Annotated in this window: 47 protein-coding genes and 1 pseudogene (1 of these 48 cut by a window edge); 32 read left to right on the forward strand and 16 right to left on the reverse strand. The window is 42.1% G+C overall.

What is annotated here, in order from left to right; genetic code table 11:
- The 9 genes from DWW91_RS08095 to DWW91_RS08140 all read left to right on the forward strand — a co-directional run.
- Positions 1 to 219 carry the end of an HAD family hydrolase gene (locus tag DWW91_RS08095; protein ID WP_032536112.1) on the forward strand. Its footprint begins 432 nt before the window's first position, so 219 of the gene's 651 nt are visible here — the last part of the coding sequence; its start codon lies beyond the left edge, outside the window; the stop codon is at positions 217 to 219.
- Positions 220 to 339: 120 nt separating this feature from the next.
- The gene (locus DWW91_RS08100) at positions 340 to 567 is read left to right on the forward strand and encodes a hypothetical protein (RefSeq protein ID WP_173664699.1); all 228 of its coding nucleotides are present in this window, start codon (positions 340 to 342) and stop codon (positions 565 to 567) included.
- A 43-nt stretch (positions 568 to 610) separates the two neighbouring features.
- Positions 611 to 955, forward strand: coding sequence for an RteC domain-containing protein (locus tag DWW91_RS08105; RefSeq protein ID WP_010535371.1), 345 nt, complete (start codon positions 611 to 613; stop codon positions 953 to 955).
- Between the two features lie 129 nt (positions 956 to 1084).
- Positions 1085 to 1417 (forward strand): helix-turn-helix domain-containing protein, encoded by a 333-nt coding sequence (locus DWW91_RS08110; protein WP_007478806.1) that lies wholly within the window; start codon positions 1085 to 1087, stop codon positions 1415 to 1417.
- A 284-nt stretch (positions 1418 to 1701) separates the two neighbouring features.
- Positions 1702 to 2286 (forward strand): BfmA/BtgA family mobilization protein, encoded by a 585-nt coding sequence (locus DWW91_RS08120; RefSeq protein WP_122327426.1) that lies wholly within the window; start codon positions 1702 to 1704, stop codon positions 2284 to 2286.
- A 4-nt stretch (positions 2287 to 2290) separates the two neighbouring features.
- Positions 2291 to 3184 carry a DUF5712 family protein gene (locus DWW91_RS08125; RefSeq protein ID WP_122327427.1) on the forward strand — a complete coding sequence of 298 codons (894 nt, stop codon included), beginning with the start codon at positions 2291 to 2293 and terminating at the stop codon, positions 3182 to 3184.
- A 222-nt stretch (positions 3185 to 3406) separates the two neighbouring features.
- A complete protein-coding gene (locus DWW91_RS08130) occupies positions 3407 to 4723 on the forward strand; it encodes a hypothetical protein (RefSeq protein WP_090615493.1) in 1317 nt (438 codons plus the stop codon).
- 4 nt (positions 4724 to 4727) lie between these two features.
- Complete coding sequence (locus DWW91_RS08135) at positions 4728 to 7193, forward strand: sensor histidine kinase (protein WP_122327428.1); 2466 nt, start codon at positions 4728 to 4730, stop codon at positions 7191 to 7193.
- Positions 7180 to 8958 carry a hypothetical protein gene (locus DWW91_RS08140; RefSeq protein ID WP_122327429.1) on the forward strand — a complete coding sequence of 593 codons (1779 nt, stop codon included), beginning with the start codon at positions 7180 to 7182 and terminating at the stop codon, positions 8956 to 8958. Before DWW91_RS08135 ends, DWW91_RS08140 begins: the two co-directional genes overlap by 14 nt.
- A 733-nt stretch (positions 8959 to 9691) precedes the next feature.
- Here the strand turns inward: DWW91_RS08140 and DWW91_RS08150 are convergent.
- Complete coding sequence (locus DWW91_RS08150; protein ID WP_122327525.1) at positions 9692 to 10723, reverse strand: helix-turn-helix transcriptional regulator; 1032 nt, start codon at positions 10721 to 10723, stop codon at positions 9692 to 9694.
- Between the two features lie 104 nt (positions 10724 to 10827).
- Here DWW91_RS08150 and DWW91_RS08155 point away from each other — a divergent pair, with 104 nt between their 5' ends.
- Positions 10828 to 11205: a DUF6463 family protein gene (locus DWW91_RS08155; protein ID WP_122327526.1), complete on the forward strand. Its 378-nt coding sequence runs from the start codon at positions 10828 to 10830 to the stop codon at positions 11203 to 11205.
- Positions 11206 to 11370: 165 nt separating this feature from the next.
- Positions 11371 to 11589 carry a hypothetical protein gene (locus DWW91_RS08160; RefSeq protein ID WP_010803027.1) on the forward strand — a complete coding sequence of 73 codons (219 nt, stop codon included), beginning with the start codon at positions 11371 to 11373 and terminating at the stop codon, positions 11587 to 11589.
- A gap of 15 nt (positions 11590 to 11604) precedes the next feature.
- Here DWW91_RS08160 and DWW91_RS08165 read toward each other — a convergent pair whose 3' ends face one another.
- Together DWW91_RS08165 and DWW91_RS08170 are read right to left on the reverse strand one after the other, a co-directional pair.
- Complete coding sequence (locus tag DWW91_RS08165) at positions 11605 to 12225, reverse strand: CatB-related O-acetyltransferase (RefSeq protein ID WP_046147161.1); 621 nt, start codon at positions 12223 to 12225, stop codon at positions 11605 to 11607.
- The gene (locus DWW91_RS08170) at positions 12222 to 13379 is read right to left on the reverse strand and encodes a 6-bladed beta-propeller (protein WP_122327431.1); all 1158 of its coding nucleotides are present in this window, start codon (positions 13377 to 13379) and stop codon (positions 12222 to 12224) included. The genes DWW91_RS08165 and DWW91_RS08170 overlap by 4 nt, the downstream gene beginning before the upstream one ends.
- A 391-nt stretch (positions 13380 to 13770) precedes the next feature.
- On the opposite strand from DWW91_RS08170, the gene DWW91_RS08175 reads away from it, so the two are divergent.
- Positions 13771 to 14583, forward strand: coding sequence for a helix-turn-helix domain-containing protein (locus DWW91_RS08175; RefSeq protein ID WP_229061194.1), 813 nt, complete (start codon positions 13771 to 13773; stop codon positions 14581 to 14583).
- Between the two features lie 10 nt (positions 14584 to 14593).
- Complete coding sequence (locus tag DWW91_RS08180) at positions 14594 to 15448, forward strand: helix-turn-helix transcriptional regulator (protein WP_122327432.1); 855 nt, start codon at positions 14594 to 14596, stop codon at positions 15446 to 15448.
- Between the two features lie 38 nt (positions 15449 to 15486).
- Here the strand turns inward: DWW91_RS08180 and DWW91_RS08185 are convergent, their stop codons facing one another.
- The 3 genes and pseudogenes from DWW91_RS08185 to msrB form a co-directional block, all read right to left on the reverse strand.
- Positions 15487 to 16542, reverse strand: a complete 1056-nt coding sequence (locus tag DWW91_RS08185; RefSeq protein WP_122327433.1) for a Gfo/Idh/MocA family oxidoreductase — start codon at positions 16540 to 16542, stop codon at positions 15487 to 15489.
- Between the two features lie 34 nt (positions 16543 to 16576).
- Positions 16577 to 17773: a DUF4272 domain-containing protein gene (locus tag DWW91_RS08190; protein ID WP_048315917.1), complete on the reverse strand. Its 1197-nt coding sequence runs from the start codon at positions 17771 to 17773 to the stop codon at positions 16577 to 16579.
- A gap of 65 nt (positions 17774 to 17838) precedes the next feature.
- Positions 17839 to 18279, reverse strand: a pseudogene (gene msrB / locus DWW91_RS08195) (peptide-methionine (R)-S-oxide reductase MsrB); the annotation flags it as partial.
- 338 nt (positions 18280 to 18617) lie between these two features.
- On the opposite strand from msrB, the gene DWW91_RS08200 reads away from it, so the two are divergent.
- The 11 genes from DWW91_RS08200 to dapA all read left to right on the forward strand — a co-directional run bounded on the left by DWW91_RS08200 (position 18618) and on the right by dapA (position 31081).
- Positions 18618 to 19676: a DUF362 domain-containing protein gene (locus DWW91_RS08200; protein WP_122327435.1), complete on the forward strand. Its 1059-nt coding sequence runs from the start codon at positions 18618 to 18620 to the stop codon at positions 19674 to 19676.
- A 138-nt stretch (positions 19677 to 19814) separates the two neighbouring features.
- A complete protein-coding gene (gene cysQ / locus DWW91_RS08205; protein WP_007656950.1) occupies positions 19815 to 20639 on the forward strand; it encodes a 3'(2'),5'-bisphosphate nucleotidase CysQ in 825 nt (274 codons plus the stop codon).
- 106 nt (positions 20640 to 20745) lie between these two features.
- Entirely contained in the window at positions 20746 to 22299 is a 1554-nt protein-coding gene (locus tag DWW91_RS08210) for an SLC13 family permease (protein WP_007656949.1), read from the forward strand.
- Between the two features lie 23 nt (positions 22300 to 22322).
- Positions 22323 to 22931: an adenylyl-sulfate kinase gene (cysC, locus tag DWW91_RS08215; RefSeq protein WP_122327436.1), complete on the forward strand. Its 609-nt coding sequence runs from the start codon at positions 22323 to 22325 to the stop codon at positions 22929 to 22931.
- Between the two features lie 173 nt (positions 22932 to 23104).
- Positions 23105 to 24013, forward strand: a complete 909-nt coding sequence (gene cysD / locus DWW91_RS08220) for a sulfate adenylyltransferase subunit CysD (RefSeq protein WP_007656947.1) — start codon at positions 23105 to 23107, stop codon at positions 24011 to 24013.
- Positions 24014 to 24048: 35 nt separating this feature from the next.
- The gene (cysN, locus tag DWW91_RS08225) at positions 24049 to 25512 is read left to right on the forward strand and encodes a sulfate adenylyltransferase subunit CysN (protein WP_122327437.1); all 1464 of its coding nucleotides are present in this window, start codon (positions 24049 to 24051) and stop codon (positions 25510 to 25512) included.
- A gap of 3 nt (positions 25513 to 25515) precedes the next feature.
- Positions 25516 to 26619, forward strand: a complete 1104-nt coding sequence (locus DWW91_RS08230; RefSeq protein WP_007656945.1) for a sulfotransferase — start codon at positions 25516 to 25518, stop codon at positions 26617 to 26619.
- 27 nt (positions 26620 to 26646) lie between these two features.
- Positions 26647 to 27606, forward strand: a complete 960-nt coding sequence (locus DWW91_RS08235; protein ID WP_010803035.1) for a PCMD domain-containing protein — start codon at positions 26647 to 26649, stop codon at positions 27604 to 27606.
- Positions 27607 to 27618: 12 nt separating this feature from the next.
- Entirely contained in the window at positions 27619 to 29616 is a 1998-nt protein-coding gene (ligA, locus tag DWW91_RS08240) for an NAD-dependent DNA ligase LigA (protein ID WP_122327438.1), read from the forward strand.
- The gene (locus tag DWW91_RS08245; protein ID WP_007656942.1) at positions 29613 to 30134 is read left to right on the forward strand and encodes a hypothetical protein; all 522 of its coding nucleotides are present in this window, start codon (positions 29613 to 29615) and stop codon (positions 30132 to 30134) included. The genes ligA and DWW91_RS08245 overlap by 4 nt, the downstream gene beginning before the upstream one ends.
- Before the next feature lie 53 nt (positions 30135 to 30187).
- Positions 30188 to 31081: a 4-hydroxy-tetrahydrodipicolinate synthase gene (dapA, locus tag DWW91_RS08250; protein WP_007656941.1), complete on the forward strand. Its 894-nt coding sequence runs from the start codon at positions 30188 to 30190 to the stop codon at positions 31079 to 31081.
- Between the two features lie 559 nt (positions 31082 to 31640).
- On the opposite strand, the gene DWW91_RS08255 is transcribed toward dapA, so the two are convergent.
- Positions 31641 to 33305 carry an AMP-binding protein gene (locus DWW91_RS08255; RefSeq protein WP_122327527.1) on the reverse strand — a complete coding sequence of 555 codons (1665 nt, stop codon included), beginning with the start codon at positions 33303 to 33305 and terminating at the stop codon, positions 31641 to 31643.
- A 358-nt stretch (positions 33306 to 33663) separates the two neighbouring features.
- On the opposite strand from DWW91_RS08255, the gene hypD reads away from it, so the two are divergent.
- Together hypD and DWW91_RS08265 are read left to right on the forward strand one after the other, a co-directional pair.
- A complete protein-coding gene (hypD, locus tag DWW91_RS08260; RefSeq protein ID WP_228100030.1) occupies positions 33664 to 36024 on the forward strand; it encodes a trans-4-hydroxy-L-proline dehydratase in 2361 nt (786 codons plus the stop codon).
- Between the two features lie 31 nt (positions 36025 to 36055).
- The gene (locus tag DWW91_RS08265) at positions 36056 to 36964 is read left to right on the forward strand and encodes a glycyl-radical enzyme activating protein (RefSeq protein WP_122327439.1); all 909 of its coding nucleotides are present in this window, start codon (positions 36056 to 36058) and stop codon (positions 36962 to 36964) included.
- Between the two features lie 15 nt (positions 36965 to 36979).
- Here the strand turns inward: DWW91_RS08265 and DWW91_RS08270 are convergent, their stop codons facing one another.
- Positions 36980 to 37858: an AraC family transcriptional regulator gene (locus DWW91_RS08270; RefSeq protein WP_122327440.1), complete on the reverse strand. Its 879-nt coding sequence runs from the start codon at positions 37856 to 37858 to the stop codon at positions 36980 to 36982.
- A gap of 153 nt (positions 37859 to 38011) precedes the next feature.
- Between DWW91_RS08270 and DWW91_RS08275 the strand changes: the two genes are divergently transcribed.
- The 3 genes from DWW91_RS08275 to DWW91_RS08285 are packed head-to-tail and all read left to right on the forward strand — an operon-like array spanning position 38012 to position 43434.
- The gene (locus DWW91_RS08275) at positions 38012 to 39034 is read left to right on the forward strand and encodes an efflux RND transporter periplasmic adaptor subunit (protein ID WP_122327441.1); all 1023 of its coding nucleotides are present in this window, start codon (positions 38012 to 38014) and stop codon (positions 39032 to 39034) included.
- Positions 39031 to 42123, forward strand: a complete 3093-nt coding sequence (locus DWW91_RS08280; protein ID WP_122327442.1) for an efflux RND transporter permease subunit — start codon at positions 39031 to 39033, stop codon at positions 42121 to 42123. Before DWW91_RS08275 ends, DWW91_RS08280 begins: the two co-directional genes overlap by 4 nt.
- A gap of 18 nt (positions 42124 to 42141) precedes the next feature.
- The gene (locus DWW91_RS08285; protein ID WP_122327443.1) at positions 42142 to 43434 is read left to right on the forward strand and encodes a TolC family protein; all 1293 of its coding nucleotides are present in this window, start codon (positions 42142 to 42144) and stop codon (positions 43432 to 43434) included.
- Positions 43435 to 43496: 62 nt separating this feature from the next.
- On the opposite strand, the gene DWW91_RS08290 is transcribed toward DWW91_RS08285, so the two are convergent.
- The 3 genes from DWW91_RS08290 to DWW91_RS08300 form a co-directional block, all read right to left on the reverse strand.
- Positions 43497 to 45881: a response regulator gene (locus DWW91_RS08290; protein ID WP_122327444.1), complete on the reverse strand. Its 2385-nt coding sequence runs from the start codon at positions 45879 to 45881 to the stop codon at positions 43497 to 43499.
- Positions 45882 to 46013: 132 nt separating this feature from the next.
- Complete coding sequence (locus tag DWW91_RS08295) at positions 46014 to 46895, reverse strand: AraC family transcriptional regulator (protein WP_122327445.1); 882 nt, start codon at positions 46893 to 46895, stop codon at positions 46014 to 46016.
- A gap of 292 nt (positions 46896 to 47187) precedes the next feature.
- Positions 47188 to 47640 (reverse strand): YhcH/YjgK/YiaL family protein, encoded by a 453-nt coding sequence (locus DWW91_RS08300; protein ID WP_046147145.1) that lies wholly within the window; start codon positions 47638 to 47640, stop codon positions 47188 to 47190.
- A 205-nt stretch (positions 47641 to 47845) separates the two neighbouring features.
- On the opposite strand from DWW91_RS08300, the gene DWW91_RS08305 reads away from it, so the two are divergent.
- From DWW91_RS08305 to DWW91_RS08315, 3 genes are read left to right on the forward strand one after another with little or no spacing between them, the layout of a single operon-like run.
- On the forward strand, positions 47846 to 50056 hold the full coding sequence (locus DWW91_RS08305; RefSeq protein WP_122327446.1) for a cation-translocating P-type ATPase: 2211 nt from the start codon (positions 47846 to 47848) through the stop codon (positions 50054 to 50056).
- Positions 50057 to 50075: 19 nt separating this feature from the next.
- Entirely contained in the window at positions 50076 to 50282 is a 207-nt protein-coding gene (locus tag DWW91_RS08310) for a heavy-metal-associated domain-containing protein (RefSeq protein ID WP_122327447.1), read from the forward strand.
- 6 nt (positions 50283 to 50288) lie between these two features.
- A complete protein-coding gene (locus DWW91_RS08315) occupies positions 50289 to 50948 on the forward strand; it encodes a hemolysin III family protein (protein ID WP_122327448.1) in 660 nt (219 codons plus the stop codon).
- A 76-nt stretch (positions 50949 to 51024) separates the two neighbouring features.
- On the opposite strand, the gene DWW91_RS08320 is transcribed toward DWW91_RS08315, so the two are convergent.
- The 5 genes from DWW91_RS08320 to DWW91_RS08340 form a co-directional block, all read right to left on the reverse strand.
- Positions 51025 to 52344, reverse strand: a complete 1320-nt coding sequence (locus tag DWW91_RS08320; protein ID WP_122327449.1) for a TldD/PmbA family protein — start codon at positions 52342 to 52344, stop codon at positions 51025 to 51027.
- A 1-nt stretch (position 52345) separates the two neighbouring features.
- Positions 52346 to 53878, reverse strand: coding sequence for a TldD/PmbA family protein (locus tag DWW91_RS08325; RefSeq protein WP_007656925.1), 1533 nt, complete (start codon positions 53876 to 53878; stop codon positions 52346 to 52348).
- Positions 53879 to 53884: 6 nt separating this feature from the next.
- On the reverse strand, positions 53885 to 55126 hold the full coding sequence (locus tag DWW91_RS08330; RefSeq protein WP_122327450.1) for an anaerobic sulfatase-maturation protein: 1242 nt from the start codon (positions 55124 to 55126) through the stop codon (positions 53885 to 53887).
- A 199-nt stretch (positions 55127 to 55325) separates the two neighbouring features.
- Positions 55326 to 56339: an N-acetylmuramoyl-L-alanine amidase gene (locus tag DWW91_RS08335; protein ID WP_122327451.1), complete on the reverse strand. Its 1014-nt coding sequence runs from the start codon at positions 56337 to 56339 to the stop codon at positions 55326 to 55328.
- 463 nt (positions 56340 to 56802) lie between these two features.
- Positions 56803 to 57627, reverse strand: coding sequence for a hypothetical protein (locus DWW91_RS08340; protein ID WP_122327452.1), 825 nt, complete (start codon positions 57625 to 57627; stop codon positions 56803 to 56805).
- Positions 57628 to 57671: the final 44 nt, after the last annotated feature.

Below are 57671 nucleotides of genomic sequence, written 5' to 3' on the forward strand. Positions count from 1 at the left end.
ATGTCAAAATATAATATCCAACCAGCAGAAATGGTATATGTTGGAGATGAATTTTCCGATATTACCGCTTGTAGTAAAGTTGGAATACAATGCTTATCTGCTGCATGGATAGCCTCACTCTCAAAAATGAAGAAATTAGAAAAGGAAAATCAAGGATATGTGTTTAGTTCTATCAAATCACTTCATTCTTTTCTAAAGAAAGAAGCTCATTTAGTTTAGATTCATATTCGTAGATTGATTTTAGTATTTTCTGGCATAATGGATATTTATTGGTAATATAAAAGCATGAAATCAAACGTTAAGTCTTTCTATATAATACTTACCATTAAAATTATGCTTATGAATGTATTGTTAAACATGAGGATGTTCGGACTATTCTCTGAAACCTCACAAGAAGTAACTAATAATGAAATGCAAGAAGCCTATGGCGAATTTGTTGAACAGATTAGAACTATAAGTAATGGAAATGATTATTCAACTACTTATCGAATTCTTGCAGCTACCCGTATCGAGATAGCTTTACTTGAAACAATACCTCTTTACGGGCAGGGGGAAAAATGCGCTTAAAAAGCTGTTCATACAAAAGGTACAGGCTACTATTACCGCAGAAATGGAACTGCTGAATCTAAAAATTCAGTACCCCAGCCAATTTCAAAATAGAATAAACAGCCTTCCACCTTCACCACTCTATTTGACCGACAATACCAACCTAGTTGAAATCATGGAGTTGATTAGTGGACTATTCCTATCACAAAGAGTAGTAACCCATGCCGGAACAAAATCTCCATTAACAGAAATTGGGAGAGCATTTGAACACCTCTTTAATATCAAATTAGGAGATGTTCACAAGAAACACGAAAGCGTCATAAAGCGCAAGCCATCTAAAGTAACTGAATTTTTAGATACACTTCGCAAAGCTATTGCCGAAGAAAGTAAAAAGAAAGGCTATCTATAAATCAAGAACTTACCAACAATTGTTAGGGGAGTAGATATACTACACCCCTAACTTATTTGCATCCATTTACCGTACTTTGCTTCATCAATCGATTGAAAATAATAATGTTGAACTAAAAAATGAAGCAAAATGTATATAGACAATGAAAACTTCGAGAAGTGGATGGAAAAACTATCCAAAAAACTCACCGTAATCGGACAAGATTTGAAATCTCTTATTAATACTGATACAGTACTAGATGATAATGAGAAGATTCTTGATAATCAGGATTTAGCTTTTCTCCTGAAAGTATCTTTCCGAACTCTTCAACGCTACAGAGTAAATAATCAACTTCCTTATTTCACTATCGGAAGGAAAACCTATTATCGGGCTGTAGATATTCGAGCTTTTGTTCGTGAACGTGCCGACTCCCAAACCTACAAACGGTTTGAAAAAGACAATCAGTTGACAAATCAGCCCTGATAGCAAAATGTAGTAGAAGGAAGAAGCCTGTGTGCGATCTATTTCTTTGTGTTGTCACCCCGATTTAACAGAAACGACTTCACCTATCGGTTCAGCTCGTTTCGCTAAATCGAGCAAGAGGGAACTGGACAAGTCCTGTTCTTCCCTCTTGCCCTGCGGGGCAAAGCCTTCGGCTTTAGCGTGTTACAAGAACACGCTGTAATGACACTTATAATAAACATTCTCTTTGCAATGCTTATTATCAGGTATTTATCTATTCATATTTCTATAAAAAAGTAATTAGGATGCCAAATAACAGTCGAAAAACGATATTCACTACCATTTCCATAGACAAGGAAACGGCAGCTTTGGTAGAGAAGATATGCAAACGATATTCACTGAAAAAGAGTGAAGTTGTAAAGTTGGCGTTCGGGTATATAGATAAGGCACATATCAACCCATCCGAAGCATCTGAATCTGTAAAATCGGAACTGGCGAAAATAAATAAGAGACAGGATGATATTATCCGCTTCATTCGTCACTATGAGGAAGAAGAACTGAATCCCATGATACGGGCAACAAATTCTATAGCTTTACGCTTCGATGCTATCAGCAAAACTTTAGAAGCTCTTATTCTCTCTCATCTGGAAGCCAGTGAGGAGAGACAAACAGCCGTACTGAAAAAGTTAAGTGAGCAGTTCGGCAATCATGCCGATGTGATAAACAACCAATCGAAACAGATTAACGCACTCTATCAAATACAACAACGAGATTATAAAAAGTTGCTTCACCTGATACAACTTTACTCAGAACTATCTGCTTGCGGTGTGATGGATAGTAAAAGGAAAGAGAATCTGAAAACCGAAATCAGTAATCTTATAAACACATAGGATTATGCACATAGACTTTGCCCCACCATCAAACGGAACATACAATAATGCAGGAAGTAGCCGACGACTAGCTAATTATATGGAACATGAAGATTTGGAACGAATGGAGAAAGGAATCTATACCGAAGGCTTTTTCAATCTGACAGAAGATAACATCTATAAATCAAAGGTTATAAAGGATATAGATGCAAATATCGGGCAACTCCTAAAAACGGACGCTAAGTTTTATGCTATCCATGTCAGTCCATCGGAAAAGGAGATTCAAGCAATGGGTAATACAGAGCAGGAGCAAGCCGAAGCCATGAAACGTTATATTCGTGAAGTATTTATTCCCGAATATGCTAAGAATTTCAATAAACAACTATCTACTACAGATATAAAGTTTTATGGTAAAATTCATTTTGATCGTAACCGCTCAAATAATGAACTGAATATACACTGCCATTTGATTGTGAGCCGAAAAGACCAAGTAAATAAAAAGAAGCTGTCGCCACTAACAAACCATAAAAACACCAAGAGCGGAATAATCAAAGGAGGTTTTGATCGAGTAAACTTGTTCCTGCAATTAGAACAAGGCTTTGATAAACTATTCAATTACAATCGCCAACCAAAAGAGTCATTTACCTATCGCAACACTATGACGAATGGCTCTATTTCAGAACAATTTAAACTACAAGAACTAGATTCTCAATCATGTGAAAGAAAAATAGCAATAAGCCAAGATAGCAATCAAGAAAACTTGTTTTCAGTCAATCTTGAAAACAAGGGAGCAAGTAATCAAAAAGATAGCCAAGTCTATAACACATTTAATATCTTTGGCTTAGTAGGAACATACAGTTCTTTTTCTGAAGAACAAATTCTAAAACGTCCCAAGAAGAAGAAAAAGCGTAAGTTATAGACCTTTAGTTCCTACGTTCTTAAGAACTCCCTCATGCACTCAACCAAATCAGAAGAATATTTATTGCCAACATGGAAGATACTCAAAAAAAACGCTTAACTTTGTGAAACATATGGGAATATACAAAACCCTATGTCAACAAGGTCTGTTCTTTGTATACAAAGAGTCAGACTTGATATATATAGTTTCATTTTGATAAGATCGCTATAACAGAATTAATAAATGGCAATATCAGAAAAAAAAATAAAGAGAAATATAAGATCTATTAGCAGCGAAGTGCTTAATGGAGAGAATTATAGCAGAAGTGATTTCGCTCGTAGTCTTCTCAATTATCCGGCTATGATGGTTCCATCGGTTCAAGAACCAATAATAGAAGAACTTTCAGATGTTTTAAATAATGAAGTTTCGTTACTAGACCCATTTATGGGAGCCTCAAATACTTTAGTGACAGGTATGAAATATGGCATGAATGTTTTTGGACAAGATATAAATCCATTATCATTGTTATTGAGCCAAGTAAAAACAACCTATTACTTAAAAGAAGAACTTGATGAGGCTGAAGCAAGAATTATCAATTACATTAATATAGATCAATCTCATTTTATTGAAGTTACTTTTCCTAATATTGATAAATGGTTCACTAAAAATGTGCAAATTGATTTGTCGAAAATATTTCGGGCTATCAATAAAGAACCTATAATAAAAATTAGAAAATTCTTTTGGGTTGTTTTAGCTGAAGTAATTCGACTCACAAGCAACGATAGAACTTCTACTTTTAAAATGCATATGAGATCACTTGAAGATATAAGAACAAGAGAAGTTTCCGTTCTAAAAACGTTTGCATCTGTATCTAAAAAAAATATCAAAAATATTAGTGATTATATTGCAGTATTATCACTAAAAGGATATATAAAAGAGGGGAAGTACTTAAAAGAGACAGAAGTTATATGGGGAGACACTAATAAAGAAATTAGAACAACGAAGTCTTTCAATTTACTTGTTACCTCTCCACCTTATGGAGACAATCAAACAACAGTAACTTATGGTCAATTTTCCTATTTGCCATTACAATGGATTCCTGTTCAAGATATAGACAACGACATAGATCTTAATTATTTAGAAAACACTCAAATTATTGATACAAGGAGTTTAGGGGGACAGACAAAAAGTAACATAAATAATATTGAAGATATAATATTTAGTAAGTCGAGGACTCTAAAAAAATTTGTCACTCAATTTAAAGATGCAGAAAGAAAAAAAGCAGAAAAAGTTACGAGATTTATTTATGATTTAAATAAAAGCATTGACAATATGCTTCCCAAAATGGAAAAAGGTTCTTTTATGGTTTGGACTATTGGGAATAGAAACGTAAATAAACAAATGGTGCATAATGATCTGATTCTAAAAGAGCTATTTGCATCAAAAGGTGTAAATATATTTACTGATTTAGAAAGAGAAATATTAAGTAAGCGAATGCCTGGAAGAAATAATTTCTCAGAAACAATGAGTAAAGAAAAGATTCTAATTTTTAAAATTTAAGTTAATGATTAATCAAGAATATCATTTTGATATAACACCTCATATCGTAAAACAACTTGGAGAACAACTAGTTTCCGATGAAATTACAGCTTTACTAGAGTTAATAAAAAATTCTTTTGATGCTGATGCGACCTATGTTTCAATTGAAATAAATACTACAGGGCAATATACCAAAGAAAAACTTTTCTATCCGAATCATAGAGGTTTTATTGTAGTTGAAGATGACGGATTTGGTATGAGTGAGAATACTATTATGAAATCATGGTTACTGATTTCTTATTCACAAAAAAGGGAATTAAAGGAAGCAAAAAAGAAAACCCCAGGTGGTAGAACACCACTTGGAGACAAAGGTCTTGGACGTTTAAGTACACAACGTCTAGCTGATATATGTGAAATATTTACAAATGAAGAAAAGGAATCAGGTACACATATTGCTTTTAACTGGAAAGACTTTGAAAAAGAGGATGCATTAAGTGAAGTTAGAATTCAAGCAGAACATTTCACTCCTCAAAAAATAAAAGGGACGACTTTAATTCTAGCAAATCTTAATCATTCAGAAGTTTGGGATGGTAAAAACTTGGAAAATTTTAAAGGACAAGTGTCACAGATCATTTCTCCCTATAAAGAAAATAGACCTTTTGATGTCTACCTCAAAATCAATGGAATAAATATCAATCTTGATAAATCTAATGATGAATTAAGGGATTTAGCTATATCGCGTTTTAAATTCAATTTTGATGGTTCCAGTATTACAATTCAAGGAAAAACAAAATTATCAAAATTCATAGGTAACAATCAAGAAGATTTCAAGAATTTTCTAGAGATAGATAATGGAAGGAAATTTTACGACTATTTATCTAAGAAACAGCCAGATATAGAAAAGTGTGATAATTCTTTCTTTATAAAATTTGAAAAAAAATTTGATTTTAAAAAAGACATAGGCGGACTTGAAATTTTTGATGGTGAAAGAGCTAATCCTGGTTCCTTTAATGGGATTATTGATGAATTTACTTACGACAATTGGATGTCATATGACGAAAACATCAAAGAAATTTTTGGAAAGCTATCTAACTATAGAGAATTTGCTCAAAGCCAAGCTGGAATCAAATTATTCAGAAATGGATTTGCTGTAAAACCTTTTGGAATTGATGGAGATGATTGGCTTAGATTAGGAGATTCTCAAACAAAAGGTAGTTCATATTATCCACTTAGACCAGCAAATGTTATTGGTTATTTTTCAATTGATGAAGGTATTAATGATAAATTAAAGGATAAAACAGACAGAGAAGGTTTAGTTTCCAATCCATATTCACGTAACTTTTTCGTTCTATGCTTTTTTATCAGAGATGAAATAAATCGTTATCAAGAGCATATAAGAAGAACTTACAATGATTTTCTCAAAACATATAAAACCGAGAATAGCGGTATCAAAACTGTTAATCAAGCATTTAGTCAGCTTAAAGAAACAAAGTTAAAGACTGAAGAAGTTAAAGATGAATTCAAAAATGCAGTAATATCTGTAGACAAGGCAATAGAAGAATCTGACCGATTAGTTAAAACGGTAAAAAACAATCCCATATTTTCTACAGACTTAGAAAAAGAAGCAGCCGAAAATATAAATTTTCTGCTAAGTAAATTAAAGGAAATCCAGAATACTTTAGAAAAATTAGAAAAAGTAATATCTAGAACAGAAAAGTTAAATGAAGTAATCAATATTCTTGAACCTAAAATCCAGATACTAGAAGAACAATTAATGAATTTTTCCGAATTAGCTAGTTTAGGACTAACAGCGGAATCCGTTAGCCACGAATTCTCTTCTATAGCAGATAGATTAGCTGAAAGAGCATCATTCTATGGAGCTAAATTACACGGGAAAAATATCACAGATTCAGACTTATATGTATTTTTTGAATATATTAATTCTACTGTAAATGGTCTCAAGATACAATTAAAGCACCTTGACCCTACTTTAAAGTACAATAGAGAGAAGAAGTCAGAAATAAAACTCTCACTTTTTTTTAAGGAAGAAAGTGAATATTACAAAAATAGATTACAGAAAAACAGCATTGATTTTACCATTTTTCTGGAAGCTGATTTCTCAATATCTATTAATCGGGGGAAAATTGTTCAAATAATTGATAATTTAATTTCAAATTCAGAATATTGGTTAATTAAGTTAAAAGGTAACGATCCCAATTGCAAGCCTTCAATCACAATAAAAATAGAATCACCTTGGATATATTTTTACGACAATGGTTATGGGATATCCCCTGCCATTGAAAATATGTTGTTTGAGCCATTTGTAACAACTAAGCCTAAAGGAGAAGGTAGAGGACTTGGACTATTTATCATCCAACAATTATTAGATTCTTCCAAATGCACAATAGCTTTGGAACCTTCCAGAAATGAACATGGAAGAAAATATATTTTTGCTATAAACTTTTCAAATATTATCAATGAATACAAGTGAACAAAAAGTTAGTTCTGTTGAAATTAACTGTAAATTTGAAGCACAAGCAAAAACTGCTATATTGAACTTTCTAGATAAGCTAGGAATAAAAAAAATAGTGTATGTTGATGATCGATGCTCTATTAATGAATTAAAAGAAGCTTTTGTCGGTAAATTAAAAGCCCATTACAATAATAAACCATGTGAATTAGATTTTCTAAATTGGGAACTCCCAGAGCCTGTTTTTGAGAAAGAAATCACAAAATTATGGGATGATAAGAGTGATGAAGAAAAAAGAGAATTATACCTAAAAATATTACGCTTTGAGAACAATCTTGAAGAATTATCAAATTCAGTAGCTCCATTAAGACTTAAAACGATTTTAAAAGATAAGATAGAATTACTTGCTCCTTCTGAATGGATTGTTCAAAAGAGTTCTATAATTAATGAATTAAGCAATAATACCAAAATATTATTCCTTTTTGACATTGAGTTTAAGCATGCTCCTTTACCTGATAATAGAGATGGAAGAGATTTAGCCTTTGAGTTGCTTCAAGACTCAACTGTTTGTAAATTTCTATATTGTGGCATATTTTCTCATCTATTCAATATAAATGATGAATATGATAGAAGGTGTGAATATTGCAAAACTCATCATTTAGACAAAGAAAAGTTTTATACTATTTCTAAAAAAAGATTTCAAAACGATTCCTATTTGCCTGGATTAGCTGAAGGTATTAGAAATACATTATTAATAAACGAAGTAGAGGTTCTTAAAAAAGAGGCTGCAAATATATTAGGAAATTCTTTTAAAGATGCTATTAATGAAATTATTCAACTTACTCCAGAATCATTTAATCATATTATTCAAAAGAGTTCAAGAAAGGAAGGTGTCTGGGAAATGGATACTTTAATTAGAGTATCAGATATAATCACTTCATACAATGCATTAAGTACTTTAGTATCTAATGCACGTAGGACAAAAATAAATCAATGCCTAGAAAAAATCAGACAAATAGAAAGTATTAAGACTGGCGGTGAAACCCCTTTTGACAAAACTCAAGTATTAGACTTAAGACACAAAGAACTTTACATCAAAGATAATATTCAAAACAGTTTACATTACCCTTTGTCTAATGGTGATATTTTCAACATTCAAGGCAAAGAATATATATTGTTAGTTCAACCTTGTAATATTAGCTTAAGAAAAGATGGTAAAAGAGATAGAAACTATAATATAGGTTTATTAGTTGAATTAGAAACAATAGAAAAAGAAACGTTTCAGAATTATAAAAAAGGACAACTTGCAACCGTTGAAGTGATAGAAGATGTTACCTTACCATCAAATTTACTAAAAGTAGCACGTTTCTCAACATTCCAATCTGTAAGTCTATCACCTTTAGATCTAACTGTATTTAATAAAGAAGGCATCGCAAAAATTAATTTGAGTGAACTAGACAATACATCTTCTACAATCCAAGAATCATGGAAAAAGAGATATAAAGAACTACACAAAATATTCTCTGAATTTGCTAATGGGATAAAAGTCTTTAGGAAAATTAGAGTTGCTAATAAAGATATATTAAAATATTCTGTGTTTAATGGTTCAGTTTTCACTGGTTACAAAATAGATAATGAAAAATCATTATCTCAAAGAGGTAAATTACTAAAATTTAATATAACAAGAGTAGCACATTATAAGTCTCCGTACTCAGATGACTTGTTGCAAAAATTTATGCTATATTTATCAAGAAATGCTTTTGAGCATGACTTTACAAAAAATTAAATATATTTTAAAGAACTCATGATTAGTCTTAATTAACAACTTTTGCTCATAGCTGAATAAAAAGTTTTTGGATTTTGTCTACTTAATTAAGTTTACTATCTTTGTCCTCAGTATTCTCCATGAGCAAACTACCGCAAAAGCACGTAGCAAACTAGTGGGATAATTCATGGGATATGCTTGAAGCTAAAAATATAAAGTTTTAAATATCAGCGTGGTAACTCCTAATGGAGAATCCCAGGCGGATCACTGAAACAAGATGAAAAATAAAGTAAATCCCTGATAGTCAATCACTATTGGGGATTTCTTTTTTCCCTTCAGTCCACCTTTTAGTTGGATTACAGCAAAAAACAAGTAAAAATAGATTTGATTTACAGTGTTTTACCTAACAGTGTTTCAGTATGTTCCATTTTGCAGCTATGGAATAACAAGAAAATGATGGGTAGGTATAAAAAAACGAAATGGTCTGCTTTCACAAGCGGGCCACCTCTTATTAACCAAAACCTTAACTATGAAAAAATTTACGTTTTTCAACAGCAAATATACAATTTATTTTTTTATAACCTCATGGAAATATTATTATTTTTCCTCAAAGTCGCATTTTTAACATTTACCCTCGTTGTATGTCGATAGACTTGGTTTGAGTATCATAAATCAACAAGCCTTTTGTTTTGCCAAAAGGAATCACACATGGGGGAGTATCGCTTCAATTTGTGCAATACAGATTCTCATATAATTATTCCATTTTAGTTTTAACAGATTGGTTATTACTATTAAACATGGAAGGACGGTTTCTGAAATGCTTCTTGAAAAACTTATTGAATGCACTCTGGCTTTCAAAACCGAGTAGGAAACCTATCTCTGGCAAAGGGATTCTTTCTTTCAAATATTTTTTTGATAATTCCATGCGTAAATCGTTGAGGAGTTTTTGATAGGAGGTCCCTTCTGCCTTTAGTTTTCTTTGGATATTGCGTTCACTCATATTGAATTTCTCCGCGACATCTTTTAAAGACAGGCTACTGTTGGAGAAGCTGTGCATGAGATAGCGACGGACAGTTCTGGAGAGACTGTTGTTTTGACCGCTTTCATGCATTTGTATTTCATTCATATAATCTTCAAAAATGGCAAGCATTTCTTTATTTCCTGTGACGATTGGTAAATCCAGGACTGATTTATTGAAAATAAGAATAAGTTTGTCATGATTGAATATGACGGGGCAACCCAGGTATTCCTCCAGTTTGTCTTTTGTCCCTTCTTTCTCGTACATGGAATATACGCGTATTGGATGCAGGAACCTTCCTGTAAAACTGTAGGCATATTGAAGGAAAAAGCCGCATTGCATTTCAATCCATTGTTGTGATGCGACCGGGTAGGACTGTTTAAACTGCGAGTCCAGGGATATTTCGAGGGAGAAATTGTTTTCATCTTTTTTCGTTTCAAATGCGTATATGTTATTGATTGCCGGGTCGAACGGGTTTTCATTCTCAAAAATCTCCCGTACGGTCTTGCTTTGGTTATAGATATTGAAGAAGCTCCCGGTCAGGACGAATGGCAGTAGAAATCCGGTTTCCAGGCCTATTCTGGTATTACCTGTCTTTTTAACGATATGTTCCAGATATACACCCAGTATGTTTGCGTCGATTAGAGATGTCGGATTTTGCAGAATGGCATAATCATACTTTAAGCCTGTTAATATTTCTGAGATTTCTGCTTGTGTCGTTCCGAAGTGCTTTAGAAGCATATTCAATAGACCTGCTGTGATAAACATATATTTGTCGCTTTTGGACAAAAGTATGGCTTAATTTTCAATTGCCAAAAAATTGCAGTATCTATCTTTGCAGCGTGTAAGAGTTAAATATAAATATGGTGAACATGAAGCTTTGGAAGTATAGCGGAACATTCCTGACATGGACAGGGATTATCCATACAATTTATGCATTCTTTATCGGAAAAGATGCTTTGGGAAAAATGTTGGGAGATGGATTGGCCGATTCGGTAGGGGAAGATTATGAGCGTGGTTTTGCCTTTTGGTTCCTGATATGTGGGATTGTACTGATACTTTGGGGGCAGACACTTCAATACTATATAAAGAAAGAGCAAAAACCGGCTCCTGCGTTTTTGGGTTATTGCATGTTGCTTTTTACTGTGGCTGGTTGTATATTTGTTCCGGTATCCGGTTTTTGGCTTTTCCTCCCGCAGGCTGTTATTATAATTTATTCGAATAGAACATCCAGTACATGGAATGTCTGAAATACGTGTCTATGGAATAGGACTTTAACGCCATAAGTTTTTCTCCGGCTTTGTTTGTAGTTTATTTTCCTTGTTTCGTCATCTGAAATGACGTGATTCGTCGAATAAGTCTTTTCCGGGTTGCAATAGAACCTACTTTTGCATTCCAATTTATTATTAATGTGTATGAAAAAATATATTTTGATTTTCCGGACATCCGTAAGAAATAAACAAGATATAAAGCGTATCGAAACGCTTTTCGTCCAATTCCCCCAAATCGACAAATGGCATGTGGACTTGGAGAATTGGGAGAAGGTATTGAGGATAGAATGCCGGGAAATGATTCCGGCTACCATCCTAAACGCATTACAGACTATCCATATTTATGCGAAGGAGCTGGAATAGCATCTGTCGCAAAACCTATAGGTCTAGCAACGAGCCGCAGTTTTTCCCCATGATATAAGGTAAAGAACGGCGTATCTTTTCGGTGGGCCAGTCCCACCATTGTAATTCCAGCAACCGGGCGATTGTTTCTTCGTCGAAACGTTTGCGTATTTCTCTGGCCGGTGTTCCGCCTACGATGGTATAAGGAGGGACGTCTTTGGTGACGACTGCCCGTGCTGCTATGACAGCTCCGTCTCCGATATGTACGCCTGCCATGATTACAGCCTCATAACCTATCCATACGTCGTTGCCGACGACGATGTCGCCTTTGTTGTCCCAGGCAGAGGCGACGTCTTTTTTATCCAGGCCCCACTCTTCGAAGAATAGGGGGAATGTATAATTAGACAGGGAATCTAATGTATGGTTGGCACTGTTGAAAAGGAATTTCGCTCCACAGGCGATGGAACAGAACTTCCCGATTATCAGCCGGTCTCTATTGATCGGATAATGATATAAAACGTTGTTTTTCTCGAACTGGGTCGGGTCGTTGACAAAATCGTTGTATATCGTATAGTCGCCGACAAGGATATTGGGGTTTGTAATGACTGTGTTCAGATAGATAGTCTGAAAGTCGTTTGTACGTGGATATGTTTTCATTTCTTTTGTTTTACCAGCATAATTACCGGATTGTCTTCTTCATCCAACCTCGAGGCTATTTCTTTCAATTTGCCATCTTTCAGTTGGCCTTTCTTGTAAATCTCAACGAGAGGGGAGGCATTTAGACTGGTGACGTTTTCGATTTCGCGATTAATTGATTTCGCAGTCATTGCCACGGTTCTTTTTTCTGCATAGTCATTATTGTATACGGCAACTTGATACAGGTTTTTTTCTTCTTTGTCGTACACCAGTTGATCTGTATAGAATCCGTTACCCTTTTCAAAATTAAATACATTTTTAACGGTTTCCATAAAATAATAACGGTCGGTATGAATACCCATATAAAGAAAAACTTCGGGCTGCATGGTATGCGCAGAGGGAGTTCTTATGATAAAGGGGTTTAATGTTCCATCCGGTGCATAGTTATACAATGTGTCGGCTGATGCGTCCATAAGTGTCCATTGGCCGTGGCTCAGGCGTATTTGGTAAGAATAACTTGCCACAAAGTTACTTCCATTGGTCGCTATCGGTGCGTTAATCGTTTTAAAAGGGATAAAAATCTCCCGGGTGATGCTTCCGTCCTGTTTGGATAGAATAACATGGTATGCTTTACTTCTGTCCTTTCCTTTATTATGATAATCTGACATATCATAGCAAATCAAATTATTTTTGTCGTAATCGAAAACAGATGAAACTTCCCAGTCCAGGTTCAGACACCGTTTGAATTTTCCGTAAAGGTCGTACACCAGGATTTTATTGCCCGGCGACTTTACGAATATTTCTCCATTGCTTTCATCGAGAATAATCTCGTTAATCCTTGTATATTCTTCTGCTCCTGGGCCTTGCCGGTTTATCTTTCTTACTCCTTTGCCGGTTTTTCTGTCAAAAATAAAAATATCCCCGTCGTTATTCCTGTTTGTTACCAGTAAGCATTTTTTTCCTACATCTTTGACCAAGCCTTGTGTAAGAAACTCGTCGGTGGTTTCCAGCGCAATGTATTCCACATCCATAAAATCCTGAAGAATCAGTTCCTTTTTAGGATAGCTTTTCGATACGTCGACAGTGATTAAATCATCGGTTGACTGTTTGTTTTCTCCACACCCTGCCAATACCACCAACAGAATGATTGCTAGAATTGTATTCGTTTGTTTCATTGTAACGATTTTTTACATACAAACATACATAAAATAATCGTCGCATTGTATGTGAACCGAATAAAAATCAAGATAACTCTCTATAGTGATTCTTTTTTGTTTAGGATAAAAAGAATGAAAAGAGCTAATGTTTTTTTATTTAGAGGTAGGTGTAAATCGATTTAGACCTACCTCTAAATGAAAATAGACCTACCTCTAAATTTATTTACACCTACCTCTAACAAAAGAATCATTGGATATATGATCAAATGACTTTTAGACGATACTGATAAAAGATTTTGTTTTTCGGAATATGTCTTATTTTTTTAACTAAAGATAAAATCACCCAACATAATAAACTAAAAGACACCTTTTTATGTTTACCCGGAAATTAAATTACAGACAAAAAGACATGATGATGAAAGCAGAAAGAATATTACCTGTTGATTTGTATAATTCCGTATCAACGCCGGAACTGAAGCTCGAAAGTTCGCTGAGAATCCTATATGTAAAAGAGGGTGAAGACTATAAATTGCTACCTCTGGACTCGGGTACCCTGGCCGTAATCTGTACCGGAGGAACTTTTACCTGTAAAGCCTTGCACCATACATACGATGTATCGGCCGGACAACTTTTGCTCGCTGCCAGTGACGACGTGACGGCGGTCGAAGCCTTTCCCAGCACCCGGTTTTCCGGAATAATTGTTTATGTGTCCGAAGAGCTGTTGATTAACCGTCAGCGTCTCGTGTACCGCGATATTCCTTCCGACGAAATCGAGGAGACAAAAATCTATCTGCACCTTGTCGAATCGCAAATAGAACAGATGAAAGAGATGCGTGCGAAGGTGGTCGAATCTCTCCTGAGAGCTCTGATTATAAATTTACAACAGGGAAAAGCGGTGTCTGATACGCCGAAAACAGAAAATTCACTCTTTTTCCAACAATTTGCGACATTAATTAGTAGATATCACCATTCTCCTGCGTACTTTTACGCAGAGAAATTAGGAATCACTTCGCAAGAGTTGAATATCCGGTGTAAGCAAGGAGCCGGTATCTCTGCGGCCGAGTGGATTAGTGAGTTCGTATTGCTGGAAGCAAAAGACCTGTTATCGAAAACCCGTCTGCGTCCTTCGCAGATTGCAACGATGCTGGGATTTGCCAACCACGACACTTTCTCGCGTTGGTTCCGCAGGCATACCGGGGAGATTCCGACGGAATGGAGATAACACTAAGTATATGAATACGATAGATTTATTATTTGAGAACACAAAGATTAAAGGAAAAGTCATTTTATCAGACTCCTTACATGAAAACAAGGCTTTGCTGAAGGATAAAACCTTGTATAAGTTTATATGGGTTTTGTCCGGTCAACTGGAGCTGGATGTCGACCACCAACCGGTCGTATTGAAAGAAGGCCAGTTACTCACCTTGTCCCATCTGCACCATGTGGACTTTGTACGGGTGGACGGCGAGTATCTGTCTTTGTTGTTCAACAGTAATTTTTATTGTATTTATGGCAACGACCATGAGGTTTCGTGCAACGGGTTGCTGTTTCACGGTTCCTCGCATGTCGTTATCTTTGATTTGTCCGGTGAGGAGCGGCGGAAAATCGCGACGCTGACCGGGATTATGCGCGAAGAATTTGAAAGTCGCGACCATTTGCAGGACGAAATGCTCCGCGTGCTGTTGAAACGCTTTATTATATTATGTACGCGTATCGCAGAAAACAGGCAGGGCGTAAGGAAGGAAAACGGAATGCAGTTCGAGACGATTCGCAAGTTTTATGTTCTGGTCGATACCCATTTCAAAGAAAAGAAACAAGTGCAGGAATATGCCGATATGCTGAATAAGTCGCCCAAGACGCTGGCTAACCTGCTGTCTAGCTACCAACAACCTTCGGCCATCCGCGTAATCCATAACCGGGTGCAGGCAGAGGCGGAGCGCTTGCTGCTCTATTCATCCAAAAGCTCCAAAGAGATTGCCCTGATGCTGGGTTTTGAAGACCAGGCCACCTTCAGCCGCTTTTTCAAAAATGCCACCGGATTGAGTACGACTGAGTATCGGAAGAAGAATAAAATCATCAAAGAATAGCGCAACATTTGTTTCTCCCGTTTGCTTATCGGATTGGGTTATAAGTTCTGAACCGATTTTGTCCGGCTGCTTTCCCATGCCGCTTCAATCAGGCGGATAACGTCTACCACTTCGCGGGCATCGCTTTCTAAAATGATGCCGTTACGGATATGCTGGTAAATGTTTTCGTAGAAAGCACCGTAATTGCCTGGGAGGCTCGGATATCGTTCGCGTACATTTATAGTATTCTTTTCGGTATGCAGGAGACCCCAGATGGAGGAATCCTCTTCGCCCCAATGAGGGGAATCGGGCATCAGGCCGCTTGTCAGGTCCTCTTCCTGGCGGTCGAGGCCGTATTTGACGAAAGAACCTTCCGTGCCGTGCAGGATGAAACGCGGCTCACGTTCGCACATCAGGTAGCTGGCTTTCAGGGTGATTCTTACGTCAGGGGCTTTGGAGGGTTTCAGGAGATGGATGATGAAATAATCGTCTACCACACCGTTATCGCGCAAGGTGGCGATGTCGGCAAAGATGGCCTGCGGCATACCGAACAATTGCACGGCCTGGTCTATCACATGTGCTCCCAGATTGTAAGTCATGCCTCCGCCGGCTTCGCCTGTTTCTTTCCAGGTGCCTTGTTTGATGAAATTGCGGAAACGGGGGAAGGTCGATTCGAACTCGACCAGGCGTCCGAGCAGGTTTTTAGCGAGTATTTCCTTAACGGTCAGGAAATCGCTGTCCCAACGGCGGTTCTGATAAACACTCAATGTTAGTCCTTTTCCGGCGGCGAGGGCGACCAGTTCATTGGCTTCTTCTACCGTTTGGGTAAAAGGTTTTTCTACAATGACATGTTTTCCGGCTTCAAGTGCGCGACGGGCATATTCATAATGGGAACTGTCGGGAGTGTTGACTACGACCAGTTCCAGACCGTCCACTTCCAACAATTCGTCGAAGCTGCGGACGATGCGGGCTTGCGGATACCGTTCGCGGGCCAGGTTTTTGCTTCGTTCGGTGATAGCCGTCAGTTCGAAATGCGGATTCGTGCTGATAAACGGGGCATGAAATACCTGTCCTGACATTCCGTAAGCGGCTAATCCTGTTTTAATTTTATTCATAACATATAAGAGTTTGATTGATAAAGCAGCCGAATTATGTATTCGGCTGTATGTGATCCCAATCGGCACCGTTATTCGCTCCTATAATCCAGTTAAAGGCATAGTGGCGTTCTATCACGATTCCAGCGTCGATTCCGGTCGGAGCTTTTTGCCCATGAATGCGTGCATCCACACAGGCCCAGTCGTAACGCAATGTAAGGTCTGCTTCATCCAGTATTTCCTTTTCCGGACGCGAATAGCCTTTGGACAATAAGTCCTGCAATCCTTTATGTTGCCAGAAAATAGCAGCCAGGACGGGCACATCGACAATTTCGGACGGATAGGAGAGGTCGTCGACAACACCTGCCGCCCAAAGCAGCACGGCGCAGCATTCATAACGCCATACGAACTGGATACAGGTTTGCCGTTCGGGTTTGGGGTCATTGATATAGGCTGTCTCTTTTTCCGTAAGGTAAGATTTGACGCCATACAAATCGTTCATCTTGTTGAAATAAAAGAGAGCTTTTTCGCGGTCCGAATCTTCCGAGAGGATGACTTCCGAATAGACGGCAACGGCAAACAATGCGGCTGCCCGTTCCACCATTTCTTCACGGCTTCTCATCTGCACTTCGCTTTCCAGGACTTCACAGGGCAGTTGTTCCATATAAGGAATGTTTCTTGCTTTGAGCAGGGCGTTTGAGCGCAGACGTCTTTTCATATCGGCAGGCGATTCTTGGGGGCGGTTTCCGTCCAGCAGGTCAGCATTGGCAATCGGGATAAATTCCGTCAACTGGCTTTCGCCTTTGATAGAGAATAGCAATTTGCCTTCCTGGGTATATATCTGCATGCTGGGGTAGAGCAGGAAGCCGTTTACATCGTTCGCAATGGCGAAGAGGCCGTTGATGATATAGCTGGTGCGATCTCCATTGTCGTCGATATCGAAAGTGATACCGGTTACGCAGTTGAATACGCGGATTTGCTGTAAAACGTTCTCCTTCAGTTCAACCAGCGGAGTTTCTGCTGAAGAAAAATAGTTTGCCATCCCGGCTGTATGGGAGGCGATGAAATCAGGCTTGTCCTGCCGGTGATTGATATTGAAGGAGATCGTTGAATCGTCTGCAAGGGTCAGGAGGATATTTCCGTTTTCCGGTGTGAACTCTTTTGTCATTTCCTTAAAATGCTCCCGGATGGCTGTTTCGATGCGGCCGGGGTCGCCAATGACTGTGTATAGCGTGATATTCGCTTTTTCCATATTTGTCTGATTTTATTCTTTTGCGAATATACTGTATTATTTAATTATTAATGATATAATTCGTTTTATTTCTTTTCGAGCAGTGGAATATATTCGGCATATCCTTCCTCTTTCATCTTTTCCTTTGGGATAAATTTCAGGGAGGCACTGTTGATACAATAACGTAATCCTCCTTTGGCGATAGGGCCGTCATTGAACACATGTCCCAGGTGTGCGTCTCCTGTTTTGCTGCGTACCTCCGTCCGGTTCATGCCATAAGATTTGTCTGTTTTTTCCATAATCAAACTTTTATCTATCGGCTTTGAAAAGCTGGGCCAGCCACAGCCGGAGTCGAATTTATCCGTCGAAATGAATAATGGCTCGCCGGTTGTGATATCTACGTAGATGCCTTCCCGTTTTTCGTTCCAGTATTCATTCTTGAATGCCCGTTCCGTTGCATTCTGTTGTGTTACTGCATACTGTTCTGCTGTGAGTTTCGAACGTAGTGTTACGTCGTCCGGCTTTTCGAATTTCTTTTCCGAGGCAGTCTTATCGTTTGTATTCATGTCTGTTTTTTTTGAAAGTTGATTACTCCTTGTAACTTGTGCCATTACTATCACGTTTGTCAATAGCAAAGCGGCAGTTAATATAAAACTCTTCATATCTGATATTTGTTTATATGGATTTATTTCTTTTCGAGTTTAGTTCGTCATAACATGAAATACTGGCACAAATTAAGAAACTTTTTCTTGATAATTAGAGCGTCATCGAAAAACTGTAATTCAGGTATATTTATCCGTAATGTGTATACAATATAATAGGTTGCATCCGAATACATTTGTAACAGAATAAAAATGTATAGATTATGGGTGAAAAAAAGAAGGTATCACAGATTACGAGGCGTGGTTTTATTAAAACATCGGTAGCAGCCGGAGGTGCTTTATTGGCATCCAATTTGGTTCCGTTAGCTGCATGTTCCACCAATAACGGACAGGGAGAAGAACCCGGAGAAAATGGAGGAACAACAAATAATCCGTCAGGTGAAGCAGCGGCAGTTTATATGTTAACAGAGATTTCTCCGGCTAGTTTGCTGCGGATCTATGAAGCACTAGGGCGTTCAGCTTCAGGTAAAGTTGCCGTGAAACTGAGTACGGGAGAACCCGGCGGGCATAATTTCCTGCAACCGGCACTTATCAGCGATCTGGTGCGGAAAGTAAACGGAACTATCATTGAATGTAATACAGCTTATGCCGGCGGGCGTTCCAATACGGAAGCCCACCTGAAAGCAGCGGCAGATCATGGTTTTACAGCTATTGCAGATGTCGATATCATGGACTCGGAAGGGGAGATCAGTCTGCCGGTGAAAGGGGGAAAACATCTTACGGAGGATATTGTAGGTTCCCATTACACCAATTATGACTTTACGGTTGTTCTATCCCATTTCAAAGGACATGCCATGGGCGGCTTCGGCGGAGCGATAAAAAATATATCTATCGGTATTGCTTCGGCTTCCGGAAAGGCGTGGATACACTCAGCCGGTAAAACCAGAAATGTGGAAGAGATGTGGGGACAATTGCCTGAACAGGATATTTTTCTGGAATCGATGGCTGAAGCTGCCAAAGCGGTAGTTGATCATTGTGGTGATAAGATACTTTATATCAGTGTGATGAATAATTTATCGGTGGATTGCGATTGCGATTCGCATCCGGAAGATCCGCAAATGGCAGATATCGGTATCCTGGCCTCACTGGATCCGGTAGCATTGGATAAAGCCTGTGTGGACATGGTGTATAGTTCACCTGATGAAGGACGGAGTCGCTTGATCGAACGGATGGAGTCGCGCCACGGCATTCATACACTTGAACATGCAGAAGCAATCGGTATCGGTAGTCAGAAGTATAATTTAATCAGACTGGATGTATAAAAAGGAGTTTTGCATCAGGTCAAAAAGACGCCATTTATATCTTTATAGGTATGATCGCTTGAAATAAATCAGTTTGAGAACGTTTTTGTTTGAAAAAAATAGTATATTTGTATATTCACAACCTAATAGATATGAGTGATGATGAACTATTCGAACTATCTTTACATTGCTATCCGGGCAGCGATAGATGCCGGTAAAGCTATCATGGATATTTATACAGATCCTGCATCTGATTTTGAAATTGAACGCAAAGCTGATAATTCTCCGCTGACAAAAGCAGACAAAGCTGCTCATAAGCTGATAATGAATGTCCTTTCCGTGACCCCGTATCCGATATTGAGCGAGGAAGGGAAGGATATTCCGCATGCTGAACGGGCTGCCTGGGAAACTTTCTGGCTGGTTGATCCGCTGGACGGAACCAAGGAGTTTATTAAAAAGAACGGTGAGTTTACTGTAAATATCGCTTTGATTCAAAAGGGAGTCCCTGTATTGGGAGTTATTTATGTGCCTGTGCGGAAAGAACTCTATTTTTCGGCTGACTCTGTAGGAGCTTATAAGTTGATTGCAGATTGTGACCTGCAACCTTCTATGGATGAGATTATGCAAAAGGCTACGCGACTGCCTGTATCTATGGGACATCAGGGTATTGTCGTTGTCGCTTCCCGTTCGCATCAGAGTCCGGAGACGACCGATTTTATAGAGAATCTGCGGAAACAAGGACAGCCTGTTACCTTGATCAGTAGCGGTAGTAGCCTGAAAATCTGTCTGGTGGCAGAAGGAAGTGCGGATATTTATCCCCGTTTTGCACCGACAATGGAATGGGACACAGCTGCCGGTCATGCGATCGCAAGAGGGGCCGGATGTGACGTATTCCACATAGATGGCCGAACTCCGTTGAAATACAATAAGAAGGATTTGCACAACCCCTGGTTTATCGTGAAACCTCTTTCTTCCATTTGCTGATTATTTTGGTCAAAAGGATTAAAATAGGGTTTTTGCGTACGAATAACGTTAATTTTCTTATTACATTTGCACCTTATCTGAGAAATTTAGACAGATTAGGAACGCGATGAACTTCGAAATATTATTTGTATTGCTAGCCCTGGCCGGAATGGTTGCGGCATTGATATGGGATAGGATGCGACCGGGAATGGTATTACTGACTGTTGTAGTATTATTCCTGGTCGTAGGAATATTGTCTCCAAAAGAAATGTTGGAGGGATTCAGTAACAAAGGGATGATAACCGTCGGCATGCTCTTTTTGGTGAGTGAAGGAATCCGGCAGAGCGGGGCGCTCGGGCAAGTTATCAAGAAACTGCTTCCGGAAGGAAAAACTACCGTTTTAAAGGCCCAGGTCCGGATGTTGCCTCCTATTGCATTTATTTCTGCCTTTCTTAATAATACTCCGGTAGTTGTTATTTTTGCCCCGATCATCAAACGATGGGCTGAGTCGGTAAAACTTCCGGCTACCAAATTTCTTATACCTCTTTCTTATGTAACCATATTAGGCGGTATTTGTACGCTGATCGGAACCTCCACCAACCTGGTTGTTCATGGTATGGTTATTGAAGCCGGCTACGAGGGGTTCACTATGTTTGAACTCGGAAAAGTCGGCATTTTTATTGCCATAGCCGGTATCCTGTATCTGTTTGTATTCTCCAATAAGTTATTGCCCGATTCCCGTCAGGATAATTATGTGGACGATGGGGAAGAAGAGAGTCCGGGAAACCTGCATCGGGTGGAAGCTGTATTGGGTTCCCGTTTTCCCGGTATCAATAAGACATTGGGAGAGTTTAATTTTGCCCGCCATTACGGTGCTATCGTAAAGGAAGTGAAAAGTGGGGGAGAACGTTTCACTCATGATCTGGATAAGGTTACTTTGCATGAAGGCGATACACTGGTACTTTGGGCCGATGATTCGTTTATTCCGACGTGGGGAGAATCGAGTGTCTTCCTGATGCTTGCCAATGGTAATGAAAATACTGAACCGGTATCGAAAAAGAAACGTTGGCTGGCACTGGGGTTACTTATCTTTATGATTGTAGGGGCTACAGTTGGCGAATTGCCGGCCGTGAAAGAAGCCATTCCGGGGATGCGTCTGGATATGTTCTTTTTCGTTTGCATCACTACTATTATTATGGCTTGGACGAAGATATTTCCTCCGAAGAAATATACCAAATATATATCCTGGGATATTCTGATTACAATCGCTTGTGCGTTTGCTATCAGTAAGGCGATGGAAAATTCCGGTTTTGCAGCCTTGGTAGCCAGCTATATCATTAGTATGGCTGACAATCTTGGGCCGTATGCTCTGCTTGCCATTATTTTTATCATAACAAATATTTTTACCGAACTGATAACGAACAATGCGGCAGCGGCCTTGAGTTTTCCGATAGCATTGTCGGTCGCTACACAGTTGGGAGTAAACCCGACACCATTCTTTGTGGTGATTTGTATGGCGGCGTCAGCCAGTTTCAGTTCTCCGATCGGTTATCAGACGAATCTGATCGTACAAGGTATCGGTAGTTATAAGTTTACGGATTTCGTCCGTGTGGGATTGCCGTTGAACCTGATTACGTTTTTGATTTCCGTGTTCGTGATACCGATGATCTGGGAGTTTTAATATAAAAGGTAATAAGAAATAAAATGAATAATACACAGCCGAATAATATATATCCGATTTTCGACCGTATGTTGGGAAGAGAGGATAAAGAGGTGCTTTTGAAACAACGTAGTGTGATGGTTTGGTTTACCGGGCTGAGTGGTTCCGGTAAAAGTACGATTGCCATTGCTTTGGAGCGTGAGTTGCATAAGCGCGGTCTGTTATGCCGTATTCTGGATGGCGATAATATCCGTAGCGGTATCAATAACAATTTGGGATTTTCTGCGGAAGACCGGGTGGAGAATATCCGTCGTATTGCGGAAGTAAGCAAACTATTTATTGACACCGGTGTTATAACTATAGCGGCTTTTATCAGTCCGAACAATGAGTTAAGGGAGATGGCTTCTACGATTATCGGAAAAGATAATTTCCTGGAAATTTATGTGAATACGCCGATCGAAGAATGTGAGCGGCGTGACGTAAAAGGATTGTATGCAAAAGCCCGCAAGGGAGAGATCAAAGATTTTACAGGCGTTTCGGCCCCATTCGAAGCACCGGAGCATCCGGCTTTGTCATTGGATACCTCGGTGTTGAGCCTCGAAGAGTCGGTAAATAAATTATTGGAATTGATATTGCCTAAAGTGAAAGTATAGAAAGAAATGAGCTATCCCGTTCCCGTGCTTGATACGGGATCGCAAAGGCACAGACCGTATCCTATATGTATCTTTTGATATTGCTGGTTCTTCTGCGGCCCCGTGTCAAGCACGGGGACAAGATAGCTCACATCTGATAAACATTGAAACAATAAATATAACAAATATAAACTATGTCAGATTACAAATTAAGCCATCTACAGGAGCTGGAAGCAGAATCTATCCATATCATACGGGAGGTTGCTGCTGAATTTGAAAATCCTGTGATGCTTTATTCTATCGGTAAAGACTCATCGGTGATGGTCCGGTTGGCAGAAAAAGCCTTTGCTCCGGGAAAAGTGCCGTTTCCTTTGATGCACATTGATTCTAAATGGAAGTTTAAGGAAATGGTTCAGTTCCGTGATGAATATGCAAAAAAGTTCGGATGGAACCTGATCGTTGAATCAAATATGGAAGCATTTCATGCCGGTGTAGGACCTTTTACGCATGGTAGCAAGGTACATACCGACCTGATGAAAACACAGGCGTTGTTGCATGCCCTCGACAAATATAAGTTTGATGCCGCTTTTGGTGGCGCCCGCCGTGACGAGGAAAAGAGTCGTGCCAAAGAACGTATTTATTCGTTCCGCGACAAGTTCCATCAATGGGACCCGAAGAACCAGCGTCCAGAATTATGGGACATTTACAATGCTCGTGTCCATAAAGGTGAAAGTATCCGTGTCTTTCCGTTATCCAACTGGACTGAACTGGATATCTGGCAGTATATCCGCCTGGAGAATATTCCGATCGTTCCTTTATACTATGCCAAGGAACGCCCTATCGTTGAACTCGACGGTAATCTGATTATGGCTGACGACGACCGTTTGCCGGAACAGTATCGCGACCAGATCAAAATGCGTATGGTCCGTTTCCGTACACTCGGATGTTGGCCTTTGACCGGAGCGGTAGACAGCGATGCCGATACAATCGAAAAGATCGTGGAAGAGATGATGACAACCACCAAAAGCGAACGCACCACTCGTGTAATCGACTTTGACCAGGATGCCAGCATGGAACAGAAGAAACGGGAAGGATATTTTTAATTTTCAATTCTCCATTTTCAATTTTGAATTAAATTATGGCAACATTAAATATAAAAGAATTCCTGGACAGGGACGAACAGAAAGATTTGCTTCGTTTCCTGACGGCAGGTTCGGTAGATGACGGTAAATCGACCTTAATCGGACGTCTGCTGTTCGACAGTAAAAAGATATATGAAGACCAGCTGGATGCCCTTGAACGTGACAGTAAACGTATGGGAAATGCCGGCGACCATATCGATTATGCCTTATTGCTTGACGGCTTGAAGGCCGAACGTGAACAAGGTATTACGATCGACGTGGCTTACCGTTACTTCAGTACGAACAACCGTAAGTTTATCATCGCCGATACTCCGGGACACGAACAATATACCCGTAACATGATAACCGGCGGTTCGACTGCCAACCTGGCTATTATCCTGGTGGATGCCCGTACCGGTGTAATTACGCAGACCCGCCGCCACACTTATCTGGTTTCTTTGCTGGGTATCAAACATGTGGTACTGGCTGTGAATAAAATGGACCTGGTTGACTTCGACAAACAAATATTCGATAAGATTGTCGCTGATTATAAGGCGTTCGTGAAATCCTTGAATATTCCGGATATCACTTATATCCCGCTTTCTGCTTTGGATGGTGATAATGTGGTGGATAAGAGCGACCGCACTCCCTGGTATGAAGGACCGTCTCTACTGGATTTCCTGGAAACAGTGCCAATCGACCAGGATCGTAATTTCGAAGATTTCCGTTATCCGGTACAATATGTATTGCGTCCGAACCTGGACTTCCGTGGCTTCTGCGGTAAGGTCTCCAGCGGTATCATCCGTAAAGGAGATACGGTGATGGCTTTGCCTTCACGCAAAACATCGAAAGTGAAAAGTATCGTTACTTACGATGGCGAATTGGATTATGCTTTCCCTCCCCAGTGCGTTACCATTACTCTGGAAGACGAAATCGACGTTTCCCGTGGCGAAATGCTGGTACATCCGGATAATCTGCCGATGGAAGACCGTAACTTCGAATCGATGCTGGTCTGGATGGATGAAGAACCGATGGATATGTCCAAACAGTTCTATATCAAGCATACGACCAACCTGACCCGTGCACGTGTGGACAGTATCCGTTATAAGATGAATGTCAATACAATGGAGCAGTTGTCGGTTGAGAACGGACAGTTGACTGCCGATAGTTTGCCGATGAAACTGAATGAGATCGCCCGTGTTGTGTTTACGACCGGAAAAGAACTGTTCTTTGACCCTTATCAGAAGAATAAACAGACGGGAGCCTTTATCCTGATCGACCCGATTACCAACAACACGTCGGCTGTCGGAATGATTATCGACCGGGTGGATGCCAAAGATATGGTGACAGAGGATGCTCTGGCTGTATTGAACCTGCCGGAACTCGGAATAGGCGAAGAACATTATGAGGCGATTCGTACGGTATGTGAAGAATTAGGACGCCAGGGCGTTCCTGTGAAATGTATAACTGAAAAGAAATAACTTATGGGGTTGCTGGAATTTGATAAATTGCCAATCAATACGCTGGTTGGTGCGGACTGGAAGACGTTTAAGGCTGTGACAGCCGATAAAACGATCGACAAAGGTTTTCGAAACAAGTATTATCTGACAAAATCGGTATGCCGCCTGCTTAGTTTACTGCAACCTTTAGAAGACGCCCGTTATCGTAAAATAGCGGATAAACCGTTGGAGATGGACCCGGTGTTCATACTGGGTCATTGGCGTAGCGGTACGACATTCGTACACAATGTATTTTCGTGCGACAAGCATTTCGGATACAACACCACGTATCAGACGGTATTCCCGAACCTGATGCTTTGGGGACAACCTTTCTTTAAGAAGAATATGTCATTCCTGATGCCCGACAAACGTCCGACCGACAATATGGAGCTGAAGGTCGACCTTCCGCAGGAAGAAGAGTTTGCTTTGGCGAACATGATGCCGTATACTTATTATAATTTTTGGTTTTTCCCGAAACACATGCTGGAATATTGCGACCGGTATCTGTTGTTCGACAATACGACCGAGCACGAATTGAAAGTGTTTAAGGAAACTTTCCTGAAACTTGTCAAGATATCGCTCTGGAATACACACGGCTCACAGTTCCTGAGTAAGAACCCGCCGCATACCGGACGTGTGAAAACATTGTTGGAAATGTTTCCGAATGCCAAATTCATTTATCTGAAGCGTAATCCTTATACCGTATTTGAGAGTACACGCAGTTTCTTTACAAATACGATACAACCGCTTCGTTTGCAAGATATCACTAATGAACAGATTGAAAGCAATCTTATTGAAGTATATCGCCGCTTGTTCTACAAGTTTGAAGAGCAGAAAGGGCTTATTCCTGAAGGGAACCTGGTAGAAGTGAAATTCGAAGATTTCGAACAGGATGCTTTTGCGATGACCGAAGATATTTATCGCAAATTAAACCTGCCGGGATTTGAATCGTCTAAAGCCGAGATAGAGAAATATCTGGGAAAGAAGAAGGGATATAAAAAGAACCAGTACAAATACGACGACCGTACAGTACAGATCGTTGAAGAGAACTGGGGAATGGCTCTCAAGGAGTGGGGATATTCTTTATGATATTCTTTCAACTTTTAAGCAAAGCTTATGAATTATATAAAGAATATATTGTTATTTTTGTTTGCGGGCAGTCAGTTGTCGACTATCGCCGGACAGGAGAAGGTTGTGCCTTTTGCGTTTGGCGATATGGATCAATGGGTTGTCCGTGAAATCCAGGAGTCTGGAATTATAGGTGGAAATAAGAAGCATCTGTATGAGGTGGGACCGACGGATACGATTGTCGGCAATACCGCTTATCACAACCGGGGAGGTTCGCCGTGGGCGAATTCCAATGTGATGGCGAAAGTGGCCGGAGTAGTGAAGACGAATACATCTGTTTTTCCGGAAAGGAGAGGAGATGGCTGGTGTGCCCGCCTGGAAACACGTATGGAAAGTGTAAAGGTTTTTGGCCTGGTCGATATTGAAGTGGTTGCGGCCGGTTCTGTCTTCCTGGGTTCGGTTCATGAACCGATCAAGGGGACAAAGAATCCCCAGGCTATGCTGAACAGCGGTGTTCCTTTTACAAAGAAACCGACGGCAATCCGTTTCGATTATAAGGTAAAGGCAGCACCCGAAAAAGACCGTATCCGCAGTACAGGATTCAGCCGTAAGTCGAAAGTGGCCGGGCAGGATTCTATCGCAGCGATTTTGTTTTTGCAGAAACGCTGGGAAGATAAGGAAGGTAATATATATGCTAAAAGGGTAGGAACGATGGTTCAACGTTATGTCTCATCGACAGATGGTTGGGTGAACGACGCTACTTATCCGATTATGTATGGCAATATATCCGGCCATGCGGATTACAAACCATACATGTGCATACAGGTAGAGGAACGTTATGCAACGAACAGCCAGGGCGAGAGCGTCCCGGTAAAGGAGATCGGCTGGGCAGAGGAAGGAGACGAACCTACACATATGGTTTTACAGTTTACTTCCAGCCATGGAGGCGCCTATATCGGTTCTCCCGGCAATACGTTCTGGATTGATAATGTAAAACTGGTATATTAATTTTCAATTATAATGGTGGAGGCAAAGATAAAAGCACTGCGTGATGAGTTGGAACAGCATAATTATAATTATTATGTACTTTCCACACCGACGATATCAGACCGTGAGTTTGATGAGAAGATGAAAGAATTACAGGCATTGGAGGAAGCTCATCCTGAATTTGCCGATCCGCATTCACCGACGCAGCGGGTGGGAAGCGACTTGTCGAAGGAATTTGAACAGGTAGTCCACCAGTATCCGATGCTTTCTTTGGGAAATACCTATTCCGAAGAAGAAATACGTGATTTCTATGAGCGGACGGAACGTGCTTTGAACGAGCCTTTCGAGATTGTTGCCGAGTTGAAATATGACGGAACTTCCATTTCGTTGATTTATGAGAACGGACGCCTGGTCCGTGCCGTGACCCGTGGCGACGGAACCCGTGGCGATGATGTGACGGCTAATGTAAAGACAATCCGTTCTGTCCCGTTAAAGTTACGGGGGGATAACTATCCGGAAAACTTTGAGATACGGGGTGAAATTCTATTGCCCTGGGCAGAATTCGACCGTCTGAACAAGGAACGTGAAGAGCAGGAAGAACCGCTTTTCGCCAATCCTCGTAATGCTGCTTCAGGCACATTGAAACAACAGAATCCGGCTATCGTGGCTTCACGTAAACTGGATGCTTATTTTTATTATTTACTGGGTGAAGGTCTTCCTGCCGACGCTCATTACGAAAATCTACAGATTGCTCGTACCTGGGGATTTAAAATACCTGATGTCATCCGTAAATGCGACAGCTTGCAGGATATTTTCGACTATATCGCTTATTGGGATGTGGAACGGAAGAACTTGCCGGTGGCTACTGATGGCATCGTATTGAAAGTAAATTCACTGCGCCAGCAGAAGAATCTGGGATTCACCGCCAAGAGTCCCCGTTGGGCAATTGCTTATAAATTTCAGGCAGAGCGGGCGGTAACACGTCTCAACTCAGTCTCTTTTCAGGTAGGACGCACAGGGGCAGTTACTCCGGTTGCCAATCTGGAACCGGTATTGCTGGCTGGGACGACCGTCAAACGTGCCTCTCTGCATAACGCAGATATTATTGAAGGACTGGATTTGCATCTGGGAGATAATGTATATGTAGAAAAAGGCGGAGAGATCATTCCTAAGATCGTTGGTGTCGATGTCGATTCCCGTTCGATGTTGTTGGGTGCGAAAGTTACTTTTATCAAGACTTGCCCTGAATGCGGTACGCCTTTGTATCGTCCGGAAGGGGAGGCGGCCCATTATTGTCCGAATGAAGCCGGTTGTCCGCCGCAGATTAAAGGTCGTATCGAACATTTCGTTACCCGCCGCGCCATGAATATAAATATCGGTCCGGAAACGGTAGAAGATTTGTATGAAGCCGGACTGGTAAAAAACGTTGCCGATCTGTATATATTGGAGATGCCGGACTTGTTGCGTCTGGAACGTTGGGCGGAGAAAAGTGCCCGTAACCTGATGGCGAGCCTTGAAGAATCCAAACAGGTACCGTTTGAACGGGTGTTGTTTGGGTTGGGTATCCGTTATGTCGGCGAGACTGTGGCAAAGCGCCTGGCATCTGCATTCCATTCGATGCAACAATTACAGGAGGCTTCCTTGGAGACATTGACGGAAGTGGATGAGATTGGCGAACGTATTGCCCGTAGTGTCGTAGACTATTTTGCCGACGAAAACAACCGTATCCTGGTAGCCCGCCTGCAAGAATACGGATTGCAAATGACGGTAGCCGAAGAAGTGCTGGCAAACCGTTCCGATAAACTGAAAGGATTGACAATCGTGATTAGCGGTACATTTACCCAACATTCACGTGACGAATATAAAGCCATGATCGAACAGCATGGCGGAAAGAACAGTGGTTCCGTCTCCGGCAAAACAGATTATATCCTTGCCGGGGAAAACATGGGTCCGGCCAAACTTGAAAAAGCAGCAAAGCTGGGAGTGAAGATTATAAATGAAACTGAATTCTTAAACATGTTGGCAGAATGAGACTGACGAACCATTTTATCCGTAAGAAAGTAAAGGCATTGGCTGGGCAGTCCGGAAAGCGTCAGAGTAACTTCTGTACCCTGAAAGATGCCCGCCATATCCTGGTGTTGTTTAATGCCGAAGACCGTGATGTCGTTGAGCCTTGCCTCAAAACATTACGTACGTTGAATAAGAATGTCAATGTTTGCGTCTATGTGTCCGGCGAAACGGTGCCAGAGATGAATCCGTCGTATATGGTTGTCCATGCCAAGACCGATCTGGATATGTGGTATATGCCAACGGATGAAATCCAAAAGAAGTTTTATTCATGCAATGCAGATATACTAATCGACCTTACCCAAGGTAATAATTATGTCATGCAATATTTGTTGTTGAAGCATCCCGGAACCTTAAAAGTCGGAGCAAAAAACGGTGAACTGGATTTATATGACCTCACGATTTCAATGACAGAAAACGCTGATATAAAGCATTTATTCGAACATATCTTATTTTATTTGCAGACAATCAGTTCCAAATGATATAATTTCGTTATTTTTGCAGTGCTAAATAACAAAAAAGGAATATTTTCCCCATGGCAGACATAAATTTAAAAGGAATGGGTGTGGCATTGATCACTCCCTTTAAGGACGACGAAAGTGTGGACTATGATGCGTTGAGCAAACTGGTAGACTACCAGGTGCAGAACGGAACCGATTATTTGGTAGTGTTAGGAACTACTGCGGAAACACCAACCCTCACTGAAGAAGAAAAAAAGAAAATTATCAGCCTCGTTGTAACTAAGGTTAACGGCCGTATTCCTATCGTTTTAGGTGTTGGCGGTAACTGTACCCGCACGATTGTTGAGAAATTAAAGAACGATAATTTTGATGGTATCGACGCTATCCTGTCTGTCGTACCTTATTATAATAAACCTTCCCAGGAAGGAATTTATCAGCATTACAAAGCTATTGCCGGAGCCACCAAACTTCCCATCGTATTATATAATGTACCGGGAAGAACAGGTGTAAATATGACTGCTGCTACAACACTCCGTATTGCACGTGAGTTTAAGAATGTAGTTGCTGTGAAAGAGGCTTCCGGTAATATCACCCAGATGGATGACATCATTAAGAATAAACCGGCGAATTTTAATGTTATTTCCGGTGATGACGGTATCACCTTTCCGTTGATTACATTAGGTGCGATCGGTGTTATTTCTGTTATCGGTAATGCTTTCCCCCGTGAATTCAGCCGGATGGTTCGTTTGGCGTTGGCCGGCGATTACGATCATGCCCGTACTATCCATCATCGTTTCACCGAATTATTCGAATTACTGTTTGTAGACGGTAATCCTGCCGGAGCGAAGAGTATGCTGAATGCAATGGGCTTCATTGAAAACAAACTGCGTCTGCCATTGGTGCCGACACGTATCACGACCTTCGAGAAGATACGTGACGTACTCCGTGAGTTGAGCATTAAATGTTGATGCACCCCGTGCTTGTCACGTCTGAATTTTGAACGATTATTTCCTGAAATAAAAACAATTGTTTTTGAAACTAAATACTTAAGTTATTGTAGTTAAATACTTAAGTATCTGAAATCAAAAACAATTGTTTTTTTCTTTTATATGATTGATTCGAATTTGTAATCATTTACTCCGTCCCCATATTATTTCATACAATTGCTTTCAGCTTTCAGTTATCTATCGATGGTTTATTTTTCAATCTGTCCGGCTGAAGGGATGAATTTGTAAAAAAATGTATACAAAAAATCAGTGTAAAACAACTTCCGGCAAAACATATGACTTTTGTCTTCAAAGCATATATGTTTTGTCATCAAAAGATAGGTCTTAACATTTCGAAATACCTATGCTTTGTCAGCGGATAACTACCCGTCAGTAAACGGATAACTATCGGTGGGCAAACGAATGCCTACTTATCTGAATTTGAATTCAATATAATCACCTTTCAGCCAAGTCCATTCTTTTTCAAGGCGGACATGTGGCTGAAACCTGAAAGGTGAAGTTTGGGAACACCTCCGGAGAATTAATTTTCTTCTGCCGGCTGGTATAAATACCGTTTGATGCTGCGCTTCGGTGTTTTTTCGAACTCTTCTTGATACAATTTGAAGCAGGTTACTTTGCTGTAGCCCGGTATCTCTGTATTGAGCTGGTCGATGTTTTGTTGCATCAGCTTTTCTATTTCGGAATGTTGGATGCCTGCTTTGTCAACCTGTTCCCAATCCGGATAGATCAGGGCAACCAGTTTGCCGCCTTGCGAGATTACCAACGATTCGGAAACATAAAGCATGTTGTTCAGGCGGTCTTCTATTTCTTCCGGATAGATGTTCTGTCCGCTTGGTCCCAGAATCATGGATTTGCTACGTCCGCGGATATAGAGGAAACCGTCGGAATCTATTGTTCCCAGGTCGCCGGTACGCATCCAGCCGTCGGGCATCATGACCGCTTTGGTCGCTTCCGGATTCTTGTAATATCCCAACATGACGTTCATGCCGCGTACCAGGATTTCGCCTACTTCGTTAACCGGGTCGGCAGAGTCGATACGCGCTTCCATCCGGTCGACAATGCGGCCGACAGAACCTTGTCTGAACGTATCCCATTGTTCGTATGCCACCAACGGACCGCATTCCGTCATTCCGTAGCCAACAGTATACCGGAACTTGATGGAGCGGAGAAATTCTTCCACCTCTTTGTTCAGGGCGGCGCCACCGATTACCACTTCGCCGAATTTACCTCCGAAAGAATCATTCAATTTCTTTGCAATGGTGTCGAGCACTTTCTGGTCGAGGTAGGGGACTTTCAGCAGTAATTTGATGAGCGGCTTTTCCAGTTCCGGGAATATCTTGTTCTTGACGATTTTCTCGATGATAAGAGGTACGGCGAGTATCAATGCCGGTTTCACACGGGCAAATGCTTCGGCGATAATCTTCGGGCTCGGTGTGCGGGTAAGGAAATGCACATGGCATCCTTTGTTCACACAATTCAGAATCTCGAAAGCCAGGCCATACATATGTGCCATCGGCAACATGCAGACCACACTGTCTCCCGGATGGATAAACGGCAGGTTGTCGTAAGCAAACTGCGTATTGCTCCATAAGCTGCGGAAAGGAATCATAACCCCTTTAGAGAAGCTGGTCGTCCCCGAAGTATAGTTCAATACAGCCAGTTCTTCCGGTTGTTCGACATGATATTTAACATCGGCAGCCGTGAAGGAGCGGGGATATTTCTTTCCGAAATACTCGTTAATCCTGTCGCGCACTACCCGTACTTCCTTATTCTTGCTCTTGATGATGGAGAAATTGTCCAGCATCATGAACAGTTTGACATCGGGCATCATCTGCTCGTTCATATTCTCCCAGTTGTTGGCTCCGGCCAGTACGGCCTTTGCCCCTGAATGGTTTACAATATGATGGATATTGTCCGGCTTGAACTCGTGGAGGATGGGGACGGCAACCGCACCATACGCCAGTATGCCGAAAAAGCAGATGGCCCAGTTAGACGAATTTCGTCCGACCAGCGCGACTTTGTCTCCTTTCTTTATTCCTGCATGTTCGAGTATTATATGAAATTTTTCGATACGCCGGGCCACATCTTTATAATGGTACGTGTGTCCATTATAATCTGAGAAAGCAGGCAGGTCCCAATGTTCCTTGATGCTGTTCTCTATAAGTCCTAAAAAACGATTTTCCATGAAGATATATTTATATGAATAACCATGAAAACAAAACGAATGTTGCAAATATAGTAAAAAATACAGACGCTATTATTTTGTTTATTCATGAAAAGTATTTATGTTTGCGGTATTCGTATAAATCTTTGTATATTATATGATTATAAAAGGTTACAGAAAACTCTTCAATTGTTTGATGTTCTATCTTTAAACAATACATTCTTTCCCGGACAGAACCGTCTGTGGCACGGTTTACTATTTTCTTATTCTTAGTTATTTCTTAAAAAATACTGTGTTCAATATGAGTACGACAACAGCTCAGCGTGCACCCCGCAGTGCATCCAATTTTGCTCCGGCGGCGGAAGCAAATGGGTATGGTATGAACGACCGTATCAAACGGTTACGCCAGCTTTCTTTTGAGGCTGAACCTTCCCTGTCTATCGAACGGGCGCTTATCGAAACCCGTTTCTACAAGGAGAATTACGGGAAATATCCTGTTCCGATCCTGAGAGCATTGAACTTTCTTGAGATATGCCGGCAAAAGACCATCTATATAGGTAAAGACGAACTGATTGTGGGTGAACGTGGTCCGGCACCGAAAGCTGTTCCTACTTTTCCCGAGCTGACCTGCCATAGTGTGGAAGACCTGCATGTGCTGAATACCCGTGAATTGCAACGTTATACCATCAGCCAGGAAGATATAAATACTTATGAACGCGAAGTAATCCCATACTGGAAAGGCCGTACTCAGCGTGAACGTATTTTCAGCCATGTCCCGAAAGAATGGAAAGAGGCTTATGAAGTCGGTATGTTTACCGAATTTATGGAACAGCGTGCTCCGGGACATACGGCTCTTGACGGAAAAGTCTACCGCTACGGTTTGCTGGACCTGAAAGAACGGATTGCCGGCGAACTGGCAAATCTCGATTTTATGAATGACCCTGAAGCGACGGATAAACAGGAGGAACTTACCGCCATGTCTATCTCCTGCGATGCCGCCATTCTCTTTGCCGAACGTCATGCCGACTTGGCGGACGAAATGTCGATGGCGGAGAAAGACCCGGTGCGGGCTGCCGAACTTCGTAAGATAGCTGAAGTTTGCCGTTGGGTTCCGGCCCATGCTCCCCGTACGTATTGGGAAGCTATCCAGATGTATTGGTTTGTCCATCTGGGAACTATTACCGAACTGAACGGCTGGGATGCCATGAACCCGGGACATTTCGACCAGCATCTGGCTCCTTTCTATGAAAAGGAAATAGCTGCGGGAACCCTTACCCGTGATGAAGCCAAAGAATTGATGTCCTGCTTCTTTATCAAGGTAAATAACCATACGGCACCGCCGAAGGTCGGTATTACCGCCAAGGAAAGCGGAACCTATAACGACTTTACCAACCTGAATATCGGAGGAGTGAAAGCCGACGGCAGTGACGGGGTAAGCGAAGTTTCTTATATCATGCTTGAAACGATTGAGGAACTGCATATCCTGCAACCGGGAAGTGCTATTCATATCGGTGCCCGTACGCCGGAACGGTTCCTGCGGGCCGGATGCAAGGTGATTCGCCAGGGACACGGTTATCCGTCGGTATTCAATCCGGACGTGTATATCCAGGAACTGATGCGACAGGGGAAATCCCTGCATGATGCCCGGGAAGGAGGTTGCAGCGGTTGTATCGAGGTGGGTGCTTTCGGGAAGGAGGCTTATGTGCTGACCGGCTATCTGAATGTCCCGAAGATACTGGAAGTAACCCTTCACAATGGTGTCGACCCGGTGTCCGGCCGTAAAGTAGGACTGGAGACCGGTAATCCGTGTGACTTTGCCGGTTACGATGATTTATACGCCGCCTTTATGAAACAAGTGCATTATTTTGTGGATATGAAGGTGCGTGTAAGCAATTATATCGACCGGATGTTTGCCAAATATGCACCGGCCACATTCCTTTCCCTGTTTATCGACGATTGTATTGCCAAAGGACGCGATTATTACAACTGCGGACCGCGTTATAACACCACTTATATACAATGTACGGGGCTGGGTACAATAACCGACAGCCTCTCCTCCTTGAAGAAACATGTCTTTGAAGACAAACGCTTTTCGATGGATGAAATGCTGAAAGCAATGGCTGACAATTTTGCCGGAGCGGAAGTTATGCGTCAGACAATCCTGAACCGTACGCCTTTCTTTGGTAATGATGACGAATATGCCGATGCTATTGCCGTCAAAGTATTCGATGATTTGTATGATGCTATTGAAGGCAAACCGAATACGAAAGGGGAGTGTTTTCACCTGAATATGCTGTCGACTACCTGTCATGTTTATTTCGGTAAGGTGATGGGAGCTACCCCGAACGGCCGTCTGGCAGAAAAGGCTATCTCCGACGGGACTTCTCCTTCACATGGTGCCGATACGCACGGACCGTCTGCCGTTATCAAGTCATTGGGCAAACTGGACCAGGTGAAGAGTGGCGGAACATTGCTGAACCAGCGTTTCCTTCCGAGCCTGTTGAAGCGGGAGGAAGATATATCGAAACTGGCTTCCCTGATTCGTAGTTATTTCGCTTTGGGCGGACATCATATCCAGTTTAATATTGTGGATACGGAAACGTTGTATGCCGCCCAGAAATGTCCGGAAGATTACCGCGACTTGTTAGTTCGTGTAGCCGGTTACAGTGATTATTTCAATGATATGAATGCTGACTTGCAGGCAGATGTGATTGCCCGTACGGAGCAGGAAAGCTTTTAGTAATTGAAAATTAAGAATTGAGAATTAGTTGATGGGGTTAATATTCGATATTAAGCGGTATGCTATCAATGACGGGCCGGGCATCCGGACGACTGTCTTTATGAAAGGGTGCCCGTTGTCGTGTGTTTGGTGTCATAATCCGGAGGGGGTATCCAGCCGGAAACAGAAACTCTATACAAAGAAGAAATGTATAGGATGCCGGACGTGTGTGGAGAATTGTCCGCAAAAGGCACTGGCTTTGACACCCGAAGGGATTGTTACCGACAATGCTCTCTGTCATTTGTGCGGCAAATGTGCGGAGGTCTGTCCGGCTCTGGCAATGGAGATATCCGGAACCGAATATTCCGTAGATTACCTGATGAAGGAGATTGAAAAGGAAACGGTATTCATGGACCGGTCGGAGGGAGGCGTAACCTTTTGCGGAGGGGAGCCGTTGTTGCATCCGGATATGTTGCTGGAATTACTTCATCGTTGTGGTGACCTGGGTATCCATCGTGCCGTCGATACGACATTGTTTGCCGGAGAGGAGATTGTCAGGGAGGTGATGCAACATTCCGAGCTTTTTCTGGTAGACCTGAAGCATATGGATACAGTTAAACATAAACTTTACTGCGGAGTGTCTAATGAATTAATATTGTCTAACTTACGTATGGTGGCGGAAGCCGGTCATGCGTTTCATATCCGTATCCCTTTGATAGAAGGTGTGAATGCGGATGAAGAAAATATAACCCGTTCGGCCGCATTCCTTTCTTCCTTACCCTGGCAGCATCGGACGGTGAATCTGCTCCTTTATCATGATATTGGTAAGAACAAACATGAAAAGCTGGGGACGGTATATAACCCGGCCCATTATCCGATGGCGACGCCGTCGGAAGAAACGGCGGAGCGTTGTAAGGCTATTTTCAGTATGTATAATATAAATGTAATAATCGGGGGATAAAGGCAATATTATCCCCTATCGTTTTCTGTATTCTTTGGGAGATATTCCTGTGTGATGCTTAAAATACTTTCCGAAGAAAGATTGGTTGGCAAAGTTTAAACTATCGGCTATTTCCTGTATGCTCATCTGGCTTGACTTCAATAACGTTTTTGCTTCCAGAATCACATATTCGTCAATCCAGTTTCCGGCAGGCTGTCCGCTGACTTCTTTGGATATGAGTGAAAGATATTTGGCTGTGACACAAAGTTTGTCGGCATAAAAGGCAACACTCCTTTCCTGCTTGTAGTTTTCCAGTACCGTTTGCATAAACAATCCGAACAGCTCTTCTTTGCGAGACCTTTTACCTTCATTAGCCGGTTGGTGTTTGCGGAAGATATTACAGACGTCGTAGAATAATGACAGTAACAGGCTTTGAATAACTTCTTTCCGGTATACATGCTCTTTCATCTTAACCCTTTTCCATAACATGGGATGATATTCGGAAAGATAATCCAACTCTTCCTCAGTCAGGGTAGTGCATGGATGGTCCCTGACGTAGAAGAAAGCTGATAAAAGATTCTTCATTCCCGGGATCGTATCGTCGATGAACTGTTTGGATACTCCCAGGAAAATACCGGCAAAGTCATCACTGCGTTCATAATGCTGCACTATCTGGTCCGGCAGAAGAACTACCAGATTATTAGGAACGATTGTATATTCTTTCAGATTGATGCTGATTCGTACGGAACCTTTCTGGCAAATGGCAAAAACGGCGGTATCTGCAATACGGCTGGGATAATCGAATAGCGGAATTTCATTCAAATCGTCGAAAATAACGAAATCGTCATCAAAGAAGTCTATTTTGGATGAATGTTCGACCTTCGAGATGTCTATTATAGGAACTGTTTGGTTCATCTTTTCTTTATTTATATGCAAATATAGGAAAAGAATGCATACGAATGCGAAAAACAGAACAATTCTACGGCTCAACTGACCTTTTATAAAATAAGGATTCTCATCACTTTTGCATCGTTTATTTCTCTTTAAAATACTAATAAATAGATAGGTATGAAGATTGTAGAATGTGCGGGCATCTCTTTGCTTATAATTCTGTTGATGAGCTGTTCCGGCCAAAAGGACAAGCCGACGGAAGAGAGGGTAATACCGGTGAAAGTGGTTGAAATAACGGGCAGCAGCCTTGTTGATGGTCAAAATTATGTTGGAACGGTAGAGGAAATGTCAGCCTCTTCCCTGAGTTTTCAGGTTATGGGGAATGTGCAGGAAATTCTTGTCCGTGAAGGGCAGAAAGTTCATAAAGGGCAGCTTCTGGCTTTGCTGAATCGTGCGACTCTTCAGGATACGTATGACGCATCCCGCGCTTCCCTGGTGCAGGCGCAGGATGCTTATGACCGTATGAAAACATTGTATGAAAACAAAAGTCTCCCGGAAATCAAATGGGTGGAAGTACAGAGTAAGTTGCAACAGGCACAGTCGATGGAAAGCATCGCCCGGAAGAATCTGGAAGATGCCAGCCTGTATGCTCCTTTTGACGGTGTAATCGGGAAAAGAAATGTGGAGGCAGGCGAGAATGTGCAGCCCGGTAAACCGGTTTTCACCTTATTGGATGTAGGGACGGTGAATATTAAGATTGCCGTACCGGAAAAAGAAATACCGTTCATCGACCACCGGAAAGCGGCTATAACCGTTGCTGCTTTGGGAGGCCGGCTGTTTGAAGGCATGGTTACAGAGAAAGGCATTACCGCTAATCCGGTATCCCATACCTATGAAGCCAGGATAAAGCTGGATAATAGGGATGGAGCGTTATTGCCGGGGATGGTTTGCCGGGTGAGAGTGGAAGATAAGGATAAGGTTACTACTATCTCGTTGCCTAATAATGTGATACAATTATCGCACACCGGTGAACGGTATGTCTGGTGCCTGCGTGACGGAAAGGCCAAAGCGGTAACGGTTCGTATCGGAGAGTTGACCGACAATGGCGTACAGATAACGGACGGACTGAGCGAAGGTGACCTTGTCATAACAGACGGTTATCAGAAGGTGAGTGAGGATATGAAAGTGAAAGCCTTATGAAAAGACAGCAGGGAATTATAGAATGGGCCATGCATTATTACCAGATCACCTTATTGGTGCTGACCGTCTTGGTCGGTCTGGGAATTTATGGCTTGGTAAATATGCCGAAACAGGAGTTTCCGGAATTTACCATCCGCCAGGGTGTTGTCGTGGGTGTTTATCCCGGAGCGACTTCTGCCGAGGTGGAGGAACAACTGGCAAAGCCTTTGGAACGCTATCTTTATACTTTTAAGGAGATAAAGAAGAAGAAAACATATTCCATGTCGCGTGACGGAATGGTGTATATCATGGTGGAACTGAACGATGAAGTGAACAATAAGGACGAAGTCTGGTCGAAGATTAAGCTGGGTTTGCAGAACTTCAAATCGCAATTGCCTTCGGGTGTCCTGGCTGTCATTGCGAACGACGACTTCGGTGATACCTCCGCTTTGTTGATTACGCTTGAATCGGAAGATAAAACATATCGTGAACTGGAGGATTATCTGGAATCACTGGAAGACCGCCTCCGTCGTATTGAGTCTGTTTCAAATCTGCGCCGTTACGGCATACAAAAGGAACAAATCAGTGTCTATCTCGACAGGGATAAGCTGACGGCTTACAAGCTGGATACCCGAATGTTGATGACAACGCTTTTCACACAAGGATTTACCACATCGGGAGGCTCGTTGAAAAGTGAAGATCTCGATATTCCAATCCATTTCTCTAACACCTATGCTTCTGAAAAAGAGATAGCCGACCAGATTATCCTGGCGGATGGTGACGGGAATATAATCCGTCTGAAAGACATAGCACGTATTGTCCGTGAATATCCCGAGCCTGACAGTTATATAATGAATAACGGAAAGAAGGCTATCATCCTTTCCATGGAGATGCGGGAAGGCAATAATATTGTACAGTACGGAAAGGAAGTGGATAAGGTGCTGGCAGCTTTCCAGGAAGAGCTTCCGGAAAGCGTGTCCATTCAGCGGATTGCGGACCAGCCCAAGGTGGTGGATGATTCGGTGAGTTCGTTTGTGCGTGACCTGTTTGTCTCCATCGTGGTCGTTATCCTGGTGATGATGCTGCTTTTTCCTTTCAAATCGGCTATTGTTGCGGCTACTTCCATTCCGATTAGTATTTTTATATCTATCGGGATTATGTATGCTGTCGGCATCCCGTTGAATACGGTTACATTGGCTGCTTTAATTGTTGTGCTGGGGATGATTGTGGATAACTCCATCATTGTTATAGATGCTTATCTGGAACGGCTGGATAACGGAATGTCCCGCTGGCATGCCGCAGTATCGAGTGCCAAGAACTATTTCTCTTCCATCTTTCTGGCAACGCTCAGCCTTTGCATTATCTTCTATCCGTTGCTATTTACGATGACGGGGCAGATGCTGGACTTTCTGAACTGGTTCCCCTGGACGATAACGATTTCATTGATGACCTCGCTGGCTATCGCCATGATATTTATTCCCATGCTGGAACACACCCTTATCAAAAAGGGATTGAAAAACGGGCAGAAGACGGACGGAAAGAAACGTTTCAACTTGTTGGATACGGTACAGGCTGTCTATGAAAAGGTACTTGAATGGACTTTTCGCTATCCCAAGACAACGTTGTTTATCGGGGTATTATCCGTGTTGCTGGCTGTGGTGATTATGATGCGTATCCCGCAACGAATGATGCCGGAAGCAGACCGTGACCAGTTTGCTATAGAGATTTATTTGCCGCAAGGTTCGTCATTGGATAAAACGGCAGCCGTTTGCGACAGCGTATATGCTTTATTGAAAGATGACGAACGGGTTTTGTCGGCTACCGCATTTGTGGGAATGGCTTCCCCGCGTTTCCAGGCAACTTATGCTCCGAATATGGGTGGGAAGAATTATGCGCAGTTTATTGTAAATACAACATCCGTAGAGGCAACGGCCAACCTGCTGGATGAATATGCCAATGCTTATGCCGATTATTATCCGGATGCTTTCATCAAGTTCAAGCAGTTGGATTATCAGACTGTGAGTTTCCCGATAGAAGTTCGCTTTATGGGAGATGATATAACAGCCTTGAAGCAGGTGGCCGATACATTGATGACATCGTTGCAGGATATGGATGGCCTGGTTTGGGTTCATACGAATTTTGAGGAGATGCTGCCCGAAGTTCGTGTAACGCTTGACCCTGTGGAGTCGTCCCGTCTGGGAATTTCGAAAGCGATGGCGGCGGCCGATATGGCTATCCGTTATAACGGTATGTCGGTCGGCTCTGTCTGGGAAGGCGATTATCCGTTGGCTATCTGCCTGAAATCGGATAAGGGAGAGGATGCATACGATTCGTTTGATGGGATAGGGGATGCTTATTTGCCGACGGCTGTTCCGGGTGTCAGTGTTCCGCTTCGCCAGGTGTCTGAGATACAGGGAGGATGGAATGAAGGGCAGATTGTTCGCCGTAACGGAGTGCGTACGTTGAGTGTGATTACTCAGGTTAAGCGTGGTTTTAATGAGACGAATATGCAGAAGAAGGTAGAAAAGGTAATGAACAACCGGGTGATACCCAATCTTCCGGAGGGCGTATCTTTTGAATACGGAGGTGTAAAAGAGTCTGACGAGGAAATTATCACTCCGATAATAGAGGGGCTTTCGATTGCCGTCATTATTGTCTTCCTGTTCTTGCTGATAAACTATAAGAAAATCGGATTGGCTGTTGCTGCCCTTACTTCTATTTTACTGTGCCTGTTCGGTGCTGCTCTCGGTCTTTGGGTGTCCGGGATGGAGTTCAGTATCACTTGTGTGTTGGGTATAATCAGTTTGATAGGTATTGTGGTACGTAATGCGATTATGATATTCGACCATGCACAGGATTTACGTATCAATCATCACATCTCTGTCAAAGAGGCTGCCATGGATGCCGGTAAACGTCGTATGTTACCGATTTTCCTGACGTCGGCAACAACTGCGGTGGGGGTTGTCCCGATGATTATCAGTAACAGTGCCTTATGGACGCCGATGGGAGTCGTGATTTGTTCGGGAACAGTATTTGCCATGATATTGGCCGTTATTGTTATTCCGGTATTTTACTGGATAATATTCGGAGGGAATAAAAAAGTCGTATAACTATTAAGAGTAAAGAATATGTCTGGAAAAAAGATAATATATGTTTTAGGCAATCTCCTTTGTCTTTTGCTGGTACCGGCTTTATCTGTCGAAGCCCAGCGTAGTTTGACACTGGAAGAATGCAGCCAACTGGCATTGGAGAATAATGCCCGGATGAAGAACGCCCGTTTAGATGTTAAAGGAGCGGAAGAAGTGCGTAAAGAGGCTTTCACGAAATATTTTCCATCTATAAGTGCGACGGGAGGCGCTTTTACCTCTGACAATGGAATGGCAGAGTTGGCACTGGTTCCCGGTCTGTTAGAAATGACAATGGCAAAGAACGGTGTTATGGGAGGAGTAACGGCTGTCCAGCCGGTTTTTGCAGGAGGACAGATACTTAATAATAACAAACTGGCTGCCCTGGCGGTGGAAGTGAGCCGTTATCAGATGAAACAATCGGAGAATGAAGTATTGCTGACTGTCGAACAGTATTACTGGCTGCACGTTTCTTTGCAGGAAAAGAGAAAAACGGTTTCCTTACTGGAAACATTAATCGACAACTTGTATAAGGATGTGGAAGCTTCCGTTCGTGCCGGTGTGGCGAACAGGAATGAACTGTTACAGGTTCAACTGAAAAAGAACAGCATAGCCAGTGACCGGCTGAAAGTAGATAATAATTTACGTTTGTCGAAAATGTTGTTGTCTCAGTATATCGGACTGCCGGAAGATGATTTCACCGTTCAGGCAACTTTGCAGGAGCCTCTGCCTTCGCCGGAGACTTACCGGATAGACTTGATGAGTGCCTTGCCGACGACTGTTGCCTATAAACTGCTTGATAAGAATGTGGAAGCCAGCCGTCTGCAATATAAATTGAAAGTCGGTCAGAACCTGCCGTCGGTAGGAATAGGAGCCGGCTATATGTATCATAATATTCTGGATACCGATCATTCTTTCGGGATGATTTTTGCTACGGTTTCTGTCCCCTTAACCGATTGGTGGGGCGGTTCGCATGCTATCAGGAAGCAGAAGTTGCAATTGAAAGCGGCTGAATATACACGGCAGGATACCAATGAGAAACTTCTTTTGCAGATGCAAAAACTCTGGAATGAATTGGAAGAGGCCTATAAACAGGCAAAGATATCGGAAGAATCGGTAAAAACGGCAGAAGAAAATGTGCGTCTGAGTACAGATTATTATCAGGTAGGGACAGAGACATTGAGCGATTTGCTGAATGCCCAGTCTTTACTACAACAGAGTAGAGACCAATATACGGACGATTATACCAATTACCTGATTAAACGGACGGAATATTTACAGGCAACCGGACGGTAAATAAGAGAGTTGTATTATTAACGTTAGGGAAGCTAAAACCCGGTTAGCTTCCCTAACGTTTTCTATTGTAAATACTTATTGAGGACTCCCATTAGTGCCGCCAGGTCGATGGGCTTTGCCAGATGATAGTTCATTCCAGCTTTGATTGCATTTGTCACATCTTCTGAAAAGGCGTTGGCGGTCATGGCTACAATTGGTATGTTAGGTATATCGGCACGTTTCAGTGAACGTATTTGACGGGTCGCTTCATAGCCATCCATTACCGGCATCTGGATATCCATCAGTATCATCTGATAGAAGCCTTCAGCCGACTGCGAAACGATATTTACTGCATCGAGACCATTTACCGCCGTGTCAATGGATACACCGGTACTTCCGATGATTTCAACGGCAATCTCCCGGTTTAACTCATTGTCTTCCACTAACAAGATGCGTTTGCCGGAATAGTCGGCATCCGACAGTTTGAACTGGCTGACCGGCTCCGGTTGTTCCCCCTCAAAAAGGAAACGTTTCAGAATCTGGAATAATTTTGATTTGTAGAGGGGCTTGGTTATGAAACCATTGGCTTTTGCAGCTTTGGCCTCTGCTTCATATTCTTCAATATCGTATGCGGAAAGAATGATTATCGGAACATCTGTCCCAACAATATTCCTGATTTGCCGTGTTGTTTCTATGCCGTTCATTTCCGGCATTTTCAGGTCAATAATGACAGCAAAGTAGTTGTTTGCTTCTGCATACCGTTTCCGGACGTAGGTTATGGCTTCATTTCCGGAACATACCCAGTCACTTTTTATTCCGATTTCCTGCAAGCAACTGCAAGTACTTTGGCATGCAATCTTATCATCGTCGACAACAAGCACTTCCAATCCGTCTATTCTTATTTTCTCATCCGGAACCTGTTCGCAATGACGTAATGGCATGTTGATTGTAAAGCGGGAACCTTTGCCGTATTCGCTTTCCACTTTAATGTCGCCCCCCATCATCTTTACGATTTTATGACTGATTGCCATCCCGAGTCCGGTCCCCTGTATATTCTTGATACCATTGTCGCTGGCACGTTCGAACGGCAAAAAGATTTTGTCAAGAAATTCGGGTTTCATTCCTCTTCCGTTATCTTCAAAGACAAATTCGTAGTCACCGAACCCATCCCAGGTTACTTTTTCGTTGATGTCTATGGTGATTTGCCCATTTTCCTGTGTATATTTGACTGCATTGGAGAGGATATTCATCAGTACCTGCTTGATGCGTTGTATATCGCCCGTCACATTTTCATGCTTTAACCCTTTTACATGGATATCGAGTGTCTGCTGCTTATTTTTAATTTCAGACTGCATCATGACGACGAGGTCTTGTAGAAGTTCTCCTATGTTGAATTCATCTTCAGACAAAATCAGCCGGCCACTTTCTATCTTCGACATATCCAATACTTCATTAATCAGGCTAAGTAACAATTTGGATGCTCCGTTGATTTTTTCCATACAGTCAAGTAGCCGTTCCCGTTCATCTACATGTGCTTTGGCAATGGCTGTCATTCCAATGATAGCGTTCATGGGAGTTCGGATATCATGACTCATGCGGGCAAGGAAATCTGATTTAGCCTGATTGGCTTTTTCGGCAGAATCGAGTGCCTCTTTTAATTGCTCGGATTGTTCCTGAAGTTTTTTTTGTAATTCGCGTTGTTCGGTAATATCGGTGATATCGATAAATACAATCAGATAGATTGGTTCATCTCCTTCCCAGCCAATACATTCCCCATTCAGTTGTAACCAGGAATCGTTATCGTTCTTGTCTTTCGACTGGATAACAAAATGCACTGGTTTTCCTTTTTGCATAAGTGCTACATGTTCTTTCAGTACTTCCCGGCTTTTTTCGTTCAGACGGGAGAAGGGGGAGAAAAAAGGATATTCTCCTTTACTAACCCCCGCGAACTCCATATATTTATCATTTGCATCCAGCAGTGTAAAACTTCCGTCACGGCCAATCTTGTTCTTTGAGATAAAACCCGGGAGATTTTCGTAAGCGATTGTTTGTTCCTGTTTGGCCTGCATTATATCTTCAATATCGGTCATTACCGTGTAGGATATTGGAATCCCGTCCTGAATCTGGTCGGTGAATGTAGCCGTCAGTTTTGTCCATCTTTCACCTCCTTTTACAGGCATTTTCATAATGGCCTCGTAGCCGTTGGAGTTATTGGCTATTGCTTCATACACTTTCTGTCCCAATATATTCCATGCTTCTTCATGACCTTTAAAATATAAGTCAGGTTGGTTATGGAAAAGATTCTCATACTCTTCCTTCGGATAACCTATCAAATCATAATAGAAATCGTTTGCCCATAAGAGGGTGAAGTGCTCATCCAGTAAATGTTTGCTTACGCTGACTCCCATGAGACTCATCAGCAAACTGTATTCGATATTTGTTCCTGATTGTATGATATTTCTCTCCATAATGTCTTTATTTTAGCACCAATAAATTATGATTTGTATAGCTTTACAAAGTAAAGGCTATCGGAGTGAATATGCGTGATATATTTTTGGGATAATATGTTCTGTTTTTTATTCTTATAAAAAGAAATCATATTAATCAATATCTTTTTGATAATTGGAATATGTATATAGTTTTCCTCTATATTCCTGAGGTGTTATTCCTACATGATGGCGAAAAAATTTATTGAAGAATGATAAATTGGTGAAACCTAACTCCATTGCTATGTTTTTAATTTCCTGGTTTGTTCCTTTCAGTTGTACTTTGGCGTCTATGATTATTATTTGTGTCAGTACTTCAAGGGGAGTTTGCCCGATAGCTTTTTTTATGCAGGTGGAGAAATAGGAGAGTGTCAACCCTAAACGGTCTGCATAGAATGTAACATTACGTTCTGTTGTATAATATTGCAGGGCGAGATTTATAAAATCCTGATAAATCTCTGTATAGCGGTTGAGTTCCTGTTTCTCTAAAAAGTGGTTACTATCGTATAATTCTATAATTCCCTGACTGCACATTGTGAAAATCGCTTTTATCATTTCCTTGTTGTTCGATATATTGGGATAAACGGCGTACTGATATAAAAGCTCATAAAAGCTGGCAATCAGATTCGATATTCTTTGAGAGATAGGAATAACCGGATGTCTGTAAATAATAGATAAACAACTCATTGTACTTCTTAAGAAATTTGCATAACTCATAAAATCAGAAGAAAAAGCTGCAAAATAGATTAGAATGTCATCAGACATTTCATGTACCTGAATATAACTGTTGGGAGTTAGTGTAATTATGTTGGACTTGGTTGTTTTGTATTCTGCCAGATTGATGGTCGAGCAGACATACCCTTCCATGCAAAGAATGAAGACGCCTGCTTTAATCTTACAGGGAACATTCATAAGGTGTTTAAGTTCGTCGGCAGAAACATATTTGCCAACCATAAAATCAGTGGGAGAATCAAGACAGATTATTTGCTCATCCATGCTGTGAGATTTATTTTGAAATCAAATATAGATAATATTTGAAACACAAATGTTATGAGAGAAAAAATAGAACATATAAAACAAAAGATTTGTTTGTTTGCTGCAATTAATCGTTACGGATTAAATTATTGATGGCAGGCTCAATTTCTTGTAAAGGGATTGGATAATCTTAATTTGCTTTGGCGATAAATACTTTTCTGAAATGTAGAGAGAATAAAGAAGCCGGTATTTCCTTATAAGAATGTTACTTTCTCGTTTTAAAGAAGATACCGGCCTTTGTTGTATCAGGCAATTATTCTTCGACTTGTACTTTAACAATCACTTTGCGGATATTTCCTTCTCCGATACCGGGTGCATGGCCGTCTTCCGGAAAATAGATGGCGAACTGCCCGGGATAGATTTTTGTATAGGCAGTCGGGCGGTCAACGAAGAAAGCGATATCTTTCTCTTCGTTATAAGGCACGGAAACTTCCTGCAATTCGCATCCCGGTTTCCAACCGATTTTTTCAACACCTAGAAGGGGAAGCTGGATGTCGATATATTTCTTGTGTGTCTCGATTGCGGCATCGTTTTTATCTTTGCCGGATAAACTGGCTACGCTGACAAACAGGCGGGCGCCGTCCAATTCGTATTTGCCGTCTTCCATTTTGGAGAAGTCAGTAGCTTTTACATAATCAAAAGCTTTTTTAAACAAAGGGTGCAAGCATTCAACCTTTTCTGTGTTATTCAAGGAGTCAAGTATCATAACTGTATTCGTTTTATAAATTCATTCGTTAATTCGTCTGACAAAGGTCGGGTATTCGATTGTTAAATAATAGGACAAATATACCAAATAAAACTATTAAATTCGTACATATCTTAATGAGCGTAATGAAATTCCGCAACTTTGTTGCAACTGATTTATTCGTATCTTTGTTCTACAATAGAATCGGTATAAAATAAACATAATAATGAAAGATGTAGAAAGTAAGGTACTGCCCGTCCTTGAGATGAGTTGTGCGGTTTGTGCCAATAACGTGGAGGGTACCGTCAAAGCACTTCCCGGAGTAGAAGAGGCATCTGTTAATTTTGCAGCGAATACATTATCGGTTACATACCATCCTTCGGTAATCAGTTTACAGAAAATGCAGGAAGCCGTACAGGCTGCCGGATATGATTTGGTGGTTGAGGCCGAAGATCCGCTGGCCGTACAGGAAGAGATGGCGCGTAAACATTATAAGAAACTGAAGCGGAATACAATCGGAGCGTGGATATTATCAGTGCCTTTGGCTTTATTGGGGATGGTGTTTATGCACATGCCCTACGCTAACTGGATAATGATGGTGCTGGCATTGGCTATTATGGTTCTGTTCGGGCGGTCGTTTTATGTGAACGGTGTGCGCCATGCGCTGCAAAAGAGTGCCAATATGGATACTTTGGTGGCCCTCAGTACTTCCATTGCTTTTATATTCAGTTTCTTCAATACGGTTTATCCGCAGTTCTGGATTGAAAAGGGATTGGAGCCGCATGTGTATTATGAAGCCTCGGGGGTGATTATCGCCTTTGTGCTGTTGGGCAAGTTGATGGAGGAGAGGGCGAAGAACAGTACCTCTTCTGCTATTAAAAGCCTGATGGGATTACAGCCTAAAACGGCCCGTCTTGTAACTGACGGAAAAGAGGAGGAAGTTCCTATCTCTTCTTTGAAAAGGGGAAATATTGTAAGTGTTCGTCCCGGTGAGAAAATACCGGTGGACGGAACTTTGCTGCAAGGCTCTTCTTCCGTAGATGAAAGCATGCTGAGCGGGGAACCGATTCCTGTGGAGAAAGTTGCCGGCGACCGGGTTTTGGCCGGAACAATCAACCAAAAAGGTGCTTTTACGATGGAGGCGACCGGAGTCGGGAATGAAACGGTTCTGGCGCAAATCGTCAAGATGGTGCAGGCTGCCCAGGGAAGTAAAGCGCCCGTGCAACGTATAGTTGACAAAATAAGCGGTATATTTGTCCCGGTAGTCGTTCTCCTGTCTATCGTAACGTTTATCTGCTGGATAGTGATTGGCGGTGGGGATTATTTTTCTTATGCCCTTCTTTCAGCTGTTTCAGTATTGGTGATTGCCTGTCCGTGCGCCTTAGGGCTGGCAACTCCGACGGCACTGATGGTCGGGATGGGAAAAGGAGCCGAACGGCATATCCTGATAAAAGATGCTTATGCATTGGAGACTCTTTGTAAAGTCGATACGATTGTACTGGATAAGACGGGGACATTGACGGAAGGGATTCCGGTTGTCGTGGATTCCTGCTGGCTGACAGAATCGAATGTCTGTTATCTGGATATTCTCTATACTGCGGAATTGAAATCGGAGCATCCGCTGGCGTCTGCCATTATCCGTTGGCTGGAAGATTCGGGAGTCTCTACGTGTGAAGCCGGTAATTTTGAAAGCCTTACCGGCCGGGGAATCCGGATGGAAGTCAATGGTGTTACTTACTGGGTTGGAAGCCACGGATTGTTGGAGGTATTCGGTTCGGAGATACCGGATGACACTATGAAGCAGATACGTAAATGGCAGGACAACGGAATAAGCGTCGTTTATTATGGCGAAGGTAACCGTTTGCTAGCTGTACTGGCTATTTCAGACCGCATCAAACCGACATCGGCTGCGGCTGTAAAGACCCTGACGGATATGGGAATAGAAGTGCATTTGTTGACAGGCGATGGCGTGAAGACGGCGGAAAGAGTGGCTGATACTTTAGGTATAAAATATTTTAAGGCCGAAGTGATGCCTGATGATAAGGAAGAATATATCATGGCTCTTCAGAAGTTAGGAAAGAAAGTAGCTATGGTAGGTGACGGCATAAACGACTCGCAGGCACTGGCTCGTGCCGATGTGAGCATTGCGATGGGAAAAGGGACGGATATTGCAATGGATGTAGCGATGGTGACGTTGATAACATCTGATTTGTTATTGTTACCGGAAGCGATCAAGTTGTCGAAACGAACGGTGCGGCTGATTCATCAGAATCTGTTTTGGGCCTTTATTTACAACCTGATAGGAATACCTTTGGCGGCCGGCGTTTTGTTCCCGGTAAACGGGTTGTTATTGAATCCGATGCTGGCAAGTGCGGCGATGGCCTTCAGTTCTGTTTCTGTGGTGCTTAACAGCTTGAGACTGAAATTTATGAAGTAATAGTATAAACAAAAAGATTATGGCAACAATGAAATTTAAAACAAACGCAAAATGCGGCGGCTGTGTGGCTGCTATCGGTGCTAAACTGAATAAGTTGGTGAAGGATGATGAATGGTCTGTCGATCTGAAATCGCCGGATAAGGTTTTGGAAGTAACAGCGGATGTTCCTGCTGATATAATAATTGCAGCAGTAACAGATGCCGGTTTTAAGGCTGAACAATTGTAACCTGCAATGGTCAAGACCAAACAAAGACAAACTTATGGTGAAGAAGTAGCCAATGTGCTGACACACGGTGCAGGAATGATTTTTGGGATAGTTGCTATCGTATTATTACTGATAGCTTCTATCCGTAATGGAAATCCTTGGGCAGTGGGCAGTTCGGTGGTTTATGCGCTTAGCATGACGCTCTCGTATGTCACCTCTACATTTTATCATGCTTCGTCCCATGCGCGGCAAAAGAGATTACTGCGTCGTTTTGACCATAGTGCTATTTATCTACATATTGCAGGTACTTATACGCCTTTTACTTTGGTAGCGCTCCGGCAGGAAGGCTACTGGGGATGGATATTATTTGCAATTGTATGGACTGCTGCCGTTATCGGTGTTTTTCTCAGTTTCAAGAAGATGAAAAAGACCGATCATCTGAAAACTACTTGTTATCTGGCAATGGGCTGGGTGGTTATTATTGCTTTCAAGCCTTTGGTTGATGTCTTTCAACGAACGGATTCAATGGATGTGTTGTACTGGCTGATTGGCGGAGGATTGTTCTATACGGTAGGATGCGTTTTTTATTTTTTCGATACATATAAATATATGCATCCGATGTGGCATTTCTTCGTTCTAGGCGGTAGCGTCTGCCATTTTATTTCGATTTATTTATTGATAAGATAAAAGAAAAGGATATTGCATAAGTGTTTGACAGTTACGGTGTCAGCTGCTTTTGCAATATCCTTTTTCTGAATAAGTATTATAACCCGCTGAAATCAACGCCATCGAAAAGTAATGACGGAATACGCCAGCTGGAGAACAGGCGAGGGTCGTTTCCTACTTCTGTCAGATTATTCCATAAAGCAATCATGTTTCCGGTTGCATTCATTTCTGAAATCGGCTGGGTCAATTTACCTTTTTCGATGAGGAAGCCTTCCACGCCATATGAGAAATCGCCGGTTGTGCTGTTGCAGTTACCTCCGTTGAAACCTGTAACGAGAATACCTTTATCTACTGAAGCGATAAGGCTGTCCGTATCTTTATCGCCCATCTGCATGGTCAGGATGGAGGGGGAGGCAATAGTCGGCTTCACTTTCATCTTGTTGGCTGAATAGGTATCGATATAATAGGTCTTCAATACTCCGTTTTCGAATACGGGCATCCGTTTGGTGGCAACACCTTCACCGTCGAAATAACGGGCGCCGGATGCTTTGATAAGATGCGGCTCGTCTATGAGGGTCAGTTTGTCTCCCAATACTTTCTGGTCGAGCTTATCCAATAAGAAAGAGTTTTTCTGCTGGATGGAAGAACCGTATAAAGCATCGATAACAGGAGATAACAAACGACCGGAATTCATATTGTCGACAATCATGCGATATTTGCCGGAAGCCACTTTCTTTTGTCCCAGCTTGCGGAAAACACGTTCCAATGCCTTCGTACCCAATCCTTCCTTAATCATCGTATCGAAATACAGGGAAGAATCGTACCAGTAAGATTCGGGACGGGCATCGCCTTCGCCACGGATACTGACGCTGGCAACCAAGCTGAAAGAAGAACCACAGGCTTCACCTTCGAAACCATTGCTGGCAACCATATATTTAAAGTCTTTCTCATCGCTGTAAGAAGAGTTGGCAGAAATGATACGGTCGTCTTTTCCCATCATTTCTTCACAGGTCTTCATGGCCAACGATACTTTTTCGTCCGGCTGTATGGAGTCGAATTTCGGGTCAATCAGTTGCAGGTCGGTACCGCCACCTTTGTAGTACAGGGAAGCGTCAGGCAATATACGGGCCTTGTCTTCTGCCAGGTAACGGGTTGAATCGATTCCGTTACGGATAAATTTTTCTAGTTCCTTTTTATCCAAGCGGTTGGTGGAGAAAGAACCGTAACGGCCATCGACAAACAGATGGATAACCAGACTGTTTTCAGAAGCCTGCTGTAAGCGGTCAATCTTCATGTCCCGGATTTCGAATGAACTGCTGGAACCATTATACAGCGTTACCCGTGAGGACTGGCAACCGTTCTTTAATGCGAACTCCATGGCCCATTGGGCCAGTTTCTTATTATCGTTAGTTATCATATCAATTTTCTCCTCCTACAGTAAGTTTACTAACCAGGGCGGATGGCATACCGCAAGTTACCGGACAGGATTGTCCGTCTTTGCCGCATGTCCATGTGCCGTTATCCATCTTATAATTGTTGCCCACCATGGTGATGTCGGCTAAGGCTTTCGGGCCGTTACCGATGATGTTGATATCTTTGATCGGCTGTGTCAGTTTTCCGTCTTCAATCAGATAGCCGTCTTTTACAAAGAATGTAAAGTCGCCTGCACCGATCTGTACCTGCCCGTTGGTAAAGCTGGAGGCATAGATACCTTTCTTTACAGTTGAAATCATCTCTTCTTCCGTCACGTTTCCGGCCTCCATATAAGTGGCACGCATACGGGGGATAGGCATCTGGCGGAATGACTCGCGACGTCCGTTGCCTGTAGAAGGGATACCATAATGTTTCGCACTGATGCGGTCGTGCAGATAACTCGTCAGGATACCTTCTTTCACGATATATGTCTTTTGTCCTTCCACACCTTCGTCGTCGATATTCACGGAACCACGGTTGAACGGGATTGTACCGTCGTCAACCACATTGATGTGTTCGTTGCAGACTTTCTTATTCAGCTGGTCGGAGAAAATGGACGTGTTCTTGCGGTTGAAGTCGGCTTCAAACGCATGTCCGATGGCTTCGTGCAACAGGATACCTGAACCACCGGCACCCATCACGACAGGCATTTCGCCGCCTTTAGGTTTCACGGCCTGGAAGAGGATAGAAGTTTTTTCTACCGCCTCTTTTGCTACTTCGGCTATGATTTCGTCGGTCAGGAACTCGGCACCCATACGGAATGCGCGGGAAGCGTAAGAGTTTTCAATCTTACCGTTGTCTTCCATGATGCAGACGGCACCCAGGGTTACCATCGGACGATAGTCGTAATATGTCTGTCCTTCTGAATTACAGAAAAAGATGTGCGACGTTGTATCTCCGAGAGAAGCCATTACCTTATGGACACGTTTGTCGAGTGCAAAAATCTGGTCGTTCAGTTTTTGCAGGTAAGGCGTTTTCTGGTTGACGGCAATCTCGTCCCAAGGAGTTTGCACACCGTAGTAATTATTGATAATCGGTTCTTCAGTCAGTTTGGCCGGTCCTTTTCCTGCAGCGCCGTTAGCGATACGGGCAGCCGTACGGGCGGCTGTCAGCATCTCGTCGAGCGAGATATTTTCAACGTAGGCATAACCTGTCTGGTCTCCGGACAAGACGCGTACGCCCATTCCGAAATCTATGTTTGAAGAGGCGCGGTTTACCGCACCGTCTTGTAAACCGATGTTGTTTCGATAAGAATGTTCGAAGAAGAGGTCTGCATAATCTCCTCCTTTTTCCAGTGCTGCGTTCAGCACTTTTTTCATATCGCTTTCGCTTAAACCGAAATGGTTTAACGCAAACGAGATACCGGCAGCTTTATCAGCAGTACTACCGGCACAACCTTCTAAAAAAGAAGGAACTGCCAGTGAACCAAGCATAACCATACCTCCTGTTTTAATAAAATCACGTCTGTTGTATTTCATATTGTTTTATAAAATCTCTCTGTTTTCTTTTGCCCATTGCATCACGTTTGCGGGCGGACGCTGAGCCAATAATTCTTTTTTCATAAAATCCATATAGGGCGCTACGTGCCTGAAATATTTTTTGTAGCCTTTGCACAGATAGTTTAATCCCGGTTCGCCGCTGGCTGTATGCAGGAAGCGGTTTTTGGGACATTCTCCGTTGCAGGCAAAGAGGTATTCACATTCTTTGCATTGCACCGGCAACTTGTCGTATTTATCAGCTCCGAACTTTAACTGGTTCTGGCTGTACATCATTTCCGTTAGTGTCTGCGTGTAGATGTTGCCCAGTTTGTATTCGGGGAATACAAAGTGGTCGCACGCATAAAGGTCGCCATTGAATTCCATCACGCCGGCATGTCCGCATGTCCGGGCCAGGGTGCATACGCCCGGCTGTTCTCCGACCCAGTTTGCCAGTGTGGCATCGAATAACTGGATATAGTAATTTCCCACATCTTCTTTCAGCCATTCATCAAAGATGGCACAAAGGAAATCACCCCATTTTTCGGAATCGACGGAGAAGGGGGCCAATTTTATATGGGCGTCCTGTTGTTCCGGCGAAGTCAGCGTTGTCCCGTCCGTGTGTTGTCCCAACCGTTCCACGATAGGGGCGAACTGGATATAATGACAATCTATTTCTTTGAAAAAGTTATAAAAATCAAGCGGATAATCGACATTGTAATCGTTTACGACTGCCATCGCATTGTATTCTACCTGATGTTTTTTCAGCAACTCGATTCCCTTCATCACTTTGTAGAAGGAGGGAAGGCCCTGGCGGTTCCGGCGGTATTCGTCGTGAAATTCCTGCGGACCGTCGATTGATATTCCAACCAGAAAGTTGTTTTCTTTGAAGAAACGGCACCAGTCGTCTGTCAGCAACGTCCCGTTTGTCTGGATGCAGTTGTCTATCTGCCTTCCACGGCCGTATTTCTGTTGAAGTTCGAGTGCTTTTTTGTAGAAACTTATCGGACGCATCAGTGTTTCGCCGCCGTGCCAGGTGAAGAGTACCTGAGGCATTGTCTGGCATTCCAGATAATCTTTGATGAATTTTTCCAGCAGTTGCTCGCTCATGATGTGATTCTTTACTTCCGGATACAATTTCCCTTTTTCCAGGTAATAACAGTACTCGCAGGCCAGGTTACAAACCGAACCTACCGGTTTCAACATCACATAAACGGGTTTTGCAAAAGGAGATATGTAAGAATTATTCATGGTGTTTTAAAACGATTCAACAATAATCTCACAAAGGTATATATTTTTATGGAATAACGGTTGTTCTTAAGGGGTAATAATTAGAAAAAATTGAGCTGTCCGATTATCGACCGGCTTATTTTCGAAAGAATGTTTGTATATATGTTTTGTCATTAAAACACCTATGTTTCAACAACGGTTGTCATATACCGTCTCCCGTTTATTTCAGTTTTTTTCTGTAACGTTTGTAATCGGTTATGAAACCTTCGCAGAGCCAGTTTGCTAAAGCCTGGCGGTTGTCGCTGAGAATGAAACGTTTCTGGTCGAAGCTATTTTGTATGTTGCCGAGTTCGACAAAAACGGAGGGAGGCGTTGTTTTTCTTAAAACATACAATCCGCGCTGGCCGACTGTCCCAGTGAATCCGCGGCCGGGCTGATGTCTGTTGTATTTGTGCTCGAAAGTCGATTTCATTGTCTTTGACAGGTGTTTGCTTTCCGAATTTTTGTCTTGATAATAGAAGAAAACATCAGTCTGGTGACTTTTACTGCGGCTGTCGATATGCATGAAGATGGCGCGTTTGTATACTTCTTTGTCTTTCTTGAATAAAGAGTTGATTTTATCGCACCGCTGTTCAAGACGGCGGAACTGGTTAAACGGTATCGGGTCACCCATGCAGGTTTCGCGTTTGCTGTTTTTCAGGAATTTGTCGTTGCGGATACCGTCTTTGGCATCCTGGATGATGATGTGCACTTTGGCGCCCCGCATCAACAGGTTGCGGGCCAGGCGGAGCATGACGTCGTAAGCATATTCGTCTTCGTGAAGTTCTACATTGCCCATTTTACCGATGGCTCCGGGGTCGGGACCGCCATGTCCGCTCACCAGATAAAAGCAGCAGCCTTTCAACTCGGAGGATGTGACTTTGTATTCGGCCATTTCCTTGCCGAATAAGGGCTCGTAATTAGGTTTCCTTGCCACGGTAGCCGCTGCCCCCTTTAATGGCGGCAATTGGTATTTAACGCCCATTTTCAGGCTATTCCCATTACCGAGTTTAGTCTTGTTCAGTTTTACGAACTCATCATGATACTCTTTTCCGACACGATTATGGCGTTTCAGAAAAAGGGTGATGCCTTCTCCCTTTTTGGGAAATGCTTTCTCTTGGGCAAAGAGAGTGCCGTTGAAAATAAAGAGTGCAACGAATACAGATAGTACGAGCGTTATTTTTTTTGTAAACATGTTTTCCGGTTATAATGCGGTAAAGATAGGAAAAGCTGCTAAATAACAGAAATATCGGGAAAGAAAAAAAGACATTCGATTTTTTCCGCTCTCGCGCACGTGTTGTTGCTGTTGTTGTTACTTTACTATTCTTTACTTTACTTTGTGTACTTAAAGTCCGTTTTTGGGGAGTTTCAGACTCGGAAACTAGGGTTTCGGGAGAATTAACTATTGTTAAATTGATGCTATACTAATAATATACAGCGTGTTGAGTCTTTTTTTGTAAAAATGCCATTTTATATGTAAAATAAGTCATAATCATCTCTTCGCGTATTTTCTTCTCTATAATATATTTTCCTCCTAAAACAGGAAGAACGCCACATCCGGGAGAAAATAAATTTTCATCCGAATGAAATCGAAATTTCACCCGGGAGAAATTAAAAATGGATTCGAATGGGATTTTTACCTGTCAAATGTTATTGTATTATTTTGTTTTTATATATCCCAACTTCGTATAACGGATATTCCGGGAAGTATAATGCTTGATTACTTTGGCCGAACGGATATGCATGATTTCTCCCGCCTGATAAGCATGGTCGGCATTACTTAACTTACCGCTTTCCAGGCTACGGTCGGATGCCCGGATGGTGAAGAAAAACAGATTGCCGGATTCATCAGAAGCAACAATTTTCTGGTCGACGTAGAAATGGGTGGTTCCCCGGACTGAACGGGTTTTGTACGGATTGTCTTCCACCTTGACCCGCCGGACTGAAAGATGCAAATCGTTTAATTTCTCATCTATCGTTCCGATAAAACGGCTGACAGGCACTTTGTGCATGCGGGAAGTGTTCAGGTCCTGATATACCCATGAATAGGTCGCTGCCAGTTCCTTGAAACGTCTTTCGCTTTGTACGCGTGCTTCATATTTGTTGGCAATCCAGGTGACATATTTAGGGTCGATGGCGGCCACTTCAAACAGATGATAACTACGATATTTGCCAAAAGAGACAATGTCGTCGGCATTATGTGAGATGGATTCCAGTCTCATTTTAACCGTCAGCCTGGCGAAAGAGTTGGCTGTCGTTTTCATCGCTTTTTCCACTGAATTAATAGCGTTCACATCCAGTGTGGAGAGAAAAACATTCGGATGAAATTCCGCTGCCGGGTTGTAGAACCAAAGTGTGTAATAAGCCGTTTTTTCATTCGGCAAAAGTATGAAATACACACCTTTATCTGTGTTTCTGCCTTCGTTAAACGTATTCAGTTTATCCAGGACAAATTGCTCAATATAACCTGAAATATTATCCATAACTCATCCTCCTCATATTCTTCCCTAACAAATATAGGAAAAAG

It is taken from the genome of Parabacteroides sp. AF17-3, assembly GCF_003635445.1.
Lineage (GTDB): Bacteria > Bacteroidota > Bacteroidia > Bacteroidales > Tannerellaceae > Parabacteroides > Parabacteroides goldsteinii.

Excerpts from the sequence above, each read along its gene's own strand:
- DWW91_RS08100 (WP_173664699.1), top strand. The coding sequence starts at position 340 with ATGAATGTATTGTTAAACATGAGGATGTTCGGACTATTCTCTGAAACC.
- DWW91_RS08105 (WP_010535371.1), top strand. The coding sequence starts at position 611 with ATGGAACTGCTGAATCTAAAAATTCAGTACCCCAGCCAATTTCAAAAT.
- DWW91_RS08110 (WP_007478806.1), top strand. The coding sequence starts at position 1,085 with ATGTATATAGACAATGAAAACTTCGAGAAGTGGATGGAAAAACTATCC.
- DWW91_RS08120 (WP_122327426.1), top strand. The coding sequence starts at position 1,702 with ATGCCAAATAACAGTCGAAAAACGATATTCACTACCATTTCCATAGAC.
- DWW91_RS08125 (WP_122327427.1), top strand. The coding sequence starts at position 2,291 with ATGCACATAGACTTTGCCCCACCATCAAACGGAACATACAATAATGCA.
- DWW91_RS08130 (WP_090615493.1), top strand. The coding sequence starts at position 3,407 with ATGGCAATATCAGAAAAAAAAATAAAGAGAAATATAAGATCTATTAGC.
- DWW91_RS08135 (WP_122327428.1), top strand. The coding sequence starts at position 4,728 with ATGATTAATCAAGAATATCATTTTGATATAACACCTCATATCGTAAAA.
- DWW91_RS08140 (WP_122327429.1), top strand. The coding sequence starts at position 7,180 with ATGAATACAAGTGAACAAAAAGTTAGTTCTGTTGAAATTAACTGTAAA.
- DWW91_RS08150 (WP_122327525.1), bottom strand. The coding sequence starts at position 10,723 with ATGTTTATCACAGCAGGTCTATTGAATATGCTTCTAAAGCACTTCGGA.
- DWW91_RS08155 (WP_122327526.1), top strand. The coding sequence starts at position 10,828 with ATGAAGCTTTGGAAGTATAGCGGAACATTCCTGACATGGACAGGGATT.
- DWW91_RS08160 (WP_010803027.1), top strand. The coding sequence starts at position 11,371 with ATGAAAAAATATATTTTGATTTTCCGGACATCCGTAAGAAATAAACAA.
- DWW91_RS08165 (WP_046147161.1), bottom strand. The coding sequence starts at position 12,225 with ATGAAAACATATCCACGTACAAACGACTTTCAGACTATCTATCTGAAC.
- DWW91_RS08170 (WP_122327431.1), bottom strand. The coding sequence starts at position 13,379 with ATGAAACAAACGAATACAATTCTAGCAATCATTCTGTTGGTGGTATTG.
- DWW91_RS08175 (WP_229061194.1), top strand. The coding sequence starts at position 13,771 with ATGATGATGAAAGCAGAAAGAATATTACCTGTTGATTTGTATAATTCC.
- DWW91_RS08180 (WP_122327432.1), top strand. The coding sequence starts at position 14,594 with ATGAATACGATAGATTTATTATTTGAGAACACAAAGATTAAAGGAAAA.
- DWW91_RS08185 (WP_122327433.1), bottom strand. The coding sequence starts at position 16,542 with ATGAATAAAATTAAAACAGGATTAGCCGCTTACGGAATGTCAGGACAG.
- DWW91_RS08190 (WP_048315917.1), bottom strand. The coding sequence starts at position 17,773 with ATGGAAAAAGCGAATATCACGCTATACACAGTCATTGGCGACCCCGGC.
- DWW91_RS08200 (WP_122327435.1), top strand. The coding sequence starts at position 18,618 with ATGGGTGAAAAAAAGAAGGTATCACAGATTACGAGGCGTGGTTTTATT.
- cysQ (WP_007656950.1), top strand. The coding sequence starts at position 19,815 with ATGATGAACTATTCGAACTATCTTTACATTGCTATCCGGGCAGCGATA.
- DWW91_RS08210 (WP_007656949.1), top strand. The coding sequence starts at position 20,746 with ATGAACTTCGAAATATTATTTGTATTGCTAGCCCTGGCCGGAATGGTT.
- cysC (WP_122327436.1), top strand. The coding sequence starts at position 22,323 with ATGAATAATACACAGCCGAATAATATATATCCGATTTTCGACCGTATG.
- cysD (WP_007656947.1), top strand. The coding sequence starts at position 23,105 with ATGTCAGATTACAAATTAAGCCATCTACAGGAGCTGGAAGCAGAATCT.
- cysN (WP_122327437.1), top strand. The coding sequence starts at position 24,049 with ATGGCAACATTAAATATAAAAGAATTCCTGGACAGGGACGAACAGAAA.
- DWW91_RS08230 (WP_007656945.1), top strand. The coding sequence starts at position 25,516 with ATGGGGTTGCTGGAATTTGATAAATTGCCAATCAATACGCTGGTTGGT.
- DWW91_RS08235 (WP_010803035.1), top strand. The coding sequence starts at position 26,647 with ATGAATTATATAAAGAATATATTGTTATTTTTGTTTGCGGGCAGTCAG.
- ligA (WP_122327438.1), top strand. The coding sequence starts at position 27,619 with ATGGTGGAGGCAAAGATAAAAGCACTGCGTGATGAGTTGGAACAGCAT.
- DWW91_RS08245 (WP_007656942.1), top strand. The coding sequence starts at position 29,613 with ATGAGACTGACGAACCATTTTATCCGTAAGAAAGTAAAGGCATTGGCT.
- dapA (WP_007656941.1), top strand. The coding sequence starts at position 30,188 with ATGGCAGACATAAATTTAAAAGGAATGGGTGTGGCATTGATCACTCCC.
- DWW91_RS08255 (WP_122327527.1), bottom strand. The coding sequence starts at position 33,305 with ATGGAAAATCGTTTTTTAGGACTTATAGAGAACAGCATCAAGGAACAT.
- hypD (WP_228100030.1), top strand. The coding sequence starts at position 33,664 with ATGAACGACCGTATCAAACGGTTACGCCAGCTTTCTTTTGAGGCTGAA.
- DWW91_RS08265 (WP_122327439.1), top strand. The coding sequence starts at position 36,056 with ATGGGGTTAATATTCGATATTAAGCGGTATGCTATCAATGACGGGCCG.
- DWW91_RS08270 (WP_122327440.1), bottom strand. The coding sequence starts at position 37,858 with ATGAACCAAACAGTTCCTATAATAGACATCTCGAAGGTCGAACATTCA.
- DWW91_RS08275 (WP_122327441.1), top strand. The coding sequence starts at position 38,012 with ATGAAGATTGTAGAATGTGCGGGCATCTCTTTGCTTATAATTCTGTTG.
- DWW91_RS08280 (WP_122327442.1), top strand. The coding sequence starts at position 39,031 with ATGAAAAGACAGCAGGGAATTATAGAATGGGCCATGCATTATTACCAG.
- DWW91_RS08285 (WP_122327443.1), top strand. The coding sequence starts at position 42,142 with ATGTCTGGAAAAAAGATAATATATGTTTTAGGCAATCTCCTTTGTCTT.
- DWW91_RS08290 (WP_122327444.1), bottom strand. The coding sequence starts at position 45,881 with ATGGAGAGAAATATCATACAATCAGGAACAAATATCGAATACAGTTTG.
- DWW91_RS08295 (WP_122327445.1), bottom strand. The coding sequence starts at position 46,895 with ATGGATGAGCAAATAATCTGTCTTGATTCTCCCACTGATTTTATGGTT.
- DWW91_RS08300 (WP_046147145.1), bottom strand. The coding sequence starts at position 47,640 with ATGATACTTGACTCCTTGAATAACACAGAAAAGGTTGAATGCTTGCAC.
- DWW91_RS08305 (WP_122327446.1), top strand. The coding sequence starts at position 47,846 with ATGAAAGATGTAGAAAGTAAGGTACTGCCCGTCCTTGAGATGAGTTGT.
- DWW91_RS08310 (WP_122327447.1), top strand. The coding sequence starts at position 50,076 with ATGGCAACAATGAAATTTAAAACAAACGCAAAATGCGGCGGCTGTGTG.
- DWW91_RS08315 (WP_122327448.1), top strand. The coding sequence starts at position 50,289 with ATGGTCAAGACCAAACAAAGACAAACTTATGGTGAAGAAGTAGCCAAT.
- DWW91_RS08320 (WP_122327449.1), bottom strand. The coding sequence starts at position 52,344 with ATGATAACTAACGATAATAAGAAACTGGCCCAATGGGCCATGGAGTTC.
- DWW91_RS08325 (WP_007656925.1), bottom strand. The coding sequence starts at position 53,878 with ATGAAATACAACAGACGTGATTTTATTAAAACAGGAGGTATGGTTATG.
- DWW91_RS08330 (WP_122327450.1), bottom strand. The coding sequence starts at position 55,126 with ATGAATAATTCTTACATATCTCCTTTTGCAAAACCCGTTTATGTGATG.
- DWW91_RS08335 (WP_122327451.1), bottom strand. The coding sequence starts at position 56,339 with ATGTTTACAAAAAAAATAACGCTCGTACTATCTGTATTCGTTGCACTC.
- DWW91_RS08340 (WP_122327452.1), bottom strand. The coding sequence starts at position 57,627 with ATGGATAATATTTCAGGTTATATTGAGCAATTTGTCCTGGATAAACTG.